Origin of the sequence: Vineibacter terrae, from assembly GCF_008039615.1 — a bacterium.
Lineage (GTDB): Bacteria > Pseudomonadota > Alphaproteobacteria > Reyranellales > Reyranellaceae > Vineibacter > Vineibacter terrae.
The window spans coordinates 1-55,917 of sequence record NZ_VDUZ01000008.1 but is presented as its reverse complement, the minus strand read 5'-3'; the positions used below and the strand labels follow the sequence as shown (position 1 = coordinate 55,917).

The window sequence follows — 55,917 nt, the reverse complement described above, 5'->3', positions numbered from 1 at the left end:
GCTTCTGGTCGACGCTGTCGAGCCCCGCCAGGGTGATGAAGAAGACCAGGAAGAAGACGACGCTGGCGACCAGCGCCACCTTCGACTCCAGCCCGATTCCGAACCACAGGATGAACAGGGGCGTCAGCGCGACCTTGGGCGCGCCGTAGCCCGCGATCAGGTAGGGATCGAGGATGGCGCGCAGCGTCGCCAGCCGTCGGATCAGGAACGGCAGCAGCGCCCCGGGCAGGCCGCCGATCAGGAAGCCGATGACCGCGGCCGCCAGCGTGTAGCGCGCATGATACCACAGCTCGCCGCTTGCGGCCTGCAGCCAGAAGGCGCGCATCACGGCGGCCGGCGCCGGGATCCAGTGCGCGCCGAACACCAGGCTCGCCCCCTGCCAGCACGCCAGGATCAGCGCCAGGATGACGGCGCGATAGACCACGATCCGCATCGCGCTATTTGAGGTAGTCGTTGCTGTAGATGCCGGCGAAGCTCTTGAGCATCTCCTCCGGCTGCATGATTGCGGCATAAGCCATGTAGTTCTGCGCGTGCGTGAAGCCGATCTCCTTCACCGTCGCCGTCCGCGGCGTGCCGGCCAGCACGCCGTCGAAGGCATCCTTCACCATGGCCGGGTCCGTCTTGTCGAAGCGCTTGCCGAGGATGGCGAGCGTCTCGGGCACGTTGTCGTGCATGAACGCCAGGGCCTGGTTGAAGCCTGCCATCAGCTTGCGGCAGACCGACGGCTTGGCCTCGCAGAAGCCCGGCCGCGTCACGATGAGGTTGTAGTTGAAGGGATGCAGCTCCGCGAAATCGCCCTGCGGGCTGCTCAGCACCGTGAGGCCGACGCCTTCCTGACGCATCATCGAAGGCCAGGGCCGCGACATGGCCAGCCCGTCGACCTGGCCGCTGCGCATGGCCGCGATCATGGCCGGCGGCGCCATGGGCGAGACGGTGATATCGCGCTCGGGATCGAGGCCCGCCTTCTTCGCCGCGTAGCGGATATAGCCGTGCACGATGGAGTTGGGCGCATCGACGGCGATCTTGGCGCCCTTGAGCGCCTTGGCCCGCTCCTCGACGGGACCGTCGGGATTGAAGTTGCGCGCCTGCAGGAACGCCTTGCTCATCACCAGCTCGATCTGCACGCGCTCCAGCGTATTGCCGATCGCCACCAGCTTCTGGCCGCGCGCCACGGCGCGCAGGAAGGCCGACGCCGCCGTGTTGGTGAAGTCGACGCTGCCGGCCAGCACGGCGTTGGTGGCGCCGACGCCGGGGATGGACGCGAACTTCACCTCCAGTCCCTGGTCGCGCCAGAAGCCCTTGTCGGCGGCGATGTAGTTGGGGCTGAAGGTCAGCGACAGGACCGGGATCGCGAGCGACGCCGTCTCGGTCTCGGCGCGCGCCGGCAGGGTCCAGGCTGACAGCGCCAGCAGGAATGCGCCCATCGTCTTGTTCATCGGTCTCCCCCTCAGGATCGTTGTTGCAGCTTTTCCATCTCCCCGCCCTCGTGGGAGAAAGGCCTGATGTGCTGATGCGTCGCGCGCAGCCCGACGGCCTGGCGCAGGACGGCAGCGGCATCGCCGGCGTGATGCCCGCGCCAGGCCACATGGCCGTCCGGCCGCACCAGCACCAGAGGCGCCGCATAGAGCGCAGCCAGAGCGGCGTCGGCGCTCTCGTGCACCTGCATCGGAATGCCGGTGCTGTCCGCCGCGGCCGCGAAGGACGCAGCATCGGCGCCGCGCTGCGCGACAAGCACGAAGCCATGGCCGAACAGATCGAGCGTCGAGCGGCCGGGCGCCAGCCAGTGGTGCGGCGCGCGCGCGCCGGGCCAGGTCGAAGGCTGGTAATCGCTCGGGTCGTCCGGCGGCTCGGGCGTGCCGTCGGCGATTACGATGGGCGACGCGGCGTAGCGATAGCCCAGCTGCACGCCCAGCGTGTTCCATTCCTTCCAGCGCGTGGCACGGATGATGTCGCCGACCCGCTGGCGCGTGGCATCGCCTTCGGGCCCTGCCGCTTCCAGCATCGGATCGGCCGGCAGGCTGTGGTCGGCGGCACGGTTGCTGGCCGCCTCGTCGACGTTGCGCACGCCGATCGGACGGCGCTCGGCTTCGTAGCTCGCCAGCAGCCCTGCGCCGCCCCAGCCCTCGAGCACCGCCGCCAGCTTCCAGCCGATGTCGACCGCGTCGCCGATGCCGGTGTTGGCGCCGAAGCCGCCCTTGGGCCACAGCATGTGGGCCGCGTCGCCGACCAGGAAGATACGGCCGTCGCGATAGGACCGTGCCACCACCCGATGCCCCGACCAGGGCTGGGCGCGGATGATCTCGACGTCGAGATCACCGCCGAAGGCCTCGCGCACGCAGGCGGCCGGATCGAGCGCCTCGGCCTCGCCGGCCTCGACATAGAGCGAAAGGCGCCAGAGGTCCTTGCCGTTGACGGTCGAGAGCGCCGCCCGGTGGCGCGTGCTCATGGTGAGGAACTGGCTCGCCTGCCCGTGCGGCTGACGCGCCAGCAGGTCGGGCGCGCGCAGGTAGATGCCGAGGTTGTGGCCTTCGGCGAAGGTGCCTTCGAATTCTATCCCGAGCTGCCGTCGGATCATGCTGCGGGCGCCGTCGCAGGCGGCGAGATAGGCGGCATCGATCCGGTGGCGGCTGCCGGTGGCGAGGTCGACGACCGTGGCGCGCACGCCCTGCGCGTCCTGCTCGAACGCCTCCAGGCGGCACTGGTCGCGCAGGGTGACGCTGGGAAAGCTCGCAGCGTGCCGGCGCAGCAGCGGATCGAACCACTTCTTGGGGCACCAGATGGCCGCTTCCGGGCTGAAGCGGCCAGCCTTGGCGTGGGCGGAATCGTTCGAATCGCGCGCGAATCGCGCGATCTCGTAGCCCATCAGCCGCGTCACGAAGATGACGTTGCGCGGATAATCCTGCGGGAACTCGCTGCGGCGGGCGGCATCGGCGATGCCCCAGCGCCGCAGGTGCTCCATGGTGCGGACGTTGATCGCCTCGCCGGCCGGGAAGATGACATCGCCCTGGCCCTGCTCGACCAGAAGGCACTTGATGCCGCGCCACCCCAGCTCGCAGGCGAGCGCAAGGCCCACCGGCCCCGCGCCCACGATCAGAACGGACGTTGCGATGCACGACATGATCAGGCCGGGATCCTCACCAGCTCGGCCAGCGGCGTGCCGCTGCGGAAGCGCGCGACATAGTCGTCGGCGTCGATCTCGATGCCTGACGGATTGCGCTTGTAGGACTCGGACGTGAAATAGGCCTTGTACTCCTCGACGGTCGCGAAGTTGTTGGCCGACAGCTCGACGACGTTCTGGTCCGGGTCGCGATAGTAGAAGCTGGTGCCGGGTCCGTGATTGGCGGTGCGATGCGGCAGGATGCCTAGCGCCTTCAGCCGCTCGTAGCGCGTGAACAGCTCCTGCATGCTGGCGTTGCGGAACTGCATGTGGTGCAGGCCGGGATCGCTGCCGGGCGCATCGCGTGTCCCCGGGATCTCGAAGATCGCGAGCATCTGCGCGTAGGGATGGTCCAGATGGAGGCGGATGAAGCAGAGCCGGATATCCGTGGCCCGCTCCTGCCCGCCGGACGTGCCGGCCGCGGGGTTGTGCTCGTAGAACGGCGCCACGCCCAGCACGCCCTGGTACCAGAGCTTCAGCTCCTCGAAGCGCGATGTCTTGAGCACGATCTCGCTGATGCGCACCGGCGTCAGATCGGCATTGAGGTTCGCCAGCTTGTCGCGGGCGGCCGCGTCGATGGATGTCATCGTTTCCTCTTCTGATGGCTGCTCAGGTGGCGCGTCAGGCTGCTGCCGCGATCGGGTTGCGCAGGACGCCGATGCCTGAAATGTCGACCTCGACGACATCGCCGGGCTTCATCCATAGCGGCGGCACGCGCCGCGCGCCGACGCCGGCGGGCGTGCCGGTGGCGATGACATCGCCGGCGCGCAGGGCCGCGAATTGCGAGATGTAGCTGATGAGCCGCGGAAGCGGATAGATCAGCATGTCGGTGCCCGAACGCTGCACCTCGACACCGTTCAGGCGGGTCGCCAGCACCAGCGCGGTGGGATCGGGAATCTCGTCGGCGGTCACGATCCAGGGGCCGATCGCACCGCTGGCATCGAAGTTCTTGCCCGCCGTCACCGAGAATTTCTGGAAATCGCGCAGGCTGCCGTCGTTGAAGCAGGTGTAGCCGCCGATATGCGACATCGCCGACGCCTCGGTGATACGGTGGCCCGGCGTGCCGATGACCACCGCCAGCTCGCCTTCGAAATCGAAGTGCTCGGACACCGCCGGCCGCAGCATCGGCGCGCCGGCCCCGACGACGCTTTCCGCCGTGCGGGTGAAGACCGACGGCTGGGCCGGCAGGTCGCGCCCGGTTTCCGCGACATGGGTCTTGTAGTTCAGGCCGATGCAGAAGAGCCGCGCGCCCGTCGCCAGGGGCGGCAGCAACGCCGCGTCCGCGAGCGACGTCGACGCCACGGATGCGACGGACAGGGTCGCCAGCGCGCGCCGGCCATCGGCGGCAAGCGCCGCGCCCAGATCAGCCAGCGACGGCGACAACGCCGCCGTGTCGATGACGCGATCATCCTGCACCAGACCGGTCCGCGCCGCGCCCCCGTGCCAATATCGGATCAGTCGCACCCGCCCCTCCTCCAGATCGTCACGCGGCTCATTGCATGCAATATTTCTTTATTGCATGCAATATATAATTGCGATGGCGAAAAATCAGCTCTCTATGTACGATAATGGCTATTCATAAATGAAGAGCAAAGAGAATTGCATGCAATCAACCGAGCTCGAACGCGTCACGCTTCTGTTGCGGCAGATGATCATGGCCGGCGAATTCGTGCCCGGCGCGCGTATCGCCGAGATTCCGCTGGCCAGCCGGCTGGGCGTGTCGCGCACGCCCGTGCGCCTGGCCCTGGGCATCCTCGAGCAGGAAGGACTGCTGACGAGCGCGCCACACAAGGGCTTCTGGGTGCGCGAGATCACGATCGACGAGATCGCCGACGCCTTCGACGTGCGCGGCGCGCTGGAAGCGCTGGCCTGCCGCCGCGCGGTGGAACGCGGCCTGGATGTCGCAAACCGCATCGTGCTGGAGGAATGCCTGGCGCTGGGCGAGGCGCTTGTGGCCAAGGGTGCCTTGACCGAAGCCGATACCCGCAGCTGGTCCGAGATGAACGCGCGCTTTCACGAGGCGATCGTGGCGGCATCGCGCAACATCCCCCTGGCGAACGCCCTGGCTTTCGTCGGCCGGCTGCCCCTGGTCTCGCCGGGCGCGATCGCCTTCACGCAGGGGCTCGAGGCCGCCTTCCAGAACATGCAGAAAGTGCAGGCCGAGCATCGCGACATCGTCGATGCGCTGGTCAACGGGCAGGCCAGCCGGGCCGCCGCCCTGGTGCAGGAACATGCCTACAAGAGCCGCGAGAAGCTGCGGCGCGGGCTGGAGCGCCTGCGGGGCGAGCAGATTGTCGCGAACGTGCCCGGACTGAAGCTGGTGGTGGGCTGAAGGTCTGTTGCGGCAGCCGTGCAGGCTAGCCGCGCCGCGCGATGGTGTCGCGAATGCGCTCGCGCGCGCTGTCGATGACGCCCGGCGGCGGCAGCTCGCGCGACAGGAAATCGGCCCAGGCGATGAGATCGGCCAGCGCCGCCATCTCGCGCCACCGCGGCGGCAGGACGCGCCCGGCGCCGGCGTAGCCGGCGGCGACCGCATCGGCGAAGCCGGGCAGCCGCCCCGGGGGTGGGCGCAGCAGGTTGCCCAGATCGAAGAACGGGCTGCCGCTGAACGCGAACTCCCAGTCCAGCACCGCTGCCAGCGCCCAGCCCCGCCCGGTAAGCCGAACCAGGATATTGCTGCCGCCGAAGTCGGCATGGGTGAGGCAGGGAGCGCCATCCCATGTGTCGAGAACCGCGGCCTCGGCGTCGACGAACGCCATCAGCGCCCGCGTGAGATCGCCGCCGAGGCGCTCGCCGCCGCGACCGTCGATCAGGCAGCGATGCAGAAACTCGCGCAGGCCGGCACCGCCGACGTCGATCGGCGTGGCGACCCTCAGCGCGCCGTCGAAGAAGCCGCACGCATCGAACGTCACACCATGGATCCTGGCCAGCCCTGCGCCGATCGAGGCGCCCAGCTGCCACAGCTGATCGCCGTCCAGCTTCGCCGCGACATCATCGAGCGGCCGGCCCTCGATCCAGTCGATGACAGCATAGGCCGATCCGGTTATCGGATTGTCGTCGGCGCCCAGATGCAGTCGCGGCACCGGCAGCCCGTGCCGTGCCGCCAGCCCGTGCAGCGCGCGCTCCTTGGCCGCCTGCGCCGGATCGCGCTGATAGAGCCGCAGCACCAGCGGCGGCTCGCCCGACGCGAAATCCAGGCGCAGGTTGGTATTGGCAAGCCCGCCCGACAGCACTGTGACGCGGGACACACGCGGCGCGCCGGGCAGCGCACGCACCAGCGCCGTGGCGTCATCCACGCCCAGCGCGACTGTGGCCGTCGCCCGCGTCCAGTGCTGCCGCATGCCCTGCTCCATCACGCCGGCACCGGCGCCGCTGACGAGAAGACACGCCTGAAGCGCCCGGCGCAATCGATCTTGGAGCCCGTGCGCCGGCTTTGCTAACGTATGGCCGTGACGGAGTTCTTGACGCTGATCGACCCAGGCTCCGGTGGCTTCTGGGCTGTGGTCTACATCATCTCGGCGTGGGCCATCTGCATCGGCGCGCTGATCGTGGTGCCTTTCCGGCGCTCGCCGGAAGCCGCGAAGGGCTGGCTGCTGCTGTTCTTCGTAGCGCCTTGGCCAGCGCTGCTGCTCTACCAGGCGATCGGCCGGCCCACGCATCCGCGCTGGCGGCGCCAGCGGGTGGCGCAGTTCCAGAAGGTCTTCTCCGCCAACGCCAGCCGTGCCACCGGCGCGCTGTCACCCTTTATCGTGCCCGCTCCCGGGCCGGCCGCGGCGCTGGCGCGCGGCATCGGCTGGATGCCGGTGCTGTCCGGCAATGCCGTGGAATTCCTGCCGGACTATGACGGCGCCATCGACCGCCTGGTCGCGGATATCGACGGCGCGCAGCAGCACGTGCATCTGCTGTTCTACATCTTCGCCGACGACACGACCGGCCGGCGCGTGATGGCGGCGCTGGAACGTGCACAGGGGCGCGGCGTGACCTGCCGGGTGCTGATCGACGCCATCGGCTCGCGGCGCTGGGGCCGCGCCGTGATGGCCCGGCTCGCCGCCGCCGGCATCGCCGCCCACCGCATCCTGCCGCTGCGCCTGATCAGCTACGCGACCCGTGCGGACCTGCGCAACCATCGCAAGATCGCGGTCATCGACGGCCGCACCGGCTATGCCGGCTCGCAGAACATCATCGACGCGGCGCTGCCCAACGGCCAGGTGAACCGCGAGCTGCAGGTCCGCGTGCAGGGCCCGATCGTGCGCCAGCTGCAGGTCGTGTTCGCCGCCGACTGGTTCCTGGAGACCGAGGAGCAGCTTGCCGACCCCGGCTTGCCGCAGCCGCCCGAGCCCGCCGGCACGGTCGCGATCCAGACCCTGCCCAGCGGACCGGATCTGGCGCGCGGCAGCGTCAACGACCTGTTCATCGCCCTGATCGCGGGCGCCCGCGAGCGTGTGGTGATCACGACGCCCTATTTCGTGCCCGGCGAGACGCTGCTGCAGGCGATGCGGGCCGCGGTGCTGCGCGGCGTGCAGGTCGACCTGATCGTCTCGCGGCGCTCCGACGCGGTCCTGGTCGGCCTGGCCCAGCGGTCCTACTACGCCGACATGCTGGCCTGCGGCGTGCGTATCCACCTGTTCCAGCCGGCGTTCCTGCATGCCAAGCACATGAGCGTCGACGACGGCACGGTGCTGATCGGATCGAGCAACATGGACATGCGCTCCTTCGAGCTCAACGCCGAGGTCAGCCTGGTGCTCTACGACCGCCACGCCGCCGAACGCCTGCGCGCGATCGAAGGCGGCTACATCGCCGAAGCAACGGCGCTCGACGCCGCGGCATGGGACGCCCGCCCGCTGCCAATCAAGGTCGCCGAGAACGTGGCCCGGCTGATGAGCCCGCTGCTGTGATGCTCAGAAGCGGTACGCCACCGACATCATGGCAAAGTCGATGTCGCCACGGCCGGCCTTGCGCAGCGCCCCGCCGGCGAAGAAGTGCGTGTAGTCGAGGTTGACCTCCAGATGGCGATCGACGCGCCAGCGCAGATGCGTCGTGATCAGGTCGCCGATATAGCGGCTGTTGTTCTGGGCGGTGCCCGGGATCGGCAGCAATGCCGCATTGTAGACGGCGTCGCGCGTGCTCTGCCGCCAGAAGAAATCCCAGCCGACATAGAACGACAGGCGTTGCGCAAGCTGCAGCGTCAGGTTCGGCTGGAAGTCGATGTCGTTCATCGGCGCGCCGACTGCGGCCTCGCTGAAATAAGCGTGGTTGGGAAACAACGGATTCAACGTGCCGAGCCGACGGTCTTGCGGGTTGCCGTCGCCGCTCTCGGCATTGGCCTTCAGGCCAAGACGGGGCTTGAACGGCAGCGTGGCGAAGGTCACGCCGAGATCCGCCGACACACCCCATGCCCGGATGGTCTGCGAGCCGAAGCTGCCGAACTGGAAGGCCGCCTCGACGTTGTAGTCGAACGCGCCGCTGGCGCCCCACAAGCGGGTCCCCAGCGTGTGCCGCCGCTCGTCGGCGATTCCGGCCGCGAACACCGCATTGGCCCGATCCAGGCCGAAATAGTAGACGTCGAGATTCATCCCGGCCGGCAGGCGGGCCACGGCATAGGCGCCCCAGAAGCCCTGCTTCTTGTCCGGCCGGTCGTCGAACGTGCCCGGCAGGAGCTGGACCGGGCGCGTGACGAAGGCGTCGATATCCATGCCGCCGGCACGGTAGAGGGCACGGAAGCCGTCGAAGCTGCGTCGCGCGTTGGGTCCTTCGCGAATCGATACGAAACGCCCGGAGCCGTAGTTCATCTCCTGGCGTCCGACGCGCAGCGTGGCGCGCTCTGTGGGCCCCAGGCCCGTGGAGGCATCGAAGAAGGCCTGCTGGAAGTCGAGCCGGTTCTCGTCGGTCGCCAGCGACCCGCCATCGCGACCGAACTGCGAAAGGACGCCGAACTGCACGAACGAGCGGAAGGCATCGCCGACATGCAGGTCGGCGCTGAGCAGCAGACGGTTCATGAGAACGTCGTCCTTGCCGCGGACCCCCAGGTTCCGGGTATGCTCATAGCGTTCCCGCAGCTCGCCACCCAACGACAGATAAACGTCGCCAGCGCCGTTCAGAGGGATGTGTTTCAGCGGATCCCATGGATCGCCACGCCTGGCCGGATCAGCGAGGTAGCGGTAGTCCTCGTCGTAGCGCAGCGTCTTGGGCAGGAACGGGGTCTCTCCATCGTCCTGCGCGCGCAATGATGGCGACCATAGCGTGAAGGCCGCGGAGACGACGCCGATGATCCACAGCTTTCCCACCGCGTCCACACCTCCAGGCGCAGCGTTGTGCTCGGTCGTCAGCCGACAGGATGGTGTCAGCAGGCGCGGCCGACGCCGCGCCTGCTTGCTCTCGCTTTCTAAGCCGGAGTCTTCGTTCTGGCAGTCTGCAGGCGGTCCAGCTTGGTTTCGTGGCCGACCTTTTGCACGTCCTGTGCTTTGTCGTAGCTCTCCATCAGTGCCCGATAGGGCGGCACGATGTAGTCGACCATCGCGCCCGCGAATTCCAATGCATCGGGGCGGTTCCAGGTGCTCATGACTTCGGCGAGAACGGCGTAGGTGTCGATCGGCATTGCGCCGGCCTGGACGACGCGGGCCAGCGTGATCTCGGTCGCCATCTGGCTCCAGTTGCCGGAAGCATCAACGATCGTGAAGACCTTGTATCCGGCGACGAGGGCGCTCAGCGTCGGGAATGCCATGCAGACGCTTGTAAGCGTGCCGGCAACGAGGAGCGTCTTGCGCCCGGTCTTCTCGATGGCCCTCACCCACTCCGGATTGTCCCAGGCGTTGATCTGGCCGGTTCTCGGGATGTAGACCGCCTCAGGATTGAGCTGGTGAATTTCCGGGATCAACGGGCCGTTTGGACCGTCGGGCACCGAGGCCGTGGTGAAGGTCGGAATCTTGGCGAGATGCGCGACCCTCGCGAGCGCGCAGACATGTCGGCGCAGGACAGGCTGATCGATATCCCTCACAAGCTGGAACAGCCCGCTCTGGTGGTCGATCAGCAGCATGACCGCATCGTCCGGATCGATCATCCACTTGTTCTTCTCAACGGCACTCTTGTCGTACATGACTTGCCTCCGTTGCACGGGCTCGCCTGGTCGGGTCGCGACTAGGCCGCGTCGGCGAGGAGAACACGGCGAGCCCGGCATGTTCCCCCGCACTGTCAGAAGGCCCACCCGGGCGTGCTGGTCCGAGGGCCCCTCGTTTCAATACTCGCTGCTATTCCGGCTAGGCACATGGCCTTGTCGGCTGTGGAACGGGGTGAGCTGGTCCGCTGCCCTCAACGCCACGGGGCAGGCGTGATCCGGCCGCCCTGCGAACGTGGAATCATGCTACCCAGCTGGAAGCTTGCCGAAGTGGCCACTCTTCAGATCGTCGACCGCTCGGCGGATTTCTGCCTCGGTGCTCATGACGATCGGCGTAAAGGTTCGGGCAGGGCCCTTGTGACCAGCAAACTCCCCGGCAATGACGCGCACGCCGCCTGCTGCGTTCGGCAACTCGACGGACGGGTATTGGGATTGCTGCACACACCGATCACGCTTTTCATGATTGCTGCTCCCAACGCTGCACGCGGCGAAAGCTCAATCACCTAAAACCCGTTGCGCTACGGGCACCAGATTGAAAATTCGAACCTTGCGTCCTATGAATAGGACGATGCAGGACCTCAACGACCTCTACTATTTTGTCCAGGTGGTCGAGAATCGAGGGTTTGCGTCCGCCGGACGCGCGCTTGGCATCCAGAAATCGAAGCTCAGCAGGCGGATCAGCCTGCTGGAAGATCGATTGGGCGTCCGGCTGATCCAACGATCGTCACGCGGTTTTTCCGTGACCGAAATTGGTTGGGAGTACTATCGGCAGTGCCTGGCCATGCTTGCCGGTGCCGAAGCCGCGCAAGCGGTGATCGACGCCGTCCGCTCGGAGCCGCAAGGGCTGATCAAGATGACGTGCCCGCCCGGATTGCTGAACTATCATTTCGGGGATCTGATCGCCCTCTTCATGGGCCGCCACCCGCGCGTCCAGGTTCACCTCAAAGCCTTCAATCGCCGCGTCGACATCATCGCCGAAGGTTACGACCTGGCGATCCGTGTCGGTGCCGCGCCGCTGGAGCCAGGCGGCCTCATCGTGCGGAAGCTGGGCGACAATGCCCAATGCCTGGTCGGCAGCCCGACGCTTCTCGGCGGGTCATCCGGCCCCAAGGGACCGAATGACCTGGCAGGCCTGCCGAGCCTGGCTTTCGGCATGCCGCAGGACGCACACAAATGGTGCCTCAAGCATGTCGATGGTCCGACCGCAGTGATCCCGCACGTGCCGCGTCTCGTCAGCGACGACTTGTCGGCGCTGCGCGAGGCTGCGCTTCAGGGAATCGGCGTCGCGCAGCTGCCGGCACTCCTCATCGGACCTGACATCGCGGCCGGCAGGCTCGTCGATATGCTGCCGCAATGGCGACCGCGCCCCGACGCCATCTGGGCGATCTTTCCGTCGCGGCGCGGGCTGCTGCCATCGATCCGGGCCCTGCTGGACTTCATCACCGACGATTGCGAGCGGCATCGGCGCGGGCAGCTCGCCATCGCCGACGAAGCGATGCAAAGGGCCGGCGCCTAGCCACATCCGGCCATCGGCTTGCGGGCGGCACTCACCAGGTGCTGGGATAGTCGTCGAGAGACGGTCTGTGCGGTGGGCCGCCGGCGGAGAAGTCCTTCATGGTGCTCGTGTAGTCTGCCAGCTTCGGCGTCTTCGCCAGGTTGTCCTGCGGTATGCCACCCTTTGTCAGGATCCAGTAGTCAGCGACGATCGAGGCCTGCTGCTCAAGGTTGAAATCGCCGAAATTACTGGTGGGTGTCAAAGCATACGCGTAGGAGGCGCCGTAATTCCCCATCTTTTGTATGCCCAGTCCGATGGCCTCCAGTATCACGTTCTGTCCATGATAGTATTGCCACACATGCGTCATCTCGTGGACGAAGACCCATTGCTTGGCAAGGCCCGCCGTGGAGAAGTCAGGCGTGTAGACCGACACGGAAAAGTACGGTGTCCCCTTCGGGGTGATCGAATTGCCGCTCCCGCCAATGTTGTCCGTGTTCACCTTGCAGACGATCCGGCTGTACGGGAGCATCAGCTTGAAGATCGGGTTCAGCAGGGCCTTTTCACCGGCAGTGAGGTTGTGCACCACGTGCTCCTCCCTCGGCAGCGCGCAAACGGGATGGACCAGGAGCCCGGCTGGCGAAACCGGGCATCGGCACTCGTATTCCAAGCTTGAAATGAGTGAGAACTTACACCATTCTCATGTGAGATGCAACAACCGGATGCCGGATTGACCTGTCCATGGTGCCGTGGCGATGATCGGCCGTGCTCAGCATCTCGCGTCCCTCCTATCACATCCCGGACACATCTCTCGCTGCCGCTCTGCTTGAACCGAAAGCAGCGGCTCCCATGTGGGATGTCATGCGTACGATCCTGCTCATCCTGATCACCGGCATCGCAGGCTGCAGCTCGGTCAAGAGCAGCGCGCCGTCCAAAACCGCGGCCGACCAGATGCTGACATCGACGGCCGCCGACCAGGCAGCCGACATGCTGGCGCACGCCCTGCGTGTGAAGGGGCTGGCGTTCGTCGACACGACATACTTCGACCTGGAGGACGGCAAGTATGCCATCAGCGCCATCCGCTATGCGCTGCTGCGAACGGGCGTGCGCCTGACCGACGATCGCCCGAAGGCGGAGAGCATCGTTGAGATCCGCGTCGGGGCGCTTTCAACCAACGAGAAGGAGTTCTTCGTCGGCGTTCCGAATCCGAGGTCGCTCGACAGCGCCAACCCCGCGCCGATCGTCCTTTACCGCTCCAATACGCGCGAAGCCGTCGCAAAGCTCGCGGCGTTCGTCTACGACGCACGCAGCGGCGCGTTGATCAGCGGCACCGGGCCCGTGCACGGCACGGCCAAGCTTGATCGCCAGGAGGTCGCTCCCGGGATCAGCTGGGAAACCCATCCGCCGTCGCCCGTCAATGAGCGATCGCCGAAGTGACGCCGGACTTCTGCCATTTCGGCCAATCACCTTCTTTCAAGCCGTAAAAAAATTTCCGACGGACTGTCGGTTCCACAGGACTGCCGCGCGTCCTAGGGGCGCTCTGCCCGTCATTGGAGAAGAACGATGCGTGTGATGGTCATGGTGAAGGCAACGAAGGATAGCGAAGCAGGTATCATGCCCTCGACAGAGCTTCTCGAGGCCATGGGCAAGTACAACGAGGAGCTCGTCAACGCCGGCATCATGCTGGCGGGCGAAGGGCTGAAGCCTTCGGCGCAGGGCAAGCGCGTCGCCTTCGACGGTCCGAGCCGCATGGTCGTCGAGGGGCCTTTCGCCGAGACCCGCGAGCTGGTCGCCGGCTTCTGGCTGTGGGAGGTCAAGGACATGGCCGAGGCGGTCGCGTGGGTGAAGCGCTGCCCCAATCCCATGCCCGGCCCGAGTGAGATCGAGATCCGCCCGGTCGTCGAAGCTGCCGACTTCGGCGAAGCCCTCACGCCGGAACTCGCCGATCAGGAAGACCGGCTTCGCGACAAGTTGGCCGGCCGCTCCGGGTGAGGGTGCGTCGCCGGCAGGGCAGGGCATTCGCATATGCCCCTACCGTCATCCCGAGCGTAGCGAGGGATCTCCCGCGAATTGCGCACCGTGCGCCTTGCCGCAGGAGATCCCTCGCTACGCTCGGGATGACGGTAGGGGCATATGCGAATGCCCTGCGCGGCAGGGTGGATCGGCTCAACATCCTTCGCCACGAGCGCAGAATCCCGATTTCCACGCCGGTCGCAGTGATCCCCAGACTCCTGCATGGCCGATTCTCGCCTATAGACAAGGGATAAGCGCATGGCTATAACGCGCGCCGCTTCCGGCTTTCGGGCCGGCGGCGGCCGGAATGGGCGCATAGCTCAGTTGGTAGAGCAGCTGACTCTTAATCAGCGGGTCCTAGGTTCGAGCCCTAGTGCGCCCACCATTCCCGGCGATGGATAAGGCCCCGCAACCACGGGGCTTTTTTCATGCCTGGCCATGACACCCGGGAGAACATGAGCCGAACAGCATCCCGTCACGGCGGGAAGCTCATGTTGATGTCACGAAACGGCATGGCGTCAGCAATAAAATCGAACGACCCGCGCTGCAGCATCTCGCGCGCGCCATCCATCAGGGCGCCGTAGGCGCGCCGCGCCAGCGCGCTGCCCAGGCTGATGCGCACGACACCCAGTGCCGCGAGGTCCGCCACCGTCTTGAACTCGGCGTCGACCAGCCCCATCACCACGTTGACCGGCCGGTCCACCTCGCTGATCAGCGTCCGCAGCTCGTCCCGGGTGCTCAGCCCCGGGGCATAGAGCACGTCGGCACCCGCCTCCTGGAAGGCCTGCAGGCGGCGGATCGTGTCGCGCAAGTCGCGCCGGCCATGAAGATAGTTCTCGGCGCGCGCCACTAGCTGGAACGGGACCGGCTGCGTCCGCACCACCTCGACGGCAGCCCGCATGCGCTCGACCGCCCGCTCGAAGCCGTAGATCGGCTGATCGGGCCTGCCGGAGGCATCCTCGATCGAGCCGCCCGCCAGGCCCGCGGCGATGGCGCGGCGGATGGTCTCGGCGACGTCCTCGGGCGCATCGCCGAAGCCGTGCTCGAGGTCGGCGCTCACCGGCAGGTCGGTGGCACGGTCGATCTCGACCGCGTTGTCAAGGATCGCGTCGCGGCCCGTGGCGCCGTTGCGCACGCCGCGCGCGAAATCGCAGCCGGCGCTGGTCGTCGCCAGGGCCGGGAACCCGGCCGCTTCCAACAGGCGAGCCGAGCCGCGGTCCCACGGGTTGGGAATGATGAAGGTCCTGCCCTGCTGGTGCAGCGCCTTCAGCGCGGCGGCCTTGTTCATAGCGGTCGTGGTCGGCGTGGCGGTCATGGCCGGGCTCCTTGCCTGCGTGGCGTTCGACGGCGCATCGGTAGCGGGTGGAGCCTCATGCGTCGAATTTGTAGTTTTTCTGATACCCATAAGTTTGATGTATACCTTCGGCATGGACGCCGAAGCGCTCAGGACCTTCCTCACGGTCCATCGCCAGCGGGGCTTTTCCAACGCCGCGCGGCGGCTGCATCGCACGCAGCCGGCGATCTCCCGCCGCATCAGCCTGCTGGAGCAGGAGCTGGGCGCGCCGCTGTTCGAGCGCGTCTCGGGCGGCACGATGCTGAGCCAGGCCGGGCGCGTCCTGCTGCCCTATGCCGAACGTGCGCTGGCGGCGCTGCAGGACGCCGAGAACGCGGTGCGGGCGCTCGCGTCCACGGCGTCGGGCCCGGTGACCCTGGCGGCGGTCGGCACGCTGGCGGGCACCCGGCTGACCCGGATCCTCGGGCGCTTCGCGCGCGCCCACCCCGACGTCGATCTCAGCCTGACCACCGCCACCAGCGCCGATGTCAGCGACCTGGTGCGGCGCGGCGAGGCCATCGTCGGGCTGCGCTATTTCCATGACGCGTCGCCTGATATCAGCAGCCAGCCCGTCGCGACCGAGGATCTGGTCGTGACATGCGCCCCGCAGCATGCGCTGGCGGGCCGCACGGTCAAGTCGCTGGCCATGCTGCGCGCCGAGCGCTGGCTGGCCTTTCCCGAAGTGCCGGGCCGCCGCGAGATCGCCGCCTCGCATGTCTTCGCGCTGTTTCTCGCGCACGGCCTGGGCGAGATCCCGTGGACGCCCATCGACAGCCTGACGGCGCAGAAGCGCCTGGTCGAGGCGGGCTTCGGCCTGGCGCTGGTGCCCCGCAGCAGCATCGGCGAGGAGCTCGCCGCACGCACGCTGAGCACGATCAAGGTCGGCGACCTGAAGGCCGGCCAGCCGATCGTGGCGGTGACTCGCAGCGGCGGCTTCCTCAGCCCAGCCTCGAGGCACCTGCTCGACATGCTGAGCCGCGACTACGGCCAGGCGCGCGGCTGAGGCTGGCATGCCCCGTCAGGGGCAGGACGATCGCAGATGAACACACCGGTGCTGTCTCCTCGCCCCGCGGCAGCGGGGAGAGGAAGGGGCCCATGCCGAAGGCATGGGAAGGTGAGGGGTAGGAACGATCAAGCCATGCGGCAGGAACAGGGACTGATCGCTCGTACCCCTCACCCTCCCATCGCTGCGCGACGGCCCCCTCCCTCTCCCCGCTCTCGCGGGGCGAGGGTGAACGGCGGCATCCGCGATCGCCCTGCCGTCAGGGGCGCGGGATCACCAGGTCGCGGTGCACGTTGATGCCCAGCAGCAGGCCGCAGGCGAACAGCACCGTCAGCATGGCGGTGCCGCCGTAGCTCACCAGCGGCAGCGGCACACCCACCACCGGCAGCAGGCCCATCACCATGCCCATGTTGATGAAGACGTAGAGGAAAACCGTGATGCCGATGCCCATGGCCAGCAGCCGGCCGAAATGGCTGCGGGTGCGCACGGCGACGATGTAGGCATAGATGATGATGGCGACATAGAGCGCCAGCAGGATCAGCGCGCCGCGCAGGCCGGTCTCCTCGGTCCACATCGTGAAGATGAAGTCGGTCTGCTTCTCGGGCAGGAAGTTCAGCGTCGACTGCGTGCCCATGCCGAAGCCCTTGCCCAGCATGCCGCCGGACCCGATCGCGATCTTGGACTGCAGGATGTGGTAGCCGGCGCCCAGCGGGTCGAGGTCGGGGTCGAGGAAGATGCGCACGCGGTTGCGCTGGTACTCGTGCATCAGCTTCCAGGCCACCGGCAGGCTGGCGGCGCCCAGGGTGCCGGCCAGCAGGAACTTCCACAGCTTCACGCCGGCCACGAACATCATGGCGGCGCCGGTCGACAGCAGCACCATCGCGGTGCCGAGATCAGGCTGCACCATCACCAGCGCCACCGGCACCAGGATGGCCAGCACCGGCGGCACGACATAGACGATGCGCCCCACCTGCTCGCGCGACAGGCTGTGGAAGTAGCGCGACAGCGCCAGGATGGCGGCGATCTTCATCAGCTCCGAGGGCTGGATCTGCACCGGGCCGATATCGAGCCAGCGTTGCGCCCCCATGGCGCCCTTGCCGATCACGTCGACCGCCACCAGCAGCAGCACCGACACGACATAGGCCGGGTAGGCCAGCCGCATCCACACCCGCAGGTCGACCAGCGCCACCATCAGCATGACGGCGGCGCCGATGGCGAAGCGCGTGGCATGCTTGATCGCCCACGGCTCGGGCTTCATGCCGCCGGCCGAGTACAGCGCCGCCGTGCCGACGCCGGCGACGCCGATCAGCACCAGCACGAGACGCCAGTCCAGGCGGCGGATCTTCTCCGGCAGCGTCAGCTCGCTGCGGTTGGCGGCCAGGCTCATCGTTCGCTCCGGCTGGGCGGCGGCCCGTCGCCGGCCGCCGCCGGCGTCTCGGCCAGCGTGCCGCTGCCCGCCAGCATGGCGCTCTTGAAGCGCTCCGGCCGGCGCGACGGGTCGAGCTTCTGAGTCTGCAGCAGGATATCGCGGGTGATCGGCGCCGCGGTGAGCGAGCCGCCCATGCCGTGCTCGACCACCACGGCGCAGGCATAGCGCGGGCTGTCGACCGGCGCGTAGCCGCAGAACAGCGCATGGTGGCGCAGATGCCAGGGCAGCTCGGTCTGCGACATGCGCCGGCCGCGCTCGCTCTCGGTGATGCGCTTGACCTGGGCCGTGCCGGTCTTGCCCGCCATGGCCATGCCCTTCTCGGTGATGCGCGAGGAGAACGCCGTGCCGCTCTGGCTGTTGACCACCATATCCATGCCCTGCTGCACCGCCTTGAGGTGCTGCGGGTTGAAGCGCAGGCTGGGCGCCGACGGCTTGGCCTGCACCGGCGGCGGCTGCAGCGCGTCGCGGGCGCCGGCGCTGGCGGCCACCAGCCGCGGCCGCACGTCATAGCCACCATTGGCGATGCGCGCCGTCATCACCGCCAGCTGCAGCGGCGTCGACAGCATGTCGCCCTGGCCGATGCCCAGATTGTAGGTGTCGCCCAGGCCCCAGGGCTTGCTCTCGCGCTCCTGCTTCCAGGCGCGCGACGGCTGCAGCCCGCCCGACTCCTCCGGCAGGCCCACGCCGGTGGGCCGCCCGAAGCCGAGCTTGGCCGCGGCCTCGCCGATGCGGTCGACGCCGGCGCGCTTGGCCGCCTCGTAGAAGAAGCAGTCGCAGGATTGCTGCAGCGCCTCCACGACGTTGAGCCAGCCGTGGCCCGCCGGATGGATCCAGCAGTATTTCTTCACGTTGCCCGGCATCTCGATGAAGCCGTTGCACGGCAGGCGGTCCCACAACCCGATGCCCTTGCTGTCCAGCGCCGCCAGCGCCGTCACCATCTTGTAGGTCGAGCCCGGCGGATAGACGCCCTGCGCCGCCTTGTTGAGCAGCGGCTTCTTGGGGTCGTTCAGCAGGTCCTGCCACTCGGTCTGCGTGACGCCACGGGCGAAGGTGTTGTTGTCGAAGCTCGGCACCGATACCATGGACAGGATGTCGCCGGTGACGACGTCCATCACCACGGCCGAGGCGCTCTGCTCCTTGAGACGGTCGGCGACGTATTGCTGCAGCTCCAGGTCGATGGTCAGCAGCAGGTTGGCGCCGGCCTCGCCCTCGACGCGGTCGAGCTCGCGCACCACCCGGCCGACGGCGTTGACCTCGACCTGGATGCCGCCCGGCTTGCCGCGCAGCGCCTCGTCGGCGCCCTTCTCGACACCCTTCTTGCCGATGCGCATGCCCGGCAGCTGCAGCACGGCGTCGTCGCTGTCGCGCAGGTCCTCCGGCGAGACGCGCCCGACATAGCCCACGATGTGGCTCATCAGCTCGGGATAGAAGTAGTCGCGCGTCTGGCCCAGGTCGATCGAGACGCCGGGCAGGTCGGGCGCGTTGAACTCGATCTGCGCCACCTGCTCCCAGGTCAGGTTCTCGCGCACCGTCACCGGCACGAAGCTGCGGTTGCGCCGCATCTGCTCGATAATGCGCTGGCGCTCGCCGTCGCCGATGGTGATCACGCGGTCGAGCCGCTCCAGCACGGTCTCGGCCTGCCGGATGGCATCGGCGGCGCGGCCCTTGTCGGCGGTGATCAGCACGCGGAAATTGTTGCGGTTGGCGGCCAGCGGCTCGCCGGTGCGGTCGAAGATCAGGCCGCGCGAGGGCGTCAGCGGCCGCGTGTTGATGCGGTTGTCGTCGGCCAGCACCTTGTACTTGTCGGACTCGATGGTCTGCAGCCAGTAGAGCCGTGCCCCCAGCATGCCCAGCATGCCGACCTTGAGCCCGCCCAGCAGCAGCGCGCGGCGCGTGAAGAGCGTGTAGCGGTCGGCATCGCGCCTCATGACCGCAGCCCTTCTTCCTTGGACCGCGCGCGTCCTCGCGCGCATCGGCGCAAAGCGCCGACAATCCTTCGCTCTTCGCTTCGCTGCGAGCGCATGCGGGCGTGGACGCCCGCGGTCCGAAAGGCATGCCGCCGTGCCACTACCGTCATGACCGGCTCCCCGGCGCGTTGAGCGGATCGCGGTTGCGGCCGCGCCCCAGCACCCAGCCGAAGATGGGATAGAGGAACAGCGACACGATGTACTGGAAGAACGCCGGCTGCGGGTCGATCCAGCGCCAGGTCAGCAGGGCGGCGACCCACCACGACAGGGTCACCGCCGCAGCCGACAGGATGGCATAGCCCAGCCAGATGAAGGTGAACGAGACCGACACGAGGTATTTCTGGTTGCCCAGGATCACCTGGCGCACCAGCAGGAACTGCAGTGCGGAAATACCCACCGGCGCGCCCGGCCCGCCCTGCAGCAGGTCGAACAGCATGCCCAGCACGAACAGCAGCCAGGCCGGCAGCGCGTCGGCGCGGAACAGGCAGAAATGGTAGACCGCCATCAGCGGCAGCAGCGGCGCCGCCGACATCACGTCGGGCAGCCGGATCGGCGCCAGGGTGAGCAGGATCAGCAGGCTCACCAGCGCGCCGGGCAGCGCGGCGTACAGCGCACGGTCGAGCTGGTGCAGGAACTCGCCCATCAGCGCCCCTTGGACGCGGCTGCCGGCTTGGCGGCGGGAGGCGCGGGCGGCGGCGCCGGCGGGCCGAACACCTCCGGCGGCGGCGCCGGGCCGGTGACCAGGCCGGTGATGCCGTAGTCGATCACCCGCACGAACTCCAGGCGCGTCACCTCGCCCAGCGGCCGCACGCGGATGCCGTCGGTGGTCGAGGCCACCACGCCCACCGGGATGCCGACCGGGAAGCTGCCGCCATGGCCGGAGGTGATGATGCGGTCGCCGACCTGGATGCCGACCACCGACTGGGTCATCACCAGCTTGGCCAGCGGCGAGTTGTCGCCCGTCAGGATCGCCCGCTCGCGGGTGCGCTCGACCAGGACCGGGAGGCGGAAGCTGAGGTCCGACAGCAGCAGCACGCGCGACCAGCTGTCGCCGACCTCGGTGATGCGGCCGATCAGCCCCTCGCCGGTGACCACCGCCTGGCCGCTGGCGACGCCGGCACGGCGGCCGACATTGAGCAGCATGCTGCGCACGAAGGCGCTGCCGGAATCGCCCACCACGCGGGCGGTGATGAAGGTCGCCTGCGGCCCTTCCTTGAAGTTCAGCAGGCCGCGCAGCTCACCGTTCTCGACCTCGAGCCGGCGCGCCACGCTCTGCCATGCCAGCAGCCGCGCATTCTCCTCGCGCAGCCGCGCGTTCTCGGCCCGCAGGTCGGCCAGGTCCTCGACCGTGGCGATGAAATCGTTGACCGTGGCCACCGGCCGCGACATCGCCTCCAGCAGCGGCGACACCAGGTCGAGCGCGGCGGCGCGCACGCGCTCGAGCAGAACGGTGTCGGCCTTGCCGATCAGCATGGTGCCGGCGGCAGCCGCCACCAGCAGCGCCAGGGAGAAGCGCTGCACCAGCTGCCGTACGGACGCGGCCGTCTGCGCGACGGCATTGCGCAAAGCCATGGGGCTCCCCCAACGTGCCGTACCATCCTACGCCGGCAACGGCCGCGATGCGACCGTCACCGATCAATACATGCTGGATAGTACCCCACGCAGGCGCGTGATGTTTTCAACAGCGTGGCCGGTGCCCAGCGCCACGCACAGCAGCGGGTCCTCGGCGACCGACACCGGCAGGCCTGTCGCCTGCCGCAGCACCTTGTCGAGGTTGGTCAGCAGCGCGCCGCCACCGGTCAGCACGATGCCCTTGTCGACGATATCGGCCGCCAGCTCGGGCGCGGTGTGCTCCAGCGCCACCTTGACCGCCTCGACGATGGCGCTCACCGGCTCGGCCAGGCTCTCGGCGATCTGCCGCTCGCTGATCACCAGCTCCTTGGGCACGCCGTTCATCAGGTCGCGGCCCTTGATCTCCAGGGTCCGGCCCTCGCCGTCCTCCGGCACCATGGCCGAGCCGATCTCCTTCTTGATGCGCTCGGACGATGATTCACCCACCAGGAGATTATGGTTGCGGCGGATATAGGCGATGATCGCCTCGTCCATCTTGTCGCCGCCGACGCGCACCGAGCGCGGGTAGACGATGCCGCCCAGCGACAGGACGGCGACCTCGGTCGTGCCGCCGCCGATATCGACCACCATCGAGCCGGTCGGCTCGGTCACTGGCAGCCCGGCGCCGATCGCGGCGGCCATCGGCTCCTCGATCAGCCACACCTTGCGGGCACCGGCATTCTCCGCCGACTCCTGGATGGCGCGGCGCTCGACCGCGGTCGAGCCCGAGGGCACGCAGACCACGATCTGCGGATGAGCGAAGGACCGCCGGTTGTGCACCTTGCCGATGAAGTGCTTGATCATCTCCTCGGCGACCTCGAAGTCGGCGATGACGCCGTCGCGCAGCGGCCGGATGGCCTGGATGTTGCCCGGCGTGCGGCCCAGCATCATCTTGGCTTCCTCGCCCACCGCCAGGACCTGCTTCTTGCCGGCCACGGTCGTGAGCGCCACCACCGACGGCTCGTTCAGCACGACTCCGCGGCCCTTGACGTAGACCAGCGTGTTGGCTGTCCCGAGGTCGATTCCCATATCGGCTGAAAACAGCCCCATCAGTCGCGAAAGCATGAGTGGCGCGATTCCTCAGGACGGCGGCAGCAAAGCGAAGGGGCCCTCGCGAGTTTTCCGATGGGCCCGTGGCGAGCGCGGCCGTCATAGACCGGCAGCCGAACGGCGGCAAGCGTTGACAGGCGCATCGTTTCGCCACCATGCGGGCCCGGTTTGTTCTTCTCGACCGCGACGACGCGATGGCGGCGCGGCACAAACAGGGTTGAAGCGGCCTCGCCGGCGTCCCGGCGCGGCAGCGCGATGACGCGCGGCGCACCTCGCGACAATACGACGCCACCGCGTCGATCACCCGGCCGCGTGCGCCGGCGGCGTGCCTCACGGCCGCGCCGTCGCGGCGAGCGTGTCGAGGAAGACCCGGACCTTGGCCGGCATCAGATGACGTCCCGGCAGCACCGCGTAGATGCGCAGCGGGTCGCAGGTGAAGCCGGGCAGCAGCGCCTGCAGCAGCCCGTCGCGCAGCGCCTCGCGGCAGTAGGATGCCGTCACCCGCAGCAGCCCCAGGCCGGCGATGGCGGCATGCCGGCGCACCTCGGCGTTGGAGCTGCGCATGCGCGGCGCGACGCGCACGCGCTCGACCGCGCCGTCGGCGGCCGTGAACGCCCAGTCGGCCTCGTTCGGCCCGGCGAGGAACGGCAGGTCGGCGAGATCCTGCGGCCGGGTCACGGGCGGATGACGGGCCAGCAGGCCGGGCGCGGCGAACACGCCGCGGTCCAGGGCGAAGATGCGGCGCGCGACCAGGCTCGAATCGGGCAGCGCGTCATCGATGGCGGTGAACACGATGTCGAAATGCCGGTCGAACGGATCGATCCGGGCATGCTCGACGTCGATGTCGATCTCCAGGCCCGGATAGCGATCCAGCATGTCGCAGGCCACGGCCGCGAGGTGATGCGCGCCGAACTCGTAGGGCGCGGCGATGCGCAGCGTGCCGTGCACCGCGTCGCCCAGCGCCATCGCCTCGATGCGCGCCTCGCGCAGGCGCCGGAACATGGGCGCGACGTTGCGGTAGAGCGCCTCGCCCGCCTCGGTGAGCCGCAGCCGCCGCGTCGTGCGCTCCAGCAGGCGCGTCTTCAGCTCCTCCTCCAGCCGGGCCACCGCGGCGCTGACGCTCGACTTGGGCCACGCCATGGCCTGCGCCGCGGCGCTGAAGCCGCCGTGCTCGATCACGCGGCAGAAGGCGTCGAAGTCGTCCCAGCTCATTGTCTTCATGGCTGAACAGTGTTTCCACCCAGGACCGATTTATGCCGACGGCTACGCTGCCTACGCTCGGCCATCAACAACGTGCAGGGAGGCCGACATGCCCGCGGGACACGCCAACGCCACGTTCCTGAGGAACTGCTGGTACGTTGCCGCCTGGGACTATGAGCTGATCGACGGCAAGCTGCTGGCGCGGACAATTCTCGATGAGCCGGTGCTGCTCTACAAGGGCGAGAGCGGCCGCGTGGTGGCGCTGGAGAACCGCTGCTGCCATCGCGGCGCGCCGCTGTCGATGGGCCGCATCGAAGGCGACGACGTGCGCTGCATGTACCACGGCCTGAAATACAACGCCGCCGGTCGCTGCATTCAGATCCCCGGCCAGCAGGCGATCCCGCCGAAGCTGGGCGTGCGCAGCTATCCCGTGGTCGAGCGCGACCGGCTGGTCTGGATCTGGATGGGCGACGCGGCGGCCGCCGATCCGGCCGCGATCGTCGACTTCCCCTATCTGCGCGACCCGGCCTGGCGCGGCGTGCCCGACTATCTCCACTACGACGCCAACTACCTGCTGATCGTCGACAACCTCAGCGATTTTGCCCATCTCGCCTTCGTGCACGCCAAGACGCTGGGCGGGTCGGAGGAGTACGCCTACGACACCAGGCCGGCCGCGATCGAGCGGCTGGAGCGCGGCTTTCGCGTCACGCGCTGGCACATGAACGCGCCACCGCCGCCGTTCCACCGCCGGGTCGTGCGCAACGACAACCGGGTCGACCGCTGGAATGTCGGCCATATGCAGGTCCCGGGCATCTTCTTCCTCGAATCGGGCTTCGCGCCGCAGGGCGCCGGCGCCGAGAAGGGCAACCTGGAAGGAGCCAAGCAGTACCGCAACTGCCAGTTCCTGACGCCGGAGACCGCCGGCACGACGCACTTCTTCTGGAACTACCTGCACAATTTCGAGATCGACAACCCGACGATCGCGCTGTCGCTGCGCAACAGCCTGGTCGAGGGTTTCCTCGAGGACAAGGCGATCATCGAGGCGCAGCAGAAGGTGCTCGACGCCGACCCGTCCTTCCGCCTGATGGCGATCGCCGCCGACGCGCCGCTGTCGCATTTCCGCTGGACGCTCACCAAGCTGATCGCCGCCGAGCAGAAGGCGGCGGCCTTGCCCGCAGCAGCCAATACGGCCGCGTCATAAGCGGGCGCCATGCCCGAGCGCCCGCTTCTATCCCGGCGCGTCCAGCAGCTCGCGGATGCGCGCCGCGAGCTCGCCGCGGCGGTAGGGCTTGCGCAGCAGCCGCTTCCCGTCGTCCTGGCCATGCGGCGGCTCGAGCGCGTCCTGCGAATAGCCCGAGGCGAACAGGACCCGCAGGCCGGGCCGGATGCGCAGGGCCTGCTCGGAAAGCTGCAGCCCGGTGAGCCCGCCCGGCATCACCATGTCGCTCAGCATGAGGTCGATGCGCGCCGGCCCCATCAGGATGTCCAGCGCCTCGATGCCGTTGCCCGCGACCAGGACGTGATAGCCCAGGCCGCGCAGATGGGCCTCGACGATGGCGCGCACCCGGGCGTCATCCTCGACGACCAGGATCGATTCGTGGCCGCCCGGGCCCCGCGTCCCGCGCTCGCCTGGATCGGGCGCCTGGGGCTTCTCGTGCGCCGCGCGCGGCAGATGCAGCAATACCCGCGTGCCGGCGCCCGGAACGCTCTCAATGCGCACATGGCCGCCCGACTGGCGCGCGAAGCCGTACACCATGCTCAGGCCCAGGCCGCTGCCCTTGCCCGGCTCCTTGGTCGTGAAGAACGGGTCAAACGCCCGGCCGAGCACATCGGCCGTCATGCCGGTGCCGGTATCGGCCACCGTGACCAGGACGTAGTCGCCGGGCGCGGCGTCCGGCTGGCCGGCGGCGCTGTCGATCGAGACGTTGCGCGTCGACACCGTGATCGTGCCGCCGTCGGGCATGGCATCGCGCGCGTTCACGACCAGGTTGAGCACGGCCGTCTCGAGCTGCGCCGGATCGATCAGGGCCGGCCACAGGTCGGCGCCGGGCGCGAAGGCGGTCACGATGTGCTCGCCGATCGACCGCGCCAGCAGGGCATGCATCTTGTGCAGCAGCGCGTTCACGTCGACCTGGTGCGGCGCCAGCGCCTGGCGCCGGGCGAACGACAGCAGCTGGCTGGTGAGGTCGGCACCGCGCTCGGCGGCGCGCGCCACCACCGCCAGCAGCTCGGCGCCGGCCGAGTCGGGCGGCTGGCTCTCCTGCAGCAGCTCGACATTGCCCAGGATCACGGTCAGCAGGTTGTTGAAATCGTGCGCGATGCCGCCGGTGAGGTGGCCGATGGCCTCGAGCTTCTGCGACTGGCGCAGCTTGGCCTCGGCCTCGGCAAGCTGCGCCTGGGCGCGCTGCTGGTCGGTGATGTCGCGCACCACCGTCAGCCATGCCGGCCGGCCGCCGAACACGATCGCCGAGGCGCGGATGTCGGCCGGGAACGTCGCGCCCGACCGCCGCCGATGCGTCGCGACGCGCACGAACGACACGCCCGGGCCATGCGCCGGCAGCGGCGGGCGGGCGGCGGCATCCGGCGGCGGCACCCGGATATTGTCCACCGACAGGCCGACGAAAGCCTCGCGCGTGTAGCCGTAGAGCCGCAGTGCCGCCTCGTTGGCGGCCAGCACGCGGAAGCTGCGGACGGCGCAGACCACCATCGGATTGGGGTTCTGGTCGAACAGATAGCGGAACGATGCCTCGCGCTCGCGCAGCTGCGCCTCGGTCTGGACATGGGCGGTCACGTCGGCCGCCTGGCGCTGCCGCTCGAGCTCGGCGCCCGCCAGCCGGGCCAGGGCCTGCAAGGCGCCGGCCTGCGGTTCGCTGACCCCGAGGCGCGGCGTGCGGTCCATCACGCAGACGGCGCCCAGCGCGCGTCCGTCCGGCGACAGGATCGGCGCGGTCACGTGGAAGCGCACGCCCCAGGGCAGGACCGGGCGATCGTCCACACCGGCATCCCAGACGACGGTCGCGTCCCGGACGGCGGTCTCGACCAGCACTTCGGCACAACCAGCCTCGTCTGCCGCCAGCCCGCAAACCCCCACTACCTGCAGGCGCGGCGGCGCGGCGATCGCAACGAGGCTCATCGGCGCCGCGAAGAGGCGCGCCGCCAGCATGGCAATGTCGCCGTGCACCGACCCGGATGTCGCGGCGGCCCCGGGCGGCCGCGGCAATGCCGGCCGGGCGGGTTCGGCCTCGGGTTCGGTCACGAATGTCGGGCGCACTGTGGCAGTCTCTGGCGACAGCACTGTCGCGGTATCCAGCTACACCCGCACGCTACATGATATGGCGGCGAAATGCTCCAGAATGGACATGCCGGCTGCGGACACGCCCTCGGTTTTTCTAATAACTACTCTCAATAAAATCTACTAATTTATTGTTTTTACTTCAATCTCCCCCAGGAAGAGAAGCCCAACGCCTTCTGACGTCCGATACGAGACAGGTTCAACAAGCCCCTGAGTTCACGGACAAAATAAAAAACACATGGTACGGTCGCCGCAGCGACGCACAAAGACCTCCCGCCGTCCCTTCGGGGACGCGGCGCAGCATCTTCCTATTACCGTGCGCCGCGTTCGATGGTCGGGTTGGGTGCGATGGTGCAAAAATATTGGTTGTTGGCGGCAGCGATGCCGCTGGCCGGCTGCGTCACCGAGAGCCGGCAGGAGACCGTGATGTTGTCGATGCCGCCGGTCGCGTCGGCCGCCAGCGCAGCGAACGACGGCGACGATCCCATGGGCCTGGCGGCGGCCATCGCCCTGGTGCGGCAACAGCCCTGGTGCTACCGCCGCGCCGGCACACGCGGGCCGTAGAGGACCGCGGACGCAACGCCGCCTGCCGCACCTTCTGTCATCCCGAGCGCAGCGAGGGATCTCCTGCGAAAAACGCACCGTGCGCCACTCGCGGGAGATCCCTCGCTGCGCTCGGGATGACAGTGAAGATGTGCGAATCCGCTAGCCTAGGCCGGCAAGCATGGGGCCGGCACGCCGGCCCCATGCCAAGGCGAGCCGCTCAGTTCCGGGTCTTGTCGACCAGCGCCTTCTCCTTGATCCAGGGCATCATGGCGCGCAGCTTGGCGCCGATCTCCTCGATCGGGTGCTCCGACATGCGCTTGCGCATGGCCTTGAACGAGGCCTGATTGACCCGGTTCTCCAGCATCCAGTCGCGCGCGAAGCGGCCGGACTGGATGTCGTCCAGCACCCGCTTCATCTCGGCCTTGGTCTCGGCCGTCACGATGCGCGGGCCGCTGCGGTACTCGCCGTACTCGGCCGTGTTGGAGATCGAGTAGTTCATGTTGGCGATGCCGCCCTCGTAGATGAGGTCGACGATCAGCTTCACCTCGTGCAGGCACTCGAAGTAGGCCATCTCCGGCGCGTAGCCGGCCTCGACCAGCGTCTCGTAGCCGGCCTTGATCAGCTCGACCAGGCCACCGCACAGCACCACCTGCTCGCCGAACAGGTCGGTCTCGCACTCTTCCTTGAACGTGGTCTCGATGGTGCCGGCGCGGCCGCCGCCGATCGCCGACGAGTAGCTCAGCCCGATCTCGAGCGCATTGCCCGAGGCGTTCTGCGCCACCGCCACCAGGCAGGGCACGCCGCCGCCGCGCACATACTCCGAGCGCACGGTGTGGCCCGGGCCCTTGGGCGCGATCATGAACACGTCGAGGTCCGGGCGCGGCGTGATCAGGTTGAAGTGCACGTTCAGCCCGTGCGCGAAGACCAGAGCGGCGCCCTCCTTCATGTTGGGCGCCAGGTCGGCGTTGTAGATGTCCGACTGCAGCTCGTCGGGCGTCAGCACCATCACGATGTCGGCCCACTTGGCGCCGTCGGCCGGCGACATCACCGTGAAGCCGGCGCCCTCGGCCTTCTTGACCGTGGCCGAGCCCGGCTTGAGCGCGATGCGCACGTCCTTCACACCGCTGTCGCGCAGGTTCATGGCATGGGCATGGCCCTGGCTGCCGTAGCCGACGACCAGGACCTTCTTGCCCTTGATCAGGTTCACATCGGCGTCGCGATCGTAATAGACACGCATCACAGTCTCTCCACTACCGGTCAGTTCATTGCGGCGGCGCTCACCGGTCGAGCGCCAGCCGAAGCCCCAGGGCCGTGAGCACGCCGCCCGTCAGCCGTTCGATCCACACCCGCGCCCGGCGATAGGCCGCGCGCACGGTGTTTCCCGAAAACAACAACGCCACCAGCGTGAACCAGCCACACTCGTTGACGAACACAATGGCCAGAACGGCGGCCACCATCCAGGCCGGCGCAGCGGCCGGCAGCAAGGTCAGAAACACGCTGCCGAAGAACACGGCGACCTTGGGATTCGACAGCTGGACCATCAGCGCCTCGCGAAAGACGCGCGCCAGCGATGGCGTCCCCGATGTCGCTGCGACCGCGGCCACCGCATCGCCCTTGCCGGCATGCCGGACAAGCTGGATGCCCAGATACACCAGATAAAGGCCGCCGGCGATCCGCAAGGTCAGGTACAGCCATTCGAACCGCACCAGCAGGGCCTGCAGCCCGAACAACGCCGCTGTCGCCCACACCAGCGCCCCGATGCCCACCGCCAGCGCCGCGACCAGGGCGGCGGCGCGCGACCCGGTCGCAGCCGTGCGCGCCACCACCAGGAAGGTCGGCCCGGGACTGGCCACCGCCAGCAGGTGGACCAGCGCGAAGCCGATCAACGGATAGAGGATTTCCATGGCGACCTCAGTCCCTCCCCCCAGCGCAGCTGGGGGAGGTGGCCGAAGGCTGGAGGGGGAGCCGACGAGATCCCAGTTACAAAAACCACGTCGGCTCCCCTCCGCCCCTTCGGGGCACCTCCCCAGCAGAGCTGGGGAGGAAGATCATATCCCTTCCGGGCCACGGCGCATGGCGGCGACGCCGGTGCGGCAGACCTCGACCAGGCCCAGCGACTCCATCAGGCCGACGAAGGAGTCGAGCTTGGACGGCGCCCCCGTCAGCTCGAACACCGCCGACTCGTTGGTCATGTCGACGACATGGGCGCGGAAGACGTCGGCGATGCGCAGCGCCTCGACCCGCTTCTCGCCCGCCGAGCGCACCTTGACCAGGGCCAGCTCGCGCTCGACCGACGGTCCCTCCAGCGTCAGGTCCGACACCTTGTGGATCGGCACCAGGCGGTCGAGCTGCGCCTTGATCTGCTCGATCACCATGGGCGTGCCCGACGTCACGATGGTGATGCGCGACAAGTGCTTGCGCACATCGGTCTCGGAGACCGTCAGGCTTTCGATGTTGTAGCCGCGGCCCGAGAACAGGCCGATGACGCGGGCCAGCACGCCGGGCTCGTTGTCCACGAGCACGGCGATGGTGTGGCGTTCTTGATTCGGACTCACCTTGGCTCACTCCCCCGACGCCGGGCCCTGGCACGGGCCGCGCGGCGCGGCTGACAGATGGATGACCGGGATGAAAGGAAGGCAGGTGCTCAGACGAGCACCATGCCCTCTTCCGAGATCGGCTTCTCCGCCTTGTCGGCGGGGCCCAGCAGCATCTCGTTGTGCGCCGCGCCCGAGGGGATCATCGGGAAGCAGTTCTCCGCCTTGTCGACCGCGACATCGACGATGACCGGCCTATCGATGGCCATCATCTCCTTGATGGCGCCATCGACCTCGTCCGGCTTGGTGATGCGCATGCCGACCGCCTGGAAGGCGTCAGCGAGCTTCACGAAATCGGGCAGGGCCGCGGTATAGCTCTCCGAGTAGCGGCCGCCATGCAGCAGCTCCTGCCACTGGCGCACCATGCCCATGTACTCGTTGTTGAGGATGAACACCTTCACCGGCAGGCGGTACTGCGCCGCCGTCGACAGCTCCTGGATGTTCATCAGGATCGAGGCTTCGCCGGCGACGTCGATCACCAGCCGGCCGGGATGCGCGATCTGCGCCCCGATCGCGGCCGGCAGGCCGTAGCCCATGGTGCCCAGGCCGCCCGAGGTCAGCCACTGGTTGGGCTTCTCGAACTTCAGGAACTGGGCCGCCCACATCTGGTGCTGGCCGACCTCGGTGGTGATGATCGGCTCCTTGTCCTTGGTGAGCGCGTACAGCCGCTGCAGGGCGTATTGCGGCTTGATCAGCTCCTTGGAGTTCTCGTAGCGCAGGCAGTCCTTGCCGCGCCACTCCTCGATCTGCGCCCACCAGGCCTTCAGCGCTTTCTGATCGAGCTTGGGCTGCCGCGCCTTCCAGACCTTGATCATGTCCTCCAGCACATGGCCGCAGTCGCCGATGATCGGCAGGTCGACGCGCACGTTCTTGTTGACCGACGAGGGGTCGATGTCGACATGGATCTTCTTGCTGCCGGGCGAGAAGGCGTTGAGCCGGCCCGTCACGCGGTCGTCGAACCGCGCGCCGATGTTGATCATCACATCGCAGCCGTGCATCGCGAGGTTGGCCTCGTACATGCCGTGCATGCCCAGCATGCCCAGGAACTGCGGATCGGAGGCGGGATAGGCGCCCAGCCCCATCAGCGTGCTGGTGATGGGAAAGCCGGTCAGCCGCACCAGCTGCTGCAGCAGCTTGGCGGCGTTGGGCCCGGAGTTGATCACGCCGCCGCCGGCGTAGAACATCGGCCGCTTGGCCTTGGCCATCAGGTCGACGGCCTGCTCGATCTTGCGGATGTCGCCCTTGACCTGCGGCCGGTAGCTCTTGTGCTGGATGGTCTTCTTGGGCGGCTCGTAGTCGTGCTGCGCCATCAGCACGTCCTTGGGCAGGTCGATCACCACCGGGCCGGGCCGGCCCGACCTCGCGACATAGAATGCCTCGCCCATGACCCGCTGCAGGTCGGCGGCGTTCTTCACCAGATAGTTATGCTTCGTGCAGGGCCGCGTGATGCCGGTGGTGTCGGCCTCCTGGAACGCGTCGTTGCCGATCAGGTGCGTGGGCACCTGGCCGGTGAGGCAGACGATGGGGATCGAATCCATCAGCGCGTCGGTCAGGCCGGTCACGGCATTGGTCGCGCCCGGGCCGGACGTCACCAGCACCACCCCCACTTTGCCGGTCGAGCGGGCATAGCCCTCGGCCGCGTGCACCGCCGCCTGCTCATGGCGCACCAGGATGTGGCGAAGCCGGTTCTGCTTGAAGAGCGAATCGTAAATGGGAAGGACGGCGCCGCCGGGATAGCCGAAGACGACTTCGACGTCCTGGTCGATCAGGCTTCTGATCACCAAGTCGGCGCCGGTCGTCTTGCTCTCCGCAGTCATAGCTCCCTCCAAAAGACAAATGTGCCGCGGAACACATGTTGCGCGGCGCGCGGAACATAGAGGCGTCGGCAATACGGGTCAACCCAATTCGACAAACAAACGCAAAGTTTCAAGTAGCGATTTTATCCAAAAATTTCTCCATATCTCGCCTTTGGTTATTTTCAGTCGTTTCAACGACTATATCGGAAATTATCTGATGTCTGGCCCATGTCATTTGACGTTTTGCATATTGGCTGGTGTTCAGCACCGCGCGTGTGACGGCGTCGGCCAGGGACATGCCGTCATGCAGGCAGGCCCGCAGCTCGGGCACGCCATGCGCCTTCAGCGCCGGCAGGGCGATACCGTCCAGCGTCAGCCCGTCGAGACGCCCGCGCGCCGCCAGCACGGCCTCCAGGGCCCGCACCTCGTCCAGGACGCCGCCCTGCACCATGGCCTCGAAGCGCCGCCGGTGGCGGGCGCGCAGCCAGGCCCGGTCGGGCGCCAGCAGCACCGTGATGAAGCGCCATGGCGGCGGCATCTCGGCGCCGGCTGCCTGCTGCCATGCCGTGATCGACCGCCCGGTCGCCTCGAGCACCTCCCAGGCCCGCACCAGCCGCTGGCGATCGTTCACGGCGAGCCGCTGCGCCGTCGCGGGATCGCGCGCCATCAGCCGCGCATGGAAAGCCTGTGGTCCCAGCTCGGCCCACAGCGCCCGGCTGGCGGCGCGCATACCGGCCGGGATCTCGGGAATCGGCGAGAGGCCGTCGGTCAGGGCACGCAGGTAGAGCCCCGTGCCGCCGACCAGGATCGGCAGGCGCGCGGCCGCCAGCGCCGTTTCGATCTCGATGCGGGCCATCGCGCGCCAGCGCGCCGCGGTGCCGACCTCCCAGGCCGGCAGCACGCCATAGAGGCGATGCGGCGCGCGCGACTGCTCCGCCGCCGACGGCTGCGCCGTGATGATCGGCAGCTCGCGATAGACCTGCATGGAGTCCATGTTGATGACCGTGCCGCCGCTGAAGGCGCGGCCGGCGATCCGCAGCGAGGGACGCGTCGCCAGGTCCAGGCCCAGCGCCGACTTGCCGCTGGCCGTCGGCCCGATGATCACAAGGACAGGGTTCATGGCATCCTGCCGGGAGCGGTTGCATGCGCCGGCAACCTCGTGACCATTCGCCGCAGACCATGCGCGCGCTTGTCAGCGCCGGGCACGATTCCCATCATGCGCGCCGCTTTTGCCCTCGGTCCGTCCACGGTCTTGTACATGGATCACGTTCTTACCCTGATCGCCGACCCGCGGCGACCCGCCGTCGATGCGGATACGATCGTCGCGGTGCGCACGGCGCTCGCTGCCGCCGGCGCAACCCTGGGCGAGCCGGCGGTGCTCGCCCGCGACATCGCCGTCGACCTGCCCTTCGCGGCCGTCGCGCCGGGAGCGGCGATGGCCACGGCGTGGCAGGCGCTCGGCGAGCGGCCGATCGACGCGATCGCGCAGTCCGCCGCGGCCCGGCGCAAGAAGCTGCTGGTGGCCGACATGGAATCGACCATCATCGAGAACGAGATGCTCGACGAGCTGGCGGACTTCTTCGGCCTGCGCGATCAGATCGCGGCCATCACCGCCCGCGCCATGAACGGCGAGATCGACTTCGCCGCGGCCTTGCGCGAGCGCATCTTCCTGTTGAAGGGATTGAAGACGTCGCTGCTCGACGAAGCCGCCGCACGCATCCGCTACATGCCGGGCGCCGCGGCGCTGATCGCCACCATGCGCGCCGACGGCGCCTATTGCGCGCTGGTCTCCGGCGGCTTCACGCATTTCACCGCGATCGTGCGCCGCAAGCTGGGCTTCGACATCGACCGCGCCAACCAGCTGCTGGCCGAAAGCGACACCCTGGCCGGCGCTGTCGCCGAGCCGATCCTGGGCAAGGAGGCCAAGCTCGCGGCGCTGCAGGAGCTGGCGGCCGCGAGGGCGCTGCGGCCGGAACAGACGCTGGCGGTCGGCGACGGCGCCAACGACCTGCCGATGCTGCAGGCGGCCGGCCTGGGCATCGCCTTCCACGCCAAGCCGACCGTCGCCGCCGCCGTCGCCGCGAACATCCGCCACGGCGACCTCACCGCCCTGCTCTATGCCCAGGGCTACAAGCAAGACGAATTCGTGGATTGATCCCTCCCCCAACGCAGTTGGGGGAGGTGGCCGAAGGCCGGAGGGGGACCCAACGTGGTCTCGGTAACAGGGAACACGTTGGCTCCCCTCCGCCCCTTCGGGGCACCTCCCCAACTTTGTTGAGGAGGAAAACTCATTCCACGCTCACCTTCACGGGAACGTTGCCGCGCGTAGCGTTGGAATACGGGCAGATCTGCTCGTGCGCCGTCTTCACCAGGTCCTCGGCCACGGCGCGATCGACGCCCGGCAGGCTGACGCGCAGCTCGACCTCGAGCCCGAAGCCGCCCTGCTCGCGCGGGCCGATGCCCACCGCCGCCTTCACCGACGACTGCTGGATCGCGACCTTGCGCTGGCCGGCGACATAGCGCACCGCGCTCTCGAAGCAGGCGGCATAGCCGGCGGCGAAGAGCTGCTCGGGATTGGTGCCCGGCTTGGCGCCACCGCCGAACTCCTTGGGCCGGCCCAGCTGCACGTCGAGCGCGCCGTCCGATGAACGGGCATGGCCGTCGCGGCCGCCGGTGACCTCGGCATGGGCCGTGTAGATGATCTTCATGACGATCTCCTGTGGGATTATCGACCAACGTGACGCTCACTATTTAATTGTGCACAATTGATTTGTCCATCATAAGATTGCGTGATATCGGTGAGCCTGTTCGCGGGCGCCTCCCGCACCACATGGAAGCAATGGCTGCCAAGAACACCCTCGCAACCGATGCGTTGAAGCTCGACAACCAGCTCTGCTTCGCGCTCTACGCCGCCTCGCGCGCCATGACGGCCGCCTACCGGCCGCTATTGGAAGCGCTCGGGCTCACCTATCCGCAATACCTGGTGATGCTGGTGCTGTGGGAAACCGGCGGCAGCACCGTCAAGGATCTCGGCACGGCGCTGCGGCTGGATTCAGGCACCCTCTCGCCCCTGCTCAAGCGGCTGGAAGCCGCGGGCCTGATCATGCGCCGCCGCTCGGCGGATGACGAGAGGGTCGTCGACGTGGCGCCGACCGAGGCCGGCAAGGCATTGAAGCAGCGCGCCCTATCCATACCCCAGGCGCTGGCCTGCCGCGCCGGCCTGAGCGAGCGCGACATCGCCGCCTTGCGCACCGAATTGCACCGCCTGGAAAGCAGGCTGTCGACGGCTGACGCGCCATAGGCGCAGCCAACGCGCCATTGCCGCGACGAGGAGCGATCGTCCGCGCTTACTGCTGCACCAGCTCCACGCGGCGGTTCTTGGCGCGGCCATCTTCCGTCGCGTTGGATGTCACCGGCGCCAGCGGGCCCAGGCCACGGGCCGTCATGCGCGAAGCGGCGATGCCGTGCTGCGTCGCCAGCGCCCGCGCGACGGCTTCGGCGCGGCGCTGCGAGAGCCCGACATTGTAGTCCAGCGCTCCCTGGTTGTCGGTGTGGCCGACGATGTAGACCTTGAGCGCGGGATTGGCCTGCATCAGCTTGGCCATCTCCTCGAGCTGCGGCTTGGACTCCGGCTTGATGTCGGCCTTGTCGAAATCGAAATAGATGCCGTAGATCGCCTGCTTGCCTTCGCGCGACAGGTTGGTCGCCATTTCCGGCGCCTGCACCGTCACCATGCGCTTCTCCATGGTGCCGCTCTCGACGATGTCGACGAAGACCGCCACGCGGTTGCTGGCCGCCTTGCTGGCCACGTTCTCCTGATAGGCCGCGAAGACGATCACATGCACCGTCCCCTGCGGGCGGTCGAGCTTGACCACCAGCATCCGTGGATCGACCACGCCGGCCGAGAAGGCGTACTCCATCACCTGGGTGGCGCTGAGCCGGCGGCTGGCATTGAACTCCAGGAAGGGCCGCTCGGGCGAGTCGCCGCACGTGTCGCGATTGCATTCGAACAGCGGCTTGAAGCCGCCCGCGAGCAGTGCCTCCTTGTAGTTGCGAATCACTTCCAGCGAGGTGCGCTCCATCGGCGCGATATAGAGCAGCCGCGTGCGCGCACCCTCGACGGCGTCGACACGCTCGAAATGGCGCTTCTCGACGCCGGGATCCACCGACGGCCCCATCGGGATGTCGACTTCGGCGAAGCGGTCGGTCTTGTAGCCGATGATCAGGGAGCCCTCGTAGCGCGGCACCAGCGGATGGTCCTTGGCGCCGGCGAGGTCGCGTGTGATGGGCACGTTGGGCTGGGCCGTGGCCGCACCTTCTGCCGCCAGCCACGCCGTCGCCAGGAGCAGGCCCAGACGCAACGCGCCGCGAATGGCAAACCGCATGATCACCCCTCCCCCGCGATGAGCAATTACTCATATTTGGCACAAACGACGTATCGGCACCAGTGGGAATTTCGCAGACTCTTCCCGGAGCGCAGGCGCGTCTTGCACGCCATGGCGCTCATGCCGCCGACGGATGCCGTCGGACCGCCGGCGCTCCAGGAGCATGGACCGGCAAGCAGCCCGCCGCTATGACGGCGCACCATCCGGAGGACTCCATGACGCAGACCACCCAGATCGTGCTCGCCAGGCGCCCGCAGGGCGCGGTGACATCCGATTGCTTCCGCCTCGAGCGCCCTGCCCTGCCGGCCCTGGGCGACAACCAGATCCTGGTCAGGACGCTCTACCTGTCGCTCGATCCCTACATGCGGCCGCGCATGACCGAGCTGCGCTCCTACACGCCGCCGTTCGAGCTCGACCAGCCGCTGACCGGGGGCGCCGTCGCGGAGGTCCTCGAATCGCGCAATCCCAAGTTCGCGGCCGGCAACATCGTGACCGGCATGCTCAACTGGGCCACGCACCAGGTCCATGATGGGCGTGGCCTGCGCAAGGTCGAGCGCGACGCGGCGCCCCTGTCGGCGCATCTGGGCATCCTCGGCATGCCCGGATTCACGGCCTGGCACGGCATGCTGCGCATGGGCCAGCCCAAGGCCGGCGAGACGGTGTTCGTGTCGGCCGCCACGGGCGCCGTCGGCCAGCTGGCGGGCCAGCTGGCCAAGCTGCAGGGGGCGCGGGTCGTCGGCTGCGCCGGCGATGACGCCAAATGCGGCTACGCCACCAGCGCGCTGGGCTATGACGCCTGCTTCAACCACCGCACCGAGACGGACTACGGCGCGGTGCTGGACCGGCTGTGCCCGGACGGCATCGACGTCGACTTCGAGAATGTCGGCGGCGCCATCTTCCACGCCGTGTTCGCGCGCATGAAGAACTTCGGGCGCATGGTGATGTGCGGCGCGATCTCGGAATACCAGGACAGCAAGCCGCAGCCGGGCCCGGAAAAGATGTTCACCATCGTGCAGCGCCGGTTGCGCATCGAGGGCTTCATCGTCTCGGACCACATGGCCGGCATGGGCGCCTTCGTGACCGAGGTCGGGGCGCTGCTGAAGGCCGGCAAGATCCACCATCGCGAGACCGTGGTCGAGGGCCTCGAGCAGGCCCCCACCGCGTTCATCGGCCTGCTGAAGGGCGAGAACTTCGGCAAGCTGGTCGTGAAGGTGGGTTGATTCCCTTCCCCGCGAAGCGGGGAAGGTGGCCCGAAGGGCCGGATGGGGAGCCGACGTGGTCTTAGTTGCTGAGACCACGTCGGCTCCCCTCCGCCCCTGCGGGGCACCTCCCCAACTTCGTTGGGGAGGAACAAAAGAACGGCGCCGGAGATCATCCGGCGCCGTCGCTTCTTCCCAGTTTTCCCAGACGCGCCCCTGAGTGCGCAGGCTGGCTACCTGCTAATTCTGGAACCTCAGCGCCACGAACCGCGGGTCGCCCTTGGATTCAACCAGCAGGACGGCCGCCTTCTTCTTCTGGTCCTGAAGCTCCTTGACCTTGCTCTGCACGTCGCTCGGCGAGCTGACCTCGGTCTGAGCGACCTCGAGGATGAGATCGCCGACCTTGATGCCCTTTTCGGCGGCCGGACTGCCGTCCGTGACCTTGACCACGACCACGCCCTTCTGCGCGTTCTGCAGCCCGTGCTTCTCGCGCAGCGTATCGGTCAGCCTGGCGACCGTGATGCCGAACGGCTCGATCGTGCCCGGCGGCTCGGCTTCCTTCGGCGTCGGCCCCTTGCCGCTGCCCTTCAGCGCCGCGGTCTGCTTGTCGCTGTCCTCCAGCTCGCCGACCTTCAGCTTCAGGGTGGTCTTCTTGCCGCCCCGCATGACGATGACATCGACGCTCTCGCCGACCTTGGACTCGGCCACGATGCGCGGCAGCTTCTTGGAGTCCGGGACGTCCTTGCCGTCGAAGGAGAGGATCACGTCGCGCTGCTTCAGGCCGGACTTCTCGGCCGGACCGTTGGGCGTGACGCCGGCGATCAGCGCGCCGCGCGGCTTGTCGAGGCCGAACGACTCGACCATGTCCTCGGAGATGCTCTGGATCTGCACCCCGATCCAGCCGCGCCGCACCCGGCCGAACTCGCGCAGCTGGTCGACCAGCGGCTTGGCCAGGTTCGAGGGGATGGCGAAGCCGATGCCGAGGCTGGTGCCGGTGGGCGAGTAGATCGCCGTGTTGATGCCGATCACATCGCCGTCCATGTTGAACAGCGGACCGCCCGAGTTGCCCTTGTTGATGGCGGCGTCGGTCTGGATGTAGTCGTCGTACTGGCCGCCGATGTCGCGCGAGCGTGCCGAGACGATGCCGGCCGTGACCGTGCCGCCCAGGCCGAACGGGTTGCCGATCGCAACCACCCAGTCGCCGATGCGCGACTTGTCCGAATCGCCGAACTTCACGAACGGCATCGGCTTCTTGTTGGGCGGCTCGACCTTCAGCACCGCGATGTCGACCTTGCTGTCGCGCGCGATCAGCTTGGCCTTGAGCTGGGTGTCGTCATGCAGCAGGACAGTGATCTCGTCGGCGCCGTCGATGACATGGTTGTTGGTGACGATGACGCCGGACGGATCGATGACGAAGCCCGATCCCAGCGAGGTGCCGCGGCGCGGCCGATCCGGCCGGTTGCCGCGATCGCCGAAGAAGTCGCGGAACAGATCCTCCAGCGGTGAGCCCGGCGGCGGCTGCGGCATATCGCCTCGGCGGCGCTCGGCCGGAATCTGCTGTGTGGTGGCAATATTGACCACCGCCGGCAGCAGCCGTTCAGCCATGTCGGCGAAGCTGACCGGCGCGTCGCGCGCTTCGGCCGGCGACCACAGAACCGGCACTGGCGCCACCCACAGGACGGCCGCCGTCGCGACTGCCGCCAACCCCGGGCACCATGCACGGACGCCCCGCGCGATCCCCCTGGAGGAACCCGCAAGAGTACGGATTGCAACACTCTTCACGTTCTGCCTCCGAAGGTCTCCGGGCCGGGCCGCAGAATGCCGGGCGGGCGCGGAAACGCGTTCGAAATCTGCTTCGCCGACCATTTACATGCGGTGCGACGATGGCGCAAATGCGGCAAGCGCCCGAGCCGGGAAAACACGATAAATACCGCGTGACAGTGACATTCCTGCAACGGCGGCACCGCACTTTTTGAGCGCAGCGAGATTTTCCGCCGGATCTGGACGCACCGGTGTCGTCTCCCTCTCCCCGCGCGCGGGGAGAGGGAGGGGCCCATGCCGAAGGCATGGGAAAGCGAGGGGTAGGTAGGACCGATCAAGCCATGCGGCAAGAGCAAGGACTGATCGCGCGTACCCCTCACCCTCCCATCGCTTCGCGATGGGTCCCACCCTCTCCCCGCGCGCGGGGCGAGGGTGCCGTGCCGGACTTCGGTCAGACGACGTGAATCGTCACTTCGGCGCCGCTTGCGGCAGCTGCCCCCCGATGTTTCCGAAATACCGGAAGAAATCGCTGTCGGGCGACAGCACCATCGTGGTGCCGGCGCTGCCCAGCGCCTGCCGGTAGGCTTCCATGGAACGATAGAAGGCGAAGAACTGCGGATCGCGGCCGAACGCGTCGGCATAGATCTTGATCGCCTGGGCATCGCCCTCGCCGCGCAGGGTCTCGGACTTCTTGCGGGCTTCCGACAGCAGGACGACGCGCTCGCGGTCGGCGCCGGCCTTGATGCGCTGACTCTCCTCGTCGCCCTCGGCGCGCAGCTGGCGCGCCTCCTGCTCGCGCTGGGTGCGCATGCGGTTATAGACCGCCTCGGAGTTCTCGCGCGGCAGGTCGGCCCGCTTGATGCGCACGTCCACGATCCGCACGCCGTATTCGTCGAGCGCCGGCTTCTGCACGAAGGCGGTGATGTCCCTCATGAGCTGCTCGCGCCGCTCGGACAGCACGGCCTGCAGCGGCACGGTGCCCAGCTCGCGCCGGATGTTGCCGTTGATCAGGTTGCCGAGCTGGGAGCGGAAGGTCGCCTCGTTGTTGCTGGTGGCCTGATAATACTTCAGCGGGTCCACGATCAGGTAGCGGGCGAAGGCATCGACCACCAGCCGCTTCTGGTCGCCGGCGATGAGCTCGAACTCCTCGGCCTCGATATGCAGCAGGCGCTTGTCGATGCGCACGACGTCTTCCCAGGGCCACTTGAAATAGAGGCCGGGCTCGGTCCGCGGCTTGCCCTTGACCGCGCCGAAGGCGGTGACCAGGGCCTGCCTGGTCGGGTCGATCACGAAGAATGACATCTGGACCAGAAGCGCCAGCACCACCAGCGCCACGGCTGCTCCGATCATCCTGCCGCTGCTCATCGCGAGGCTCCCTGGCCGGGGGGGGTGGCGGCCGTGGGGCCGGGACGTTTCTGCAGCTCGGGCAGCGGCAGGTAGGGCACGACGCCGCTGCCGTTCTTGTCGAGGATCACCTTGTTCACGCTGCGCAGTACCTCTTCCATGGTCTCGAGATAGATGCGCTGCATGGTGATGTCCTTGGCCAGCGAGTATTGCTGGTAGACCGAGATGAAGCGCTGCGAATCGCCCTGCGAGCGGTTCACGACCTCGGTGCGGTAGGCCTCGGCCGCCTGGACGAGGGCCTCGGCCTCACCCTTGGCCCGCGGCACGATCTCGTTGCGGTAGCCGTTGGCCTCGTTGATCTTGCGCTCCTTGTCGGCGCGCGCCGCCTGCACGTCGCGGAACTGCGCGATCACCTGCTGCGGCGGGTCGGACTGGCGCAGCGCCAGGCCGACGATGCGGATGCCGACATTGTAGCTGTCGAGGAGGCGCTGGATCTCCTCGCGCGCCTCCTCCTGGATCTGGCTGCGGCCCTCGGTCAGCGCGAACTGCAGCTGCGAGCGGCCCACCACCTGGCGCATCGCCGATTCGGCGGCCGCCTTCACGGTTTCGTCCGGGTTGGGGGCGTTGAAGACGAACTTGTAGATGTCCTGCACCTGCCAGAAGACGACGAACCCGATGTCGAGGATGTTCTCGTCGGACGTCAGCATCAGGTTCTCGCTGGTGATCATCCGCTGCGGTCCGCGCGAGCCTGGCACGGTGCGCGTCTCAGGCGTCGGCCCCGTCGAGCCGATGGTCACCGAGCGCTGGTTGGTCACGTCGACCTTGACCACGCGCCCGATCGGCGCCGGCAGGTTGTACTTGAGGCCTTCACCCTGGGGCGGGCCGTTGGGGCGGCCGAACACCAGCTCGATCGCCTGCTGGTTGGTCTCGACCCGGTAGAGGCCGGTCAGCAGCCAGCCCACCAGCACCACCAGGGCGACCAGGATCAGGCCACGGGCCGATCCCATGCCGCCGGGCAGGATATTGCGCAGCCGGTCCTGCCCCTTGCGCAACACTTCTTCCAGATCCGGCGGCCGCGGTGGACCGCCACGGTTGCCGCCGCCACGGCCACCGCCGCCGCCCCAAGGGCCGCCGCTACCGCCGCCGCCACCCCAGGGACCGCCGCCGCCACCGCTGTTGTTGCTCCAAGGCATCGAAACCTCGCTGTCGTCACCCAACTCGCCGGGTGGTGTTTCCTTTTCTTTCCGGCCCGGCTGCATATATGACAGGCGCGACGCGGGCGCAACGCGAGGGCCGCCCGCCGACCCGTTGCCTGTCCATCGCATGCCCGGCTCGTCGCATGCTATGTGGTGACGATGTTGCGGCTGTGCACGCGTTGGGGGAAGCGCAATGGCGGAGATTGACCGCAAGGCGGTGGAGACGGCGCTGGCTGCTGTGATGGCCCCTGACGGGGCGCGCAGCGTCGTGGCCGCCGGCCTGATCGACGGCATCGCCACGCGCGGCGGCCATGTGCAGTTCGCGCTGAAGGTCGATCCGGCGCTCGGCCCCCGCCTCGAGCAGCTGCGGCTGGCCTGCGAGGCGGCGGTCAAGGCGCTGCCGGACGTGAAGTCGGTGACGGCTGTCATGACCGCCGAGCGGCCGGCGGCGCGCGCGCCGCAGCCGGCCCACGGGCATGGGCATGGGCCGCGCCCGGCCGGCGGCCCGGCGCAGCAGCCGATCCTGGCCACCGGCATCGACAAGATCATCGCCGTCGCGTCGGGCAAGGGCGGCGTCGGCAAGTCGACCACGGCCGTCAACCTGGCGCTGGGGCTGGCGGCGCTGGGGCGCAAGGTCGGCATCCTCGACGCCGACATCTACGGCCCGTCCATGCCGCGCATGCTGAAGGTGACCGAGAAGCCCGATTCCAAGGACGGCAACAAGCTGCTGCCGATCGAGCGCTTCGGGCTGAAGACCATGTCCATCGGCTACCTCGTCAGCGAGGAGACGCCGATGATCTGGCGCGGGCCGATGGTGCAGAGCGCGCTGGAGCAGATGCTGCGCGACGTCGAGTGGGGCGCGCTCGACGTGCTGGTGGTCGACATGCCGCCAGGCACCGGCGATGCCCAGCTCACCATGGCGCAGCGCGTCAAGCTGGCCGGCGCCGTGATCGTCTCGACGCCGCAGGACATCGCGCTGATCGACGCCCGCAAGGGGCTGAACATGTTCCGCAAGACGGCCGTGCCGGTGCTCGGCATCGTCGAGAACATGAGCTACTTCCTGTGCCCGCATTGCGGCGAGCGGTCCGACATTTTCGGCCATGGCGGCGCCCAGCACGAGGCCGAGCGGCTGGGCGTGCCGTTCCTGGGCGCCGTGCCGCTGCATCTGGACATCCGCATCCACTCCGACGACGGCAACCCGATCGTGGCCGCGCAGCCCGACAGCGAGCACGCCCGCACCTATCGCGCCATCGCCCAGCGCGTGTGGGACGGCCTGCAGGGCGGCAGCCAGCGCCCCGCGCCAAGGATCGTGATCAAATAGGAGCATCTCCTCTCCCGCAAGCGGGAGAGGAAGGGGCCCATCGCGAAGCGATGGGAAGGTGAGGGCCTGAGGGCTCAGCACCTCGTGTGTGTCCCCTCACCCGCCGGGCGCTGCACGCCCGGCGACCTCTCCCGCTCGCGGGAGAGGTGAAGACCTCACCCCTTGCGCTTCGGCGTCCGCCGCTTGCGCAGCTTGCCCTTGGCCCGAGCCTTGCGCGCCTGGTCGCGGGCGCGGTCACGCTTCTTGGCCGGAACCTTGCGCTCGGGCTTGGGCCGCGGCGCGAGCGAGCCCGGCCCGATCATGCCATGCACGCCGATCATGGCGCCGGCGATGGTCTCCAGCGCCAGGAAGCGGCGCTCCTCGACCCAGCCGGGAAGCTGCAGATGCAACGCAAGCTCACGCCGGAAGCCGAACGGGTTGTAGTATTCGGGGTCGCCCACCAGGATCACCCGGCTGATGCCCAGCTCGCGGCAGCGCGCCAGCCCCTGCCACATCAACGCCTTGCCGTAGCCCAGGCCGCGCAGCTCGGGCGCCACGGCGAGCGGTCCCAGCAGCACCGCCGGCCATTGCTCGTTAATGATGATCGGCCAGAAGCGCAGCGACGCCACCAGCTTGCCCGTTTCGTCGAGCGCCACGAAGCAGAGGTCGCGGATCGGCCGCACGCCCTCGCGCAGCTTGTAGACGGTCTTCTGCATGCGGTCGGGTCCGAACGCCGCTGCGACCATCGCGTCGATCGCGGCCGCATCGGTGCGCCGCTCGCGCACGATGCGCATCGGCTTCTGCGCCAGCTGGACCATGGCTCTGCTCTTTCCTTTTCGCTGCGCCCGGGATGACGATGGGTCCTGGTCTAGCGCTCCAGCACGGCCATCAGCTCGCGCCATTCGCGCGCGCTCAGCCCGGAGCTCTTCTGGTCGACACTCTCGCCGGCCAGCATCTTCTTCACCACCGCCAGGCCGGTGCGCGACAGGCTGGCGCCGCCCATGCGGTACTCCATGAAGGCGTCGTGGCAGAACGGCGTCCAGCGCTTGAGCGTGTCGAGCATCACGTCGGCGTAGGCGCGGATCTCGTATTGCGCGTGCGCATCGGCGCGCAGCGACAGGAAATGCATGAGGTTGTACAGGTCGGTCTTCCAGTACCACTGGGTATAGAAGTTCAGCGACAGGTTCATGCGCGCCAGCTCGCGCGCCAGGCCGGAGCGCCCGGGGTCGAGCGGCGCGCCGTCCTCGCCTTCGTTGAGCATCTCCAGGTAGTGCTCGTAGGCCAGCGCCGAATCCCGCTTCAGCAGCTCGAACACGCGCTCGGCCTCTGGCCCGGCCAGCACCGCATCGCGGCCCTGGCGGTTCGTCTTGCTCTGCGCCGCCAGGTGCTCGGGCCGCGGGATGTAGAACTCGTTGTCGAGGATCGAGTAGCGCGCCGAGTACTCGTTGACGTTGGCCGTGCGGTGGCGGATCCACTGGCGGGCCACGAAGATCGGCAGCTTCACGTGATACTTGATCTCGCACATCTCGAACGGCGTCGTGTGGCGATGCCGCATGAGGTAGTTGATCAGCCCGCGGTCCTCGCTGACCTTCTTGGTGCCGCGCCCGTACGACACCCGCGCCGCCTGCACCACGGCGGCATCGTCGCCCATGTAGTCGACGACGCGGACGAAGCCATGATCGAGCACCGGCAGCGCCTGGTAGAGGATCTCCTCCAGCGCCGGCGCCACGGCACGGCGCGTGGACGCTGATTCGGTCCGCAGCCGATCGATTTCGGCGGCCTGGTCGGTCGAGAGGGGCATGGCAAATCCGGTCTTTATCTTGCGCGCCGACTGTAGGGCCGGCGTGCGTCGCCTGCCATCGGGAAAACCGCCTTCAAATCGGCGCCGTGGTCGCCTATATAGGTCATGTCGGGAAACCGACTATGGCGATAAACGCTGCGTGGCATAGGCGGATCGGACCCGGGGGCGGTACCCGGCGCCTCCACCAGTTCACCGGCCCCGCTATGCGGGGCTGGTTTACGGGGGCGAAACAGGATCGACGGACGCAATAAAGGCGCAGTTTTTGCTCGGCATGGTACCGCCGTTACCGGGCCAAACCACAAGTGCCAACGATAACGACGTTGCACTCGCTGCTGCCGCCTAAACAGCGGACGTAAGCGCGGTTCGGGAGGGCACCGGGCAACAGAAGCCCTCCCACTTTCCTCCCATTCGCGTCATCCCGACGCAGCGAGGGATTTCCTGCGGCAAGGCGCACGGTGCGCTATTCGCAGGAGATCCCTCGCTGCGCTCGGAATGACGTCGATCAACCGCGATGTCCCCGTTGTGAACGGGCGCTCATCACGCTACACTGCCGCCAGAGGGGTTCATGGCTGACAATCTGAGCAGCCGTCCGGCCGGCAGCCCGCCTTTCGGGGCGCTGCCGGCCGGCTACGTGCTGGGGCAGTATCAATTGCAGGGCGTGCTCGGCGTGGGTGGCTTCGGCATCACCTATCGCGCCGCGGACAACCGTCTGCGCCGACCGGTCGCGATCAAGGAGTACCTGCCCAGCGATTTCGCGGCCCGTGCCGGCGACGCCTCGGTGCGGCCGCGCGCGCCCACCGACCAGGAGATGTTCCGCTGGGGCCTGACGCGCTTCCTCGACGAGGCCCGCACGCTGGCGGCGCTGAACGACGCACCCAACATCGTGCATGTCTACGATTTCCTGGAGGCCAACGGCACCGGCTACATGGTGATGGAGCTTGTCGAGGGCGAGCCGCTGGACAAGATTGTGGCGCGCCTGGGCAAGCTCACCGCGCCCTCCGTCCTGCCGATGACCCAGGCGCTGCTGCGCGGCCTGGAGGCCGTGCACCGTGCCGGCTACCTGCATCGCGACATCAAGCCGGCCAACGTGCTGCTGCGCCCCAACGGCGAACCGGTGCTGGTCGATTTCGGCGCCGCGCGCATGTCGATGGGCAAGCGCACGCAGGTGATGACCAGCATCTACTCGCCCGGCTACGCCCCGCCGGAGCAGTACGCCCAGGGCGCCGAGGCGCGCAAGCAGGGGCCCTGGAGCGACCTCTACGCGCTGGCCGCGACGCTTTATCACGTCATCACAGGCAGTGCGCCCGCGGACGCCATCCGCCGCCTGGCCAAGGACAATTATGTGCCGCTAACGCAGTCGGCGGCGGGCCAGTTCCCGCCCGGCTTCCTGTCGGCCGTCGACGCGGCGCTGGCCCTGCCGGTCGAGCGCCGCCCGCAATCGGTGATCGCCTGGAACCAGATGCTGTTCGGCGACGCCTACGGCGCCGGTCCGCTCAGCCGCGGCGGGCCGCCGGGACTGTTCGCGCCGCCGCCGATGTCGATGCAGGGCACGCCGCCGGGCGCCTCGATGCGCGGCGGGCCGATGCCGGGCGCGCCGATGCAGGGCCCGCCGATGCAGGGCCCGCCGATGCATGGGGCGCCAATGCAAGGGCCGCCGATGCACGGCGCATCGATGCAGGGTGGCTACCCGCAGGCCGGCGCGGCCTGGCCGGGCGCTCCCTATGGCAGCGCGCCACCGGCCAGCCACGGCTTCGATCCCGCTGCCGCCTCGCGCGGCGGCATGCCGCCGCCCGGCGCGCCGCCGCAATCGTTCGCGCCGCCGCCGCCCTCGCCCTTCCCGGGCCACAGCCGTCCGCCCGGCGCCCCGCCGGCCAGGCGCGGCGGCACCGGCATCTGGATCGCCATCGGCACGCTGGCCGTGCTGCTGCTCGCCGTCGGCGCCGGCGCGTACTACTACCTGTGCGGGCTCACAACCTCCTGCAGCAGTAGCGGCGGCGATACCACGGCCTGCTATGAGGAGGTGGCGCGTGTGCGCGTCGAGATCCAGCGCGTGGTCGCGACCTTGCCCGGGCAGACCGCTGCCGCGCCGGCGCCGGGACTGACCTGCTCGCAGGAGCTGACGCGGGCCAAGGCCGAGCTGGCGCGGCTGCAGGAGCTGGCGCGCAGCCAATCGAAGACGCCGCCCGTGGTCGTGCCGTCGCGGCCTGAGCCGATACCGCTGCCCCCGCCGCCGGTGGATGTGAAGCCGCCGGTCGTGGAGCCACCGCCACCGCCGGTCGAGCCCAAGCCGCCGGTGGTCGAGCCCAGGCCGCCCGCGCCGCCGGTCGACACCGCGCCGGTGCCTGCGCCGCCGGTGCCCACACCGCCGCCGACGCCGCCCGTGGTCGAGCCCAAGCCGCCCACCCCGACGCCGGCACCACCGCCGCCGACGCCGCCCGTCGCCACGCCCAAGCCGCCGCCTCAGCCGGCGCCGCCGCCCCCGGTCGAGCCGCCGTCGCCGTACGCGGTGCATGAAGGCCGCTGGTTCGGCTCGGCCAACCTGCTGCGCGAGTCGGGCCAGGGCCGTTGCGCGCCGGTCTTCACGCTCACCGGCATGGTGCGCGACAACATCTTCAACGGCACGTCCAGCCTGGGCGGCTCGGCGGCGATCCGCATCCGCTCGCGCACCAAGCGCGTGACCGACATCGCGCTGCCCGGCGTCGCGGTGCGCTCGACCAACGGCACATTCGACAACTTCAACTTCGAGACCGCGACCGGCTGCGTTTACGCGGTGCGCATGTTTCGTCAGTGACATGCAGGTCTGGCGCGTGTTGACAGGACGGGCAGCATCGGCTGATTGTCACCTCGTGCGCCGCGGACGGCGCGTGTCGACCGGCGAATGATGACGGATAAGTTCCAGTACGAAGCCTTGGTAGATGAAGCGTTGCGCGGCGTGGTGCGCCACGTGCTGACGCATGCGGCCGAGCACGGCCTGCCGGGCACACACCATTTCTACATCAGCTTCCGCACCACGGAGCCAGGCGTCGAGATGCCCGACTACCTGCGCGCCAAATATCCCGACGAGATGACCATCGTCCTGCAGCACCAGTACTGGGGCCTGGAGGTGACGGAGCAGTCGTTCGAGGTGACGGTGAGCTTCAACAAGCGCAACGAGCGCCTGAAGGTGCCGTTCGCCGCGCTGTCGGCCTTCGTCGACCCCTCGGTGCGCTTCGGCCTGCAGTTCGAGAAGCGCGGCGGCACGCCGCAGTCGCTGCCGGCGCCTGACAAGCGCCCGGCGCTTGTCGGCCCGGCGCCCGGCAGCAGCGATGCCGCGCCAGCGCCGGCCGCGGACGCCGCCAAGCCGGCCGACAAGGACAAGCCGGCCGCCGATGGTGACAAGCCCGCCGAGGAGAAGGAAAGCGGCGCCAAGGTCGTCACGCTCGACGCCTTCCGCAAGAAGCCCTGATCTTTCATTGGGACCGCGGGCGTCCACGCCCGCATCGGCGCGCAGCGCCGACACCGTTCGCTCTGCGAGCGAATGCGGGCGTGGACGCCCGCGGTCCCAGCAGTCTTGACGCTGCGGCCGAATCATAGTCTTACCGCGCCGGCCCATCCCCGGGGCCTGCAGCAGAGGAAGCCGCCATGGTCGCGTTTGCCTATCAGGACATGTTCCCGCTCGGCGCCGATGCGACGCCCTATCGCAAGCTGACGTCCGACTTCGTCGGCATCGCCACGCTGGCCGGCCAGGACATCCTCACGGTGGCGCCCGAGGGCCTGACCCAGCTCACGGCCGCCGCCTTCCACGACATCGCCCATCTGCTGCGGCCGGGGCATCTCAAGCAGCTGCGCGCCATCCTCGACGACTCCGAGGCCACCACCAACGACAAGTACGTGGCGCTGGAGCTGTTGAAGAACGCCAACATCTCGGCCGGCGGCGTGCTGCCGATGTGCCAGGATACCGGGACCGCGATCGTGATGGGCAAGAAGGGCCAGCGCGTGTGGACCGGCGGCGGCGACGAGGCGGCGATCGCCAAGGGCGTGTTCAAGACCTACACCGAGACCAACCTGCGCTACTCGCAGGTGGCGCCGATCTCGATGTTCAAGGAGGTGCAGACCGGCACCAACCTGCCGGCGCAGATCGAGATCTATGCCACTGACGGCGACGCCTACAAGTTCCTGTTCGTCGCCAAGGGCGGCGGCTCGGCCAACAAGACCTATCTCTACCAGCAGACGCCGGCGGTGCTGAACGAGGCGTCGCTGCTGAAGTTCCTCGACACCCAGATCCGCACGCTGGGCACCGCGGCCTGCCCGCCCTACCATCTCGCCATCGTCGTCGGCGGCACCTCGGCCGAGCTCAATCTGAAGACGGTGAAGCTCGCCTCGACGCGCTATCTCGACGACCTGCCGAGCGAAGGCGGCAAGGATGGCGTCGCCATCCGCGATCGCGAGATGGAGCAGAAGGTGCTGGAGCTGACGCGCAAGATGGGCATCGGCGCGCAGTTCGGCGGCAAGTATTTCTGCCACGACGTGCGTGTGATCCGGCTGGCGCGGCACGGCGCCTCGGTGCCGATCGGGCTCGGCGTCTCGTGCTCGGCCGACCGCCAGGCGCTGGGCAAGATCACCAGGGACGGCATCTATCTCGAGCAGCTCGAGGCCAACCCGGCGCAGTATCTGCCCGAGGTCGAGCCGGCGCAGCTCTCGGGCGAGGTCGTGCCGGTCGATCTCGACAAGGGCATGGCGCACACCTTGGCGACTCTGACAAAGCATCCGGTGAAGACGCGCGTCAGCCTCACCGGCACGCTGATCGTGGCGCGCGATTCGGCGCACGCCAAGCTCAAGGAGCGGCTCGATAGCGGCGAGGGCCTGCCCGACTACTTCAAGCAGTTCCCGGTCTACTACGCCGGTCCGGCCAAGACCCCGGCCGGCATGCCGTCGGGTTCGTTCGGCCCCACCACAGCCGGGCGCATGGACTCGTACGTCGACCAGTTCCAGGCCGCCGGCGGCTCGATGGTGATGCTGGCCAAGGGCAACCGCAGCAAGCAGGTGGTCGATGCCTGCCAGAAGCACCGCGGCTTCTATCTCGGCTCGATCGGCGGCCCGGCCGCGATCCTGGCCAAGAACAACATCCGCCAGGTCGAGGTGCTGGAATATCCCGAGCTCGGCATGGAAGCGATCTGGCGCATCAAGGTCGAGAACTTCCCGGCCTTCATCGTCACCGACGACAAGGGCAACGACTTCTTCAGCGAGCTGAAGATCTGAAACGCCCGCCAAACCGTCATCCCGAGCGCAGCGAGGGATCTCCTGCGAGCGGAGACTCCCGTTCGAGGAGATGTCACGCTACGCTCGACATGACAGGTTTGAACCGACGATAGCCATGCCATGTCCGACTTCGTCGACTATGTGCGCGATCAGCTGCGCGGCATCGGGCCGTTCACGGTGCGCGCCATGTTCGGCGGCCACGGCCTCTACTGGCACGGCCTGTTCTTCGGCCTGATCGCCGCCGACACGCTTTATCTGCGCACCGACGCGCGCAATCGCGACGACTACACCGGACGCGGCCTGGCACCCTTCAAGCCGTGGGAAGACCGCAGCGTCACGCTGAAGGCCTACTATCCGGTGCCGGAAGACGTGCTCGAGGATCCCGACACGGCCGGAGCCTGGGCCCGCGCGGCGCTCGATGCGGCGCAGGCGGCAGGCCCGCCCAAGCCGACGGCGCGCCGATCGGCGCCGCGCGAGGACGGCGCGACAGCATCGCGTCGCGGCCGCACGCCGCGGCCGGGCACCCGGACGCGATGACCACGCGCCGCCGCCTCTTGCAGGCCTCGGCCGCCGCCGGCACGGCGCTGGGGCTGGGGCGGCACGCCCGGGCGCAGCAGCGGCCGCGCACCTATGTGCTCATCCACGGCGCCTGGCATGGCGGCTGGTGCTGGCGGAAGGTCGTGCCGCGCCTGGCGGCCGCCGGCCACCGCGTGCTGGCGCCGTCGCTGCCGGGCCTGGCGGAGCGCGCCGATCTGCTGTCGGCGGCGGTCGGGCTCGACACCCACATCGACGACGTCGTGACCCTGCTCGAGCGCGAGGACCTGCGCGACGTCGTGCTGGTCGGCCACAGCTATGGCGGCCTGGTGATCACCGGCGTCGCGGACCGCGCCGCGTCACGCCTGGCGCATCTGGCCTATCTCGACGCGGTCATCGTCAACAGCGGCGAGGCGTGGAGCGCGACGCACAGCCCGGCCCTCGCCGCGACCTGGGCGAGGCTCGCGGCGCCCTCGGGCGGCATCAGCGTGCCGCCGCCCGATGCCGGCGCCTTCGGCATCGCACGCACCGACGACCGCGCCTGGGTCAACCGGCAGCTGACGCCGCATCCGTATCGCACCTACACCCAGCCCCTGCGCCTGACGCGGCCACCGGGCGCCGGCCTGCGCAAGACGCACATCGCCTGCCGCGGCCCGGGCGCGCTGTCGGCGGCGGCGCGCCGCGTGCGCATCGACGAAGCCGCCGGCTGGTCGACCCGCGCGATCGACGCCGCGCACGATGCCATGGTCACCGAGCCGGCGCGGCTGGCGGCGCTGTTGCTGTCGCTCGCCTGAGCGCGCTCACGCCGGCGACGGGCGCTGCCGCTGTCCATGCGCCGTCACGAAGCTCACCAGTGCGCGCCATCCTGGCGGCAGCGTGCCCTCGGCCCCCGACGCCTGCCACGTGTCGGCACCGGCCGTGACGACGATATCGTAGGTGAACCGGTCGCCGCCGGGCGACTGCGCTACGGGCGCTGCCGCGATCGGCTCCAGCGCATTAGCCAGCCGGCGCAGATGCTGCGCTTCCTCGGGCTTGAGATCACCCTCGGCGAGCGTGACGCGCAGCGTCATGCCCGCCAGGCCACCGCCGCGCTCGACGCTGACCCTGACCGGTGACGCTATTTGACGCCCACCTTGTCCCATGCCGCCTTCACAGCCTTGGTCTCGGCGGCCGACTTGCCGTACAGCTCCGTCGCCGCGCCGATCGTCGCCAGCCGCGCGTCGTGGAATGTCGCGCGCGGCTTCAGCCAGTCACACAAGGCAGTGTACCAGATGCGCCCGGCCTTCTCCCAGGCAAACCCGCCGATCGCGGCCGCGGCCAGGTAGAAGGCACGGTTGGGGATGCCGGAGTTGATGTGCACGCCGCCGTTGTCGGCGCTGCCCTTGTAGAAGTTCTTCATATGCGCCGGCTGCGGATCCTTGCCGAGCTGCGGGTCGTCATAGGCCGTGCCCGGCTCCGACATGCTGCGCAGCCCCTTGCCCTTGATGCCCGGCGCCAGCAGCCCTTCGCCGATGATCCAGTCGGCCTGGTCAGCCTTCTGCTTGCGCTTCCATTGCTTGACCAGGCTGCCGAAGACGTCGGACATCGATTCATTGAGCGCGCCCGGCTCGCCCTGGTAGACCAGCCCGGCCTCGAACTGCGTGATGCCGTGCGTCAGCTCATGCCCAATGACGTCGAGCGAGATCGTGAAGCGCTGGAACAACGTGCCGTCGCCGTCGCCATAGACCATCTGGCGCCCGTCCCAGAAGGCGTTGTCGAACTTCACGTCGTAGTGGACGGTCGAGTTGAGCCGCAGTCCCGAACCGTCGACGGAATTGCGGCCGTACACCTTCTTGTAGAAGTCGTAGACGGCGCCGGAAGAATCATACGCTTCCGTGACGGCGACATCGCTTGTCGCGGGATCGCCCTCGCCCCGGACGAGCTTGCCCGGCAGGTCCGTCCCGGTCTCGGCGTCATAGATCGTGCGCCGCTTCTCCCCCGCCGGCAGCGCGCCGACCGCCAGCGTCGCCATGACCGTGCGCACGCCGCGGAATTGCGCGGCATCAGCCAGCGATTGCAGGGCCCGCTCGCGCAGCTCGCCGCTGGCCGTCTCGGCGACGTGACGTACGATGTGCGGCGGAATGATGTGGCAGATCCCATGGTCGTGGTCGCAGCCAGCATGAAGCTGCTGCATCAGGTCGTCCGGATGCATGGTGCTCTCCCCTGATCCGAGCAGGCAGCGGCAATGGCTGCCGTGCACAAGGCGTGCTTGTGACAACGCAGGGAAAATCGACGAATGAACGCACTGATGATCTCGTTCTATAGCACGTTTACATGTGATCAATCAATCAATTTATGGCTGCGCAAGCCCGTCTTGCTCGCCGCCGCATGCCCGGTGATGATGGGTCATGAAATTCGCCAAGAATCACATCGATGTCGGGCTGTTCAGCAACCGCCGCGAGGCGCAGCTCGCCTTCTGGCAGGACGAGGTCGGCCTGCCCTACGACCATCTCGGCAAGCTGGGCGGCGGCATGCAGCAGCACCGCCACCACATGAACGGCTCGATCCTGAAGATGAACCACGCGCGCGACCCGCTGCCGGCGGCGGCGCCGTCGGCCATCACCGAGCTGCTGATCGCGCGCGACATCGACCGCCCCCGCCACCTGCTCGATCCCGACGGCAACCGGGTGACGCTGGTGCACAAGGGCTGCGAGGGCGTCACCGGCATCGGTGTGGTGCTGCGGGTCAACGACCGCGAGGCGACCGACCATTTCTATCGCCACGTGATGCAGTTCGAGTCGCCGCGCGACGGCGTCTACCGCTGCGGCGACTCGCTGCTGATCGTGGCCGCGCAGGGCAAGGTCGAGCGCTGCGAGGAGTGGCGCGCGCCCGGCTACCGCTATTTCACGGTGCAGGTCTGGGACTGCCTTGCCGAGCATCAGGCCATCCTCGACCGCGGCGGCACCGAGGGCCGCGCGCCGATCGTGCTGGGCGACACCGTGCGCTACTCCTTCGTGCGCGATCCCGACGGCACCTTCATCGAGATCTCGCAGCGCGCCTCGCTGACCGGCGGCAAGCTGTAGCCGCGGATCGCCCGCCGCCCGCCCGCGCCGTCACTACCGCGGCCGGAAGGCCTCGCCGCGCACCGTCTGGCTCCAGGTCCAGTAGGCCGGGCCGGGATTGAACGTGAGCACGACATGCGTAGCCCCCATCGCGGCGGCCTGCTCCAGCAACTCGTTCACCGCGTTCATGTAGCCCTGGTTGCGCGCGACGCCGGCCTGGATCGAGGAGCCCATGACCTGGCCCACGTACTGGTAGTCCGCGACCTGGTCGGGCCCGACGATCTGCACCCTGGCGCCAGCCTCGGACAGGCTGGTGGCGCACCCGCTGGTCGCGACGGCGGCCGCCAGCGTGACGGCCGCCCATTGACGCCCAAGCCCCATCGTCTCCCCCCGGTTGTTCTTGCGCACAAGATACTATACCGCGCCGATGTTTGCACCGGCTGGAATCGGGGGCGGCGGGCTCTATGTGCGCTTCGGGATCTCCAGCCCGCGCTGCACGGCCGGCCGCGCCAGGCCGCGCTCCAGCCATGCCGGCACCCGGCTCAGGGTGTCGAACGCCACCAGCTCGCGCGCGCCGTAGAAGCCGATCAGGTTGCGCACCCAGCCCAGCAGGGAGATGTCGGCGATGCTGTAGTCGTCGCCCATGATCCACGGGCGGCCGTCCAGCCGCGTCTCGAGCACGCCCAGCAGGCGCCTGGACTCGTCGCGATAGCGCTCCAGCGGGCGCTTGTCGGCGATCTCGCGGCCGGCGAACTTGTGGAAGTAGCCGACCTGGCCGAACATCGGCCCGACCGCGGCCATCTGGAAGAACACCCACTGCAGGGTCTCATAGCGCCGCGCCGGATCGGCCGGCATCAGCTTGCCGGTCTTGTCGGCGAGATAGACCAGGATCGCGCCCGACTCGAACAGCCCCAGCGGCGCCCCGCCCGGCCCGTCCGGATCGATGATCGCGGGGATCTTGCCGTTGGGGTTCAGCGACAGGAACTCCGGCGTCCAGCTCTCGTTCCTGGTGATGTCGACCAGGTGCGGCTCGTAGGGCAGCCCGATCTCCTCCAGCATGATCGAGACCTTCACGCCGTTGGGCGTCGGCAGCGAGTACAGCTGCAGCCGGCCGGGATGCGCCGCCGGCCAGCGCCTGGTGATCGCGAAAGCGGACAGATCAGGCATCGGTTCTCCACAGGTGTTCGTGCGCAGAAGCGCGCGATGTATCACCCGGTCGCGATGCCCCGCAAGGCGGCGCCTCAGCGCCGGCGCGGCCATTCCGGCGGCCTGGTCTTCTCGAAGTACTGGCGCGGCGGATTGAAGACCGTGTCCACCAGCGCCAGCCGCAGCGCGAACTGCTTGCTCTGCCGGCAGAACGCCTCGACCATGTCCTCGTTCTCCTCGTAGTAGTCGCGCGAGAACGCAGCCAGGTCGCTGTTGGCCGCGATGGTGTTGCGGATGTTGTAGTCCGAGATCAGGTCGCGGTGGATCTCCGCCGAGAACATGTTGGCGACCATCACTGCGATCTCCTCCTCGTCGGAATCGCCGATCTTGCCCGACACCGCGCGCACGATATGCGTCAGCTCGTGCAGCAGCAGCTCGTGCGGCGCGCCGGCCGGCTCGTAGGTGCCGCGCGGGCCGGCGCAGCTCGAGGCGCCGCCATGCACGAAGGGCGTGAACGAGACCGTGCCGGTGAACAGGCCCCAATCCTTCTTCGCCCAGGCGTTGCACTCGCCGCCCTGGCCGTCATAGGGGAAGATCAGCACCGGCCGGTTGTGGAAGCGGACCGAGGTGATCACGGCCTTGCCGATCTTGGTCGCCGCCTCCAGCGCGCGCAGGATGCCGACGACCTGCGCGATGTACTGGCGCGCCTTGCGCTCGTCCTTGATCCCGTCCGGGCGCACCGTGATGGGGCCGAACCGCTGCTGGATGCTGGATGCGGCTTCGAACCAGTGTTCGGTCAGGAAGATCATCGCCTGCCTCTCCTGCAGCGCATTGGCTGCGGAAACGCGCATGCATGGCCGCGCTACTACGCCATGCCCGGGCGAGCCCCAACGGCCCCGCGCCCTCAAGATGAGTGTGTGATCACACTATAATGACGCCGGTCCTCCGTCAATCCAAAACCGCGTAACCGCTTGAAAGTAATCAGCAAACACGAGGTGTCCTGGTTACGCACCCGACCGGGCGCATGCCGGCCGGTCAAGAAGCTGGCGACCGACAAGAACGCCGAGATCTCGGCCGCCGAGTTCAAGCCGCTGCGCGATGCCCTCATCGCCTGGTATGCCGCCACCTGGGCCCGATGTTCCAGCCCGAGCAGATCATGGACTTCAACCTCGGCATCGCGCAGCCTTCCGGCAAGTGGCAGGAGTGGCGCTAGACACAGCAGCGCCTGGCGGAGAGACCGCGAGAAGGTCAACCACAGAGTTCCGCACCGACTACGTCGGCCACAAGGGCTGAAACGGGTGCTAAGCTGTTGTCCGGCCGGCATCGAGGTTGGTCGGATCCCTAGTGCAGAGGAGCCTGACACAGAGTTTGAACCCTG

General features: G+C 68.3%; 52 protein-coding genes, 1 tRNA gene, 1 other RNA gene and 1 pseudogene (1 of these 55 only partly in view). 20 read left to right on the top strand and 35 right to left on the bottom strand.

Annotated features, from left to right (window positions below; genetic code table 11):
- The 5 genes in view from FHP25_RS09050 to FHP25_RS09030 are tightly spaced (at most 34 nt apart) and all read right to left on the bottom strand, a layout consistent with a single transcriptional unit that may run on beyond the window.
- Positions 1 to 433 carry the 5' portion of an ABC transporter permease gene (locus FHP25_RS09050; protein WP_178133402.1) on the bottom strand. The gene continues 341 nt to the left of window position 1, outside the view, so only the first 433 of its 774 coding nucleotides appear in the window; it begins with the start codon at positions 431 to 433; the stop codon falls past the left edge of the window.
- A 4-nt stretch (positions 434 to 437) separates the two neighbouring features.
- Entirely contained in the window at positions 438 to 1,436 is a 999-nt protein-coding gene (locus FHP25_RS09045; RefSeq protein WP_147846601.1) for an ABC transporter substrate-binding protein, read from the bottom strand.
- A gap of 11 nt (positions 1,437 to 1,447) precedes the next feature.
- Positions 1,448 to 3,118 (bottom strand): FAD-dependent monooxygenase, encoded by a 1,671-nt coding sequence (locus FHP25_RS09040; protein WP_147846600.1) that lies wholly within the window; start codon positions 3,116 to 3,118, stop codon positions 1,448 to 1,450.
- 2 nt (positions 3,119 to 3,120) lie between these two features.
- On the bottom strand, positions 3,121 to 3,744 hold the full coding sequence (locus tag FHP25_RS09035) for a VOC family protein (protein ID WP_178133401.1): 624 nt from the start codon (positions 3,742 to 3,744) through the stop codon (positions 3,121 to 3,123).
- A gap of 34 nt (positions 3,745 to 3,778) precedes the next feature.
- Positions 3,779 to 4,621, bottom strand: a complete 843-nt coding sequence (locus FHP25_RS09030) for a fumarylacetoacetate hydrolase family protein (RefSeq protein ID WP_147846598.1) — start codon at positions 4,619 to 4,621, stop codon at positions 3,779 to 3,781.
- Positions 4,622 to 4,760: 139 nt separating this feature from the next.
- Here FHP25_RS09030 and FHP25_RS09025 point away from each other — a divergent pair, with 139 nt between their 5' ends.
- Entirely contained in the window at positions 4,761 to 5,489 is a 729-nt protein-coding gene (locus FHP25_RS09025) for a GntR family transcriptional regulator (protein WP_178133400.1), read from the top strand.
- 25 nt (positions 5,490 to 5,514) lie between these two features.
- Here the strand turns inward: FHP25_RS09025 and FHP25_RS09020 are convergent, their stop codons facing one another.
- Positions 5,515 to 6,498, bottom strand: coding sequence for a phosphotransferase family protein (locus FHP25_RS09020; protein WP_178133399.1), 984 nt, complete (start codon positions 6,496 to 6,498; stop codon positions 5,515 to 5,517).
- A gap of 120 nt (positions 6,499 to 6,618) precedes the next feature.
- Here FHP25_RS09020 and cls point away from each other — a divergent pair, with 120 nt between their 5' ends.
- Positions 6,619 to 8,052, top strand: coding sequence for a cardiolipin synthase (cls, locus tag FHP25_RS09015; protein ID WP_218578282.1), 1,434 nt, complete (start codon positions 6,619 to 6,621; stop codon positions 8,050 to 8,052).
- A gap of 3 nt (positions 8,053 to 8,055) precedes the next feature.
- Here the strand turns inward: cls and FHP25_RS09010 are convergent, their stop codons facing one another.
- From FHP25_RS09010 to FHP25_RS42440, 3 genes and pseudogenes are all read right to left on the bottom strand, one after another.
- Entirely contained in the window at positions 8,056 to 9,441 is a 1,386-nt protein-coding gene (locus FHP25_RS09010; RefSeq protein ID WP_178133398.1) for an alginate export family protein, read from the bottom strand.
- A 98-nt stretch (positions 9,442 to 9,539) separates the two neighbouring features.
- Positions 9,540 to 10,250, bottom strand: coding sequence for an isochorismatase family protein (locus tag FHP25_RS09005; protein WP_147846593.1), 711 nt, complete (start codon positions 10,248 to 10,250; stop codon positions 9,540 to 9,542).
- Between the two features lie 345 nt (positions 10,251 to 10,595).
- Positions 10,596 to 10,691, bottom strand: a pseudogene (locus FHP25_RS42440) (pirin family protein); the annotation flags it as partial.
- Positions 10,692 to 10,836: 145 nt separating this feature from the next.
- Between FHP25_RS42440 and FHP25_RS08995 the strand changes: the two are divergent.
- A complete protein-coding gene (locus FHP25_RS08995; protein WP_147846591.1) occupies positions 10,837 to 11,784 on the top strand; it encodes a LysR substrate-binding domain-containing protein in 948 nt (315 codons plus the stop codon).
- Positions 11,785 to 11,815: 31 nt separating this feature from the next.
- On the opposite strand, the gene FHP25_RS08990 is transcribed toward FHP25_RS08995, so the two are convergent.
- Entirely contained in the window at positions 11,816 to 12,349 is a 534-nt protein-coding gene (locus FHP25_RS08990) for a hypothetical protein (protein WP_147846590.1), read from the bottom strand.
- Between the two features lie 272 nt (positions 12,350 to 12,621).
- On the opposite strand from FHP25_RS08990, the gene FHP25_RS08985 reads away from it, so the two are divergent.
- From FHP25_RS08985 to FHP25_RS08975, 3 genes are all read left to right on the top strand, one after another.
- Positions 12,622 to 13,197 (top strand): DUF6655 family protein, encoded by a 576-nt coding sequence (locus FHP25_RS08985; protein ID WP_147846589.1) that lies wholly within the window; start codon positions 12,622 to 12,624, stop codon positions 13,195 to 13,197.
- Between the two features lie 126 nt (positions 13,198 to 13,323).
- Complete coding sequence (locus tag FHP25_RS08980; protein ID WP_147846588.1) at positions 13,324 to 13,752, top strand: YciI family protein; 429 nt, start codon at positions 13,324 to 13,326, stop codon at positions 13,750 to 13,752.
- Between the two features lie 330 nt (positions 13,753 to 14,082).
- A tRNA-Lys gene (locus FHP25_RS08975) sits at positions 14,083 to 14,158 on the top strand.
- A 90-nt stretch (positions 14,159 to 14,248) separates the two neighbouring features.
- Here FHP25_RS08975 and FHP25_RS08970 read toward each other — a convergent pair.
- A complete protein-coding gene (locus tag FHP25_RS08970) occupies positions 14,249 to 15,088 on the bottom strand; it encodes an isocitrate lyase/PEP mutase family protein (protein ID WP_147846587.1) in 840 nt (279 codons plus the stop codon).
- A 112-nt stretch (positions 15,089 to 15,200) separates the two neighbouring features.
- Between FHP25_RS08970 and FHP25_RS08965 the strand changes: the two genes are divergently transcribed.
- Positions 15,201 to 16,109: a LysR family transcriptional regulator gene (locus FHP25_RS08965; RefSeq protein WP_147846586.1), complete on the top strand. Its 909-nt coding sequence runs from the start codon at positions 15,201 to 15,203 to the stop codon at positions 16,107 to 16,109.
- A 259-nt stretch (positions 16,110 to 16,368) separates the two neighbouring features.
- Here the strand turns inward: FHP25_RS08965 and rodA are convergent, their stop codons facing one another.
- From rodA to FHP25_RS08935, 6 genes are all read right to left on the bottom strand, one after another.
- Complete coding sequence (rodA, locus tag FHP25_RS08960; RefSeq protein WP_147846585.1) at positions 16,369 to 17,496, bottom strand: rod shape-determining protein RodA; 1,128 nt, start codon at positions 17,494 to 17,496, stop codon at positions 16,369 to 16,371.
- Positions 17,493 to 19,466, bottom strand: coding sequence for a penicillin-binding protein 2 (mrdA, locus tag FHP25_RS08955; RefSeq protein ID WP_147846584.1), 1,974 nt, complete (start codon positions 19,464 to 19,466; stop codon positions 17,493 to 17,495). Before mrdA ends, rodA begins: the two co-directional genes overlap by 4 nt.
- Before the next feature lie 145 nt (positions 19,467 to 19,611).
- Positions 19,612 to 20,148, bottom strand: a complete 537-nt coding sequence (locus tag FHP25_RS08950) for a hypothetical protein (RefSeq protein ID WP_147846583.1) — start codon at positions 20,146 to 20,148, stop codon at positions 19,612 to 19,614.
- Complete coding sequence (gene mreC / locus FHP25_RS08945; RefSeq protein WP_147846582.1) at positions 20,148 to 21,077, bottom strand: rod shape-determining protein MreC; 930 nt, start codon at positions 21,075 to 21,077, stop codon at positions 20,148 to 20,150. The genes FHP25_RS08950 and mreC overlap by 1 nt, the downstream gene beginning before the upstream one ends.
- A gap of 63 nt (positions 21,078 to 21,140) precedes the next feature.
- Positions 21,141 to 22,181: a rod shape-determining protein gene (locus FHP25_RS08940; RefSeq protein WP_147846581.1), complete on the bottom strand. Its 1,041-nt coding sequence runs from the start codon at positions 22,179 to 22,181 to the stop codon at positions 21,141 to 21,143.
- Positions 22,182 to 22,496: 315 nt separating this feature from the next.
- Entirely contained in the window at positions 22,497 to 23,387 is an 891-nt protein-coding gene (locus FHP25_RS08935) for a LysR family transcriptional regulator (protein WP_218578281.1), read from the bottom strand.
- A gap of 88 nt (positions 23,388 to 23,475) precedes the next feature.
- Here FHP25_RS08935 and FHP25_RS08930 point away from each other — a divergent pair, with 88 nt between their 5' ends.
- Complete coding sequence (locus tag FHP25_RS08930) at positions 23,476 to 24,567, top strand: aromatic ring-hydroxylating dioxygenase subunit alpha (protein WP_147846580.1); 1,092 nt, start codon at positions 23,476 to 23,478, stop codon at positions 24,565 to 24,567.
- A gap of 27 nt (positions 24,568 to 24,594) precedes the next feature.
- Here FHP25_RS08930 and FHP25_RS08925 read toward each other — a convergent pair whose 3' ends face one another.
- Complete coding sequence (locus FHP25_RS08925) at positions 24,595 to 26,622, bottom strand: ATP-binding protein (protein WP_147846579.1); 2,028 nt, start codon at positions 26,620 to 26,622, stop codon at positions 24,595 to 24,597.
- 384 nt (positions 26,623 to 27,006) lie between these two features.
- On the opposite strand from FHP25_RS08925, the gene FHP25_RS08920 reads away from it, so the two are divergent.
- Positions 27,007 to 27,222, top strand: a complete 216-nt coding sequence (locus FHP25_RS08920; RefSeq protein ID WP_147846578.1) for a hypothetical protein — start codon at positions 27,007 to 27,009, stop codon at positions 27,220 to 27,222.
- 199 nt (positions 27,223 to 27,421) lie between these two features.
- Here FHP25_RS08920 and ilvC read toward each other — a convergent pair whose 3' ends face one another.
- The 5 genes from ilvC to miaA form a co-directional block, all read right to left on the bottom strand.
- On the bottom strand, positions 27,422 to 28,441 hold the full coding sequence (gene ilvC, locus FHP25_RS08915; RefSeq protein WP_147846577.1) for a ketol-acid reductoisomerase: 1,020 nt from the start codon (positions 28,439 to 28,441) through the stop codon (positions 27,422 to 27,424).
- A gap of 40 nt (positions 28,442 to 28,481) precedes the next feature.
- Positions 28,482 to 29,108, bottom strand: a complete 627-nt coding sequence (locus tag FHP25_RS08910) for a LysE family transporter (RefSeq protein WP_147846576.1) — start codon at positions 29,106 to 29,108, stop codon at positions 28,482 to 28,484.
- 144 nt (positions 29,109 to 29,252) lie between these two features.
- Positions 29,253 to 29,759: an acetolactate synthase small subunit gene (ilvN, locus tag FHP25_RS08905; RefSeq protein ID WP_147846575.1), complete on the bottom strand. Its 507-nt coding sequence runs from the start codon at positions 29,757 to 29,759 to the stop codon at positions 29,253 to 29,255.
- Positions 29,760 to 29,848: 89 nt separating this feature from the next.
- Entirely contained in the window at positions 29,849 to 31,615 is a 1,767-nt protein-coding gene (locus FHP25_RS08900; RefSeq protein WP_147846574.1) for an acetolactate synthase 3 large subunit, read from the bottom strand.
- A 109-nt stretch (positions 31,616 to 31,724) separates the two neighbouring features.
- Positions 31,725 to 32,714 (bottom strand): tRNA (adenosine(37)-N6)-dimethylallyltransferase MiaA, encoded by a 990-nt coding sequence (gene miaA, locus FHP25_RS08895; protein WP_147846573.1) that lies wholly within the window; start codon positions 32,712 to 32,714, stop codon positions 31,725 to 31,727.
- Between the two features lie 138 nt (positions 32,715 to 32,852).
- On the opposite strand from miaA, the gene serB reads away from it, so the two are divergent.
- Positions 32,853 to 33,749: a phosphoserine phosphatase SerB gene (serB, locus tag FHP25_RS08890; protein WP_147846572.1), complete on the top strand. Its 897-nt coding sequence runs from the start codon at positions 32,853 to 32,855 to the stop codon at positions 33,747 to 33,749.
- 133 nt (positions 33,750 to 33,882) lie between these two features.
- Here the strand turns inward: serB and FHP25_RS08885 are convergent, their stop codons facing one another.
- Positions 33,883 to 34,302: an organic hydroperoxide resistance protein gene (locus FHP25_RS08885; RefSeq protein WP_147846571.1), complete on the bottom strand. Its 420-nt coding sequence runs from the start codon at positions 34,300 to 34,302 to the stop codon at positions 33,883 to 33,885.
- Between the two features lie 131 nt (positions 34,303 to 34,433).
- Between FHP25_RS08885 and FHP25_RS08880 the strand changes: the two genes are divergently transcribed.
- Positions 34,434 to 34,895 (top strand): MarR family winged helix-turn-helix transcriptional regulator, encoded by a 462-nt coding sequence (locus FHP25_RS08880; RefSeq protein WP_147846570.1) that lies wholly within the window; start codon positions 34,434 to 34,436, stop codon positions 34,893 to 34,895.
- A 46-nt stretch (positions 34,896 to 34,941) separates the two neighbouring features.
- Here the strand turns inward: FHP25_RS08880 and FHP25_RS08875 are convergent, their stop codons facing one another.
- Positions 34,942 to 35,979 carry an OmpA family protein gene (locus FHP25_RS08875; protein ID WP_147846569.1) on the bottom strand — a complete coding sequence of 346 codons (1,038 nt, stop codon included), beginning with the start codon at positions 35,977 to 35,979 and terminating at the stop codon, positions 34,942 to 34,944.
- A 215-nt stretch (positions 35,980 to 36,194) separates the two neighbouring features.
- Between FHP25_RS08875 and FHP25_RS08870 the strand changes: the two genes are divergently transcribed.
- Positions 36,195 to 37,199, top strand: a complete 1,005-nt coding sequence (locus tag FHP25_RS08870) for an NADP-dependent oxidoreductase (protein ID WP_147846568.1) — start codon at positions 36,195 to 36,197, stop codon at positions 37,197 to 37,199.
- A 219-nt stretch (positions 37,200 to 37,418) separates the two neighbouring features.
- On the opposite strand, the gene FHP25_RS08865 is transcribed toward FHP25_RS08870, so the two are convergent.
- The 3 genes from FHP25_RS08865 to hflK form a co-directional block, all read right to left on the bottom strand.
- Positions 37,419 to 38,882, bottom strand: coding sequence for a DegQ family serine endoprotease (locus FHP25_RS08865; protein ID WP_178133397.1), 1,464 nt, complete (start codon positions 38,880 to 38,882; stop codon positions 37,419 to 37,421).
- Between the two features lie 525 nt (positions 38,883 to 39,407).
- Positions 39,408 to 40,304, bottom strand: coding sequence for a protease modulator HflC (hflC, locus tag FHP25_RS08860; protein WP_231712262.1), 897 nt, complete (start codon positions 40,302 to 40,304; stop codon positions 39,408 to 39,410).
- Positions 40,301 to 41,476 (bottom strand): FtsH protease activity modulator HflK, encoded by a 1,176-nt coding sequence (gene hflK / locus FHP25_RS08855; RefSeq protein ID WP_147846566.1) that lies wholly within the window; start codon positions 41,474 to 41,476, stop codon positions 40,301 to 40,303. Before hflK ends, hflC begins: the two co-directional genes overlap by 4 nt.
- 196 nt (positions 41,477 to 41,672) lie before the next feature.
- Here hflK and apbC point away from each other — a divergent pair, with 196 nt between their 5' ends.
- On the top strand, positions 41,673 to 42,800 hold the full coding sequence (apbC, locus tag FHP25_RS08850) for an iron-sulfur cluster carrier protein ApbC (protein ID WP_147846565.1): 1,128 nt from the start codon (positions 41,673 to 41,675) through the stop codon (positions 42,798 to 42,800).
- Positions 42,801 to 42,955: 155 nt separating this feature from the next.
- On the opposite strand, the gene FHP25_RS08845 is transcribed toward apbC, so the two are convergent.
- Positions 42,956 to 43,597, bottom strand: coding sequence for a GNAT family N-acetyltransferase (locus FHP25_RS08845; RefSeq protein WP_231712261.1), 642 nt, complete (start codon positions 43,595 to 43,597; stop codon positions 42,956 to 42,958).
- A 50-nt stretch (positions 43,598 to 43,647) separates the two neighbouring features.
- Positions 43,648 to 44,580, bottom strand: coding sequence for an FAD-dependent thymidylate synthase (gene thyX, locus FHP25_RS08840; protein ID WP_147846564.1), 933 nt, complete (start codon positions 44,578 to 44,580; stop codon positions 43,648 to 43,650).
- Between the two features lie 68 nt (positions 44,581 to 44,648).
- On the opposite strand from thyX, the gene ssrA reads away from it, so the two are divergent.
- From ssrA to FHP25_RS08810, 6 genes are all read left to right on the top strand, one after another.
- Positions 44,649 to 44,978: a transfer-messenger RNA gene (gene ssrA, locus FHP25_RS08835) on the top strand.
- A gap of 167 nt (positions 44,979 to 45,145) precedes the next feature.
- Complete coding sequence (locus FHP25_RS08830; protein WP_147846563.1) at positions 45,146 to 47,371, top strand: serine/threonine-protein kinase; 2,226 nt, start codon at positions 45,146 to 45,148, stop codon at positions 47,369 to 47,371.
- 87 nt (positions 47,372 to 47,458) lie between these two features.
- The gene (locus FHP25_RS08825) at positions 47,459 to 48,025 is read left to right on the top strand and encodes an SspB family protein (RefSeq protein WP_147846562.1); all 567 of its coding nucleotides are present in this window, start codon (positions 47,459 to 47,461) and stop codon (positions 48,023 to 48,025) included.
- A 176-nt stretch (positions 48,026 to 48,201) separates the two neighbouring features.
- Positions 48,202 to 49,818, top strand: coding sequence for a fumarate hydratase (locus FHP25_RS08820; protein ID WP_147846561.1), 1,617 nt, complete (start codon positions 48,202 to 48,204; stop codon positions 49,816 to 49,818).
- A 120-nt stretch (positions 49,819 to 49,938) separates the two neighbouring features.
- Complete coding sequence (locus FHP25_RS08815; protein ID WP_147846560.1) at positions 49,939 to 50,355, top strand: TfoX/Sxy family protein; 417 nt, start codon at positions 49,939 to 49,941, stop codon at positions 50,353 to 50,355.
- Complete coding sequence (locus FHP25_RS08810; protein ID WP_147846559.1) at positions 50,352 to 51,146, top strand: alpha/beta fold hydrolase; 795 nt, start codon at positions 50,352 to 50,354, stop codon at positions 51,144 to 51,146. Before FHP25_RS08815 ends, FHP25_RS08810 begins: the two co-directional genes overlap by 4 nt.
- Positions 51,147 to 51,152: 6 nt before the next feature.
- On the opposite strand, the gene FHP25_RS08805 is transcribed toward FHP25_RS08810, so the two are convergent.
- Positions 51,153 to 51,494 (bottom strand): protealysin inhibitor emfourin, encoded by a 342-nt coding sequence (locus FHP25_RS08805; RefSeq protein ID WP_147846558.1) that lies wholly within the window; start codon positions 51,492 to 51,494, stop codon positions 51,153 to 51,155.
- Positions 51,470 to 52,543: a M4 family metallopeptidase gene (locus FHP25_RS08800; protein WP_147846557.1), complete on the bottom strand. Its 1,074-nt coding sequence runs from the start codon at positions 52,541 to 52,543 to the stop codon at positions 51,470 to 51,472. The genes FHP25_RS08805 and FHP25_RS08800 overlap by 25 nt, the downstream gene beginning before the upstream one ends.
- A gap of 196 nt (positions 52,544 to 52,739) precedes the next feature.
- Between FHP25_RS08800 and FHP25_RS08795 the strand changes: the two genes are divergently transcribed.
- Positions 52,740 to 53,414: a VOC family protein gene (locus tag FHP25_RS08795; protein WP_147846556.1), complete on the top strand. Its 675-nt coding sequence runs from the start codon at positions 52,740 to 52,742 to the stop codon at positions 53,412 to 53,414.
- A gap of 33 nt (positions 53,415 to 53,447) precedes the next feature.
- On the opposite strand, the gene FHP25_RS08790 is transcribed toward FHP25_RS08795, so the two are convergent.
- The 3 genes from FHP25_RS08790 to FHP25_RS08780 form a co-directional block, all read right to left on the bottom strand.
- The gene (locus FHP25_RS08790; protein ID WP_147846555.1) at positions 53,448 to 53,774 is read right to left on the bottom strand and encodes a DUF4156 domain-containing protein; all 327 of its coding nucleotides are present in this window, start codon (positions 53,772 to 53,774) and stop codon (positions 53,448 to 53,450) included.
- An 81-nt stretch (positions 53,775 to 53,855) separates the two neighbouring features.
- A complete protein-coding gene (locus tag FHP25_RS08785) occupies positions 53,856 to 54,560 on the bottom strand; it encodes a glutathione S-transferase family protein (protein ID WP_147846554.1) in 705 nt (234 codons plus the stop codon).
- Between the two features lie 74 nt (positions 54,561 to 54,634).
- Complete coding sequence (locus FHP25_RS08780) at positions 54,635 to 55,348, bottom strand: hypothetical protein (RefSeq protein ID WP_178133396.1); 714 nt, start codon at positions 55,346 to 55,348, stop codon at positions 54,635 to 54,637.
- Positions 55,349 to 55,917: the final 569 nt, after the last annotated feature.

Excerpts from the sequence above, each read along its gene's own strand:
- hflK (WP_147846566.1), bottom strand. The coding sequence starts at position 41,476 with ATGCCTTGGAGCAACAACAGCGGTGGCGGCGGCGGTCCCTGGGGTGGC.
- FHP25_RS09005 (WP_147846593.1), bottom strand. The coding sequence starts at position 10,250 with ATGTACGACAAGAGTGCCGTTGAGAAGAACAAGTGGATGATCGATCCG.
- FHP25_RS09040 (WP_147846600.1), bottom strand. The coding sequence starts at position 3,118 with ATGTCGTGCATCGCAACGTCCGTTCTGATCGTGGGCGCGGGGCCGGTG.
- FHP25_RS08920 (WP_147846578.1), top strand. The coding sequence starts at position 27,007 with ATGGTGCAAAAATATTGGTTGTTGGCGGCAGCGATGCCGCTGGCCGGC.
- FHP25_RS08790 (WP_147846555.1), bottom strand. The coding sequence starts at position 53,774 with ATGGGGCTTGGGCGTCAATGGGCGGCCGTCACGCTGGCGGCCGCCGTC.
- serB (WP_147846572.1), top strand. The coding sequence starts at position 32,853 with ATGGATCACGTTCTTACCCTGATCGCCGACCCGCGGCGACCCGCCGTC.
- FHP25_RS08780 (WP_178133396.1), bottom strand. The coding sequence starts at position 55,348 with ATGATCTTCCTGACCGAACACTGGTTCGAAGCCGCATCCAGCATCCAG.
- FHP25_RS08900 (WP_147846574.1), bottom strand. The coding sequence starts at position 31,615 with ATGACTGCGGAGAGCAAGACGACCGGCGCCGACTTGGTGATCAGAAGC.
- FHP25_RS08820 (WP_147846561.1), top strand. The coding sequence starts at position 48,202 with ATGGTCGCGTTTGCCTATCAGGACATGTTCCCGCTCGGCGCCGATGCG.
- FHP25_RS08870 (WP_147846568.1), top strand. The coding sequence starts at position 36,195 with ATGACGCAGACCACCCAGATCGTGCTCGCCAGGCGCCCGCAGGGCGCG.
- FHP25_RS08795 (WP_147846556.1), top strand. The coding sequence starts at position 52,740 with ATGAAATTCGCCAAGAATCACATCGATGTCGGGCTGTTCAGCAACCGC.
- FHP25_RS08810 (WP_147846559.1), top strand. The coding sequence starts at position 50,352 with ATGACCACGCGCCGCCGCCTCTTGCAGGCCTCGGCCGCCGCCGGCACG.
- FHP25_RS08985 (WP_147846589.1), top strand. The coding sequence starts at position 12,622 with ATGCGTACGATCCTGCTCATCCTGATCACCGGCATCGCAGGCTGCAGC.
- mrdA (WP_147846584.1), bottom strand. The coding sequence starts at position 19,466 with ATGAGGCGCGATGCCGACCGCTACACGCTCTTCACGCGCCGCGCGCTG.
- miaA (WP_147846573.1), bottom strand. The coding sequence starts at position 32,714 with ATGAACCCTGTCCTTGTGATCATCGGGCCGACGGCCAGCGGCAAGTCG.
- FHP25_RS08845 (WP_231712261.1), bottom strand. The coding sequence starts at position 43,597 with ATGGTCCAGCTGGCGCAGAAGCCGATGCGCATCGTGCGCGAGCGGCGC.
- FHP25_RS09045 (WP_147846601.1), bottom strand. The coding sequence starts at position 1,436 with ATGAACAAGACGATGGGCGCATTCCTGCTGGCGCTGTCAGCCTGGACC.
- FHP25_RS08910 (WP_147846576.1), bottom strand. The coding sequence starts at position 29,108 with ATGGAAATCCTCTATCCGTTGATCGGCTTCGCGCTGGTCCACCTGCTG.
- FHP25_RS08800 (WP_147846557.1), bottom strand. The coding sequence starts at position 52,543 with ATGCATCCGGACGACCTGATGCAGCAGCTTCATGCTGGCTGCGACCAC.
- FHP25_RS08965 (WP_147846586.1), top strand. The coding sequence starts at position 15,201 with ATGGACGCCGAAGCGCTCAGGACCTTCCTCACGGTCCATCGCCAGCGG.
- FHP25_RS08805 (WP_147846558.1), bottom strand. The coding sequence starts at position 51,494 with ATGGGACAAGGTGGGCGTCAAATAGCGTCACCGGTCAGGGTCAGCGTC.
- FHP25_RS08875 (WP_147846569.1), bottom strand. The coding sequence starts at position 35,979 with ATGCGGTTTGCCATTCGCGGCGCGTTGCGTCTGGGCCTGCTCCTGGCG.
- FHP25_RS08935 (WP_218578281.1), bottom strand. The coding sequence starts at position 23,387 with ATGAAGACAATGAGCTGGGACGACTTCGACGCCTTCTGCCGCGTGATC.
- FHP25_RS08950 (WP_147846583.1), bottom strand. The coding sequence starts at position 20,148 with ATGGGCGAGTTCCTGCACCAGCTCGACCGTGCGCTGTACGCCGCGCTG.
- FHP25_RS08930 (WP_147846580.1), top strand. The coding sequence starts at position 23,476 with ATGCCCGCGGGACACGCCAACGCCACGTTCCTGAGGAACTGCTGGTAC.
- FHP25_RS09025 (WP_178133400.1), top strand. The coding sequence starts at position 4,761 with ATGCAATCAACCGAGCTCGAACGCGTCACGCTTCTGTTGCGGCAGATG.
- FHP25_RS08970 (WP_147846587.1), bottom strand. The coding sequence starts at position 15,088 with ATGACCGCCACGCCGACCACGACCGCTATGAACAAGGCCGCCGCGCTG.
- FHP25_RS08825 (WP_147846562.1), top strand. The coding sequence starts at position 47,459 with ATGATGACGGATAAGTTCCAGTACGAAGCCTTGGTAGATGAAGCGTTG.
- apbC (WP_147846565.1), top strand. The coding sequence starts at position 41,673 with ATGGCGGAGATTGACCGCAAGGCGGTGGAGACGGCGCTGGCTGCTGTG.
- FHP25_RS08885 (WP_147846571.1), bottom strand. The coding sequence starts at position 34,302 with ATGAAGATCATCTACACGGCCCATGCCGAGGTCACCGGCGGCCGCGAC.
- FHP25_RS09020 (WP_178133399.1), bottom strand. The coding sequence starts at position 6,498 with ATGCGGCAGCACTGGACGCGGGCGACGGCCACAGTCGCGCTGGGCGTG.
- FHP25_RS08995 (WP_147846591.1), top strand. The coding sequence starts at position 10,837 with ATGCAGGACCTCAACGACCTCTACTATTTTGTCCAGGTGGTCGAGAAT.
- FHP25_RS09035 (WP_178133401.1), bottom strand. The coding sequence starts at position 3,744 with ATGACATCCATCGACGCGGCCGCCCGCGACAAGCTGGCGAACCTCAAT.
- hflC (WP_231712262.1), bottom strand. The coding sequence starts at position 40,304 with ATGAGCAGCGGCAGGATGATCGGAGCAGCCGTGGCGCTGGTGGTGCTG.
- mreC (WP_147846582.1), bottom strand. The coding sequence starts at position 21,077 with ATGGCTTTGCGCAATGCCGTCGCGCAGACGGCCGCGTCCGTACGGCAG.
- rodA (WP_147846585.1), bottom strand. The coding sequence starts at position 17,496 with ATGAGCCTGGCCGCCAACCGCAGCGAGCTGACGCTGCCGGAGAAGATC.
- FHP25_RS08815 (WP_147846560.1), top strand. The coding sequence starts at position 49,939 with ATGTCCGACTTCGTCGACTATGTGCGCGATCAGCTGCGCGGCATCGGG.
- thyX (WP_147846564.1), bottom strand. The coding sequence starts at position 44,580 with ATGCCCCTCTCGACCGACCAGGCCGCCGAAATCGATCGGCTGCGGACC.
- FHP25_RS08785 (WP_147846554.1), bottom strand. The coding sequence starts at position 54,560 with ATGCCTGATCTGTCCGCTTTCGCGATCACCAGGCGCTGGCCGGCGGCG.
- FHP25_RS08830 (WP_147846563.1), top strand. The coding sequence starts at position 45,146 with ATGGCTGACAATCTGAGCAGCCGTCCGGCCGGCAGCCCGCCTTTCGGG.
- FHP25_RS08980 (WP_147846588.1), top strand. The coding sequence starts at position 13,324 with ATGCGTGTGATGGTCATGGTGAAGGCAACGAAGGATAGCGAAGCAGGT.
- ilvC (WP_147846577.1), bottom strand. The coding sequence starts at position 28,441 with ATGCGTGTCTATTACGATCGCGACGCCGATGTGAACCTGATCAAGGGC.
- FHP25_RS08880 (WP_147846570.1), top strand. The coding sequence starts at position 34,434 with ATGGCTGCCAAGAACACCCTCGCAACCGATGCGTTGAAGCTCGACAAC.
- FHP25_RS08940 (WP_147846581.1), bottom strand. The coding sequence starts at position 22,181 with ATGCTTTCGCGACTGATGGGGCTGTTTTCAGCCGATATGGGAATCGAC.